A 56,017-nucleotide genomic window follows, 5' to 3' on the forward strand; every position below is an offset into this window, starting at 1 on the left:
CACCGGCATTGCATGTGACCCGAGGCGAGCTCGACTTTGACAAGATCGGTTTCCATTACGGCAAGGGCAAAGGGGTTATCGAAAATCTCACGCTCACCATCCAGCCGGGCCAGAAAGTGGGCCTCGTCGGACGGTCCGGCGCGGGCAAGTCCACGCTGGTCAATCTGCTGTTGCGCTTCTACGATCTGGAGAAGGGCCGCATTCTGATCGACGGGCAGGACATTTCCAAAGTCACGCAGGATTCACTTCGCGCCAATATCGGCATGGTGACACAGGATACGTCGCTTCTGCACCGTTCGGTTCGCGAAAACATCATGTATGGGCGACCGGATGCGACAGAAGAAATGTTGCAGCAGGCGATCCGTCTGGCGCAGGCCGACCAGTTCATTCCGCTGTTGACCGACCCGAAGGGACGGCAGGGGCTGGATGCGCATGTCGGCGAACGCGGCGTCAAGCTTTCGGGCGGACAGCGCCAGCGCATTGCCATTGCGCGCGTGATGCTGAAAGATGCGCCGATCCTCATTCTGGACGAGGCCACCTCGGCGCTCGATTCGGAAGTCGAGGCGGCCATTCAGGACAGCCTCAATACCTTGATGGAAGGCAAGACCGTGATCGCCATCGCGCACCGCCTTTCAACCATCGCGGCACTTGATCGCCTCGTGGTTATGGACAAGGGGCGCATCGTCGAAGACGGCACGCATGAGGAACTTGTGGCGCTCGGCGGCATTTATGCAAGTCTATGGGCTCGTCAGTCGGGCGGTTTCCTTGGCTTCGATGAAAATACCGAGGATGCGCTGGTAAAATAAGGACAGAAGCCATTGATGAAAGCGGTTTACAGCCTGTTCGAACGTTGGGTCGATCCCTTTCGTGAACCGGACCGGCTGAGACCGCCTTCCACCACACTCGGCTTTCTATGGCATTACGCGAGACAGGCGAAATGGCCGCTGGCCGTTTCCCTTGTGGTTGGCGGGTTGCTGCCGCTGGTCGAGGCAGGACTGTTCTATTTCACGGGCAGGCTGGTCGATATTCTCGATCAGGCGGGCAAGGGTGGCATCGAACGAAGCTGGTCGGCGCTTTTGCAGGCGGCAGGGCCTGAACTTCTGTTCATGGGCATAACCGTCCTGGTGATCCGCCTCGTCGTGACAGCGATCAATACGCTGATCGAGGACCAGACCTTGTCGCCGGGCTTTTACAACATGATCCGCTGGCAGGCGAATTCCTATGTTCTCCGCCAGTCCTACGCCTTCTTCCAGAATGATTTTGCCGGGCGCATTGCCACCAAGGTCTGGCAGGCAGGGCAGGCGGCAGGCGACCTCATCGAAAGCCTTATTCAGGTCGTCTGGTTCATGGCGATCTACAGTATCACAACACTGTTTCTCGTCGGTCGGCTCGACTGGCGGCTGGCAGCGGCGGTGGTCCTGTGGATCATCGCCTTCGGCTTCATCGCCTGGCGCTACCTGCCGCGCATCCGCAAGAATGCCGAGGCCTCCGCCGAGGCGGGATCGATGATTAACGGGCGTATCGTTGACAGCTACTCCAACATCCAGACGATCAAGCTCAATACTGCCGATGACGATGAGCGCTATCTGCGCGACGGTTTCGAGCGCTATCTCGGCGCAATTCTTCCGTTCATGCGCTCGCTCACCGGCGTTCGCGTTTCGCTTACAGCACTCTCCGGCCTGATGATCGTGACGGTTGCGGCGATTGCCATCGATTTGTGGACGCGCAATGCCGTCACGGTCGGGCAGGTGTCGTTCACGCTTGGTCTCGTGCTGCGCCTCAATATGCTCCTTGGCCGTCTCATGATGCAGCTCAATGGCATGCTGCGCCAGCTCGGACTGATCGAGAATTCCATGCGGCTGGTCTCTGCTCCGCTCGGTCTTGAAGATCGGCCAGATGCCAAACCCTTGCGGGTGACGGAGGCGCGCATCGATGTCCAGAACGTCACCTTTCATTACGGCAAGGCTGCGGGTGTTCTCGACCATATCAACCTCACTGTGCGCGGCGGTGAAAGGGTCGGTCTCGTCGGCCATTCCGGTGCAGGCAAGTCCACTCTCGTGAACCTCATCCTGCGCCTCTATGATGTTGAGAAGGGCTCTATCCTTGTTGACGGGCAGGATATTCGCAACGTAACCCAGACATCGCTGCGCCGGGCCGTTGCGGTCGTCAGTCAGGAAACCGCATTGCTACACAGGTCGCTGCGCGACAACATCATGCTGGCGCGCGACGATGCGACCGATGAGGAATTGCTGCAGGCGGCACGTCAGGCCGAAGCTGACGGGTTCATCGCCAATCTTGAGGATTTTCAGGGGCGGCGCTCCTTCGATGCCTTCGTCGGTGAGCGCGGCGTCAAGCTTTCCGGCGGGCAGCGCCAGCGGATCGCCATCGCACGCGCCATATTGAAGGACGCGCCGATCCTGATCCTCGATGAGGCGACTTCCGCACTCGATTCGGAAGTGGAAGCCTCGATTCAGGAGAATCTGAAACGTCTCATGGACGGTAAGACCGTAATTGCCATTGCGCACCGCCTTTCCACCATTGCAGCGCTCGATCGCCTCGTGGTGATGGATCAGGGCCGCATTGTAGAGGAGGGGACGCATGACGAACTTATCGCCCGTGGCGGCATCTATGCGGGACTTTGGGCCCGCCAGTCGGGCGGTTTCATAGGGCGGAACGGAGAAAGTTGAAAGCTTTCCGCTGTCTGTAATGCGTTATCGCTTTGCTATGCATTCCCTGAATTCAGCAAGCAAATCCGCCTGCGACATCGTGCCGTCATAAGGGCTTGGTGTCTGGACAAGCGATTTTTACACGCATAAACCGGATAGTGAAATGGAGGGAATTTCGTCCTGTGAGCACTTGCGGGACTACTTTTGCGCAAGTGCAAAAGAGGACGAGGGGAGAGTTCAATTGAACATGCAGGTTGAAAAGGAATTGGCACGTGAGCGCACACGACACGGCTGAGCCGACACGGCGTGATTTTTTGTATATTGCGACGGGAATGGCCGGTGTCGTCGGAGTTGGCGGACTGGCCTGGCCGTTTATCGACCAGATGCGTCCGGACGCTTCGACACTCGCGGCTGCGTCCATCGAGGTTGATGTTTCGTCCCTGACGGAAGGAGCATCATTAACTGTTAAATGGCGTGGTAAGCCGGTTTTCATCCGTAACCGCTCCGCCAAGGAAGTCGAGGATGCCAAGACAACCGCTCTTGGTGATCTCAAGGATCCGATCGCGCGTAATGCCAATCTTGCTTCGGACGCGCAGGCGACCGATCTCGCCCGCTCGGCAGGCGAAGGCAAGGAAAACTGGCTGGTGATGATCGGCGTATGTACCCATCTGGGTTGCGTGCCGCTCGGTGAATCCGGTTCTTTCGGTGGCTGGTTCTGCCCATGCCATGGTTCGACCTATGACACTGCCGGTCGTATCCGCAGCGGTCCGGCGCCGGAAAACATGCACATCCCGCAATATGCGTTCACTTCCGATACGGTCATCAGGATCGGCTAACAGGTCTTGGGGAGAGATGAAATGAGTGGTGGACACTCCACATACACGCCGAAGACCGGCATCGAAAAATGGGTGGACGAACGGCTTCCCTTGCCGCGCCTCGTCTATGATTCTTTCGTGGCCTATCCGACGCCGCGTAACCTGAACTACATGTACACCTTCGGTGGCATTCTGAGCTTCATGCTCATTTCGCAGATTCTGACCGGCGTTGTGCTGGCCATGCATTATGCTGCGGATACGGGCATTGCGTTCAATTCCGTTGAAAAGATCATGCGTGACGTCAACTCCGGTTGGCTGCTGCGCTACATGCACTCCAACGGTGCATCCTTCTTCTTCATCGCCGTCTATCTCCATATTGCCCGCGGCCTTTATTACGGTTCCTACAAGGCACCGCGCGAGCTTCTGTGGATACTGGGCGTGGTGATCTTCCTTCTCATGATGGCAACCGCCTTCATGGGCTACGTGCTGCCATGGGGCCAGATGTCCTTCTGGGGTGCAACGGTTATCACCGGCTTCTTCACGGCGTTCCCGATCATCGGCGAGCCGATCCAGCAATTGCTGCTCGGTGGTTTTGCGGTCGACAATCCAACGCTCAATCGCTTCTTCTCGCTGCATTACCTGCTGCCGTTCATGATTGCGGGTGTCGTTATCCTGCACGTCTGGGCGCTGCATGTGACGGGTCAGACCAATCCTACCGGCATTGAAGTCAAGTCCAAGACCGATACGCTGCCGTTCACGCCTTATGCGACCATCAAGGACGCTTTCGGCGCGCTCGTCTTCTTCGTGTTCTTCGCCTATTTTGTCTTCTACCTGCCGAACTTCCTCGGTCATCCGGATAACTATATCCCGGCAGATTCGCTGAAGACGCCTGCTCACATCGTTCCTGAATGGTACTTCCTGCCGTTCTACGCGATGCTGCGCGCCATCACCTTCAACATCGGCCCGATCGATTCGAAGCTCGGCGGCGTTCTGACCATGTTCGGTTCGATCGCGATCCTCTTCGTCGTGCCGTGGCTCGATACATCGAAGGTTCGTTCGGCTGTCTATCGTCCATGGTTCAAGCTGTTCTTCTGGCTGTTCGTGATCAACGCCATCTTCCTCGGCTGGCTCGGTTCGCGTCCTGCGGAAGGCTCCTACGTCTTCATGGCGCAGCTGGGTACGCTCTACTACTTCGCATTCTTCATCATCATCATGCCGGTCATTGGCCTGATCGAAACGCCGAAGCGTTTGCCGAACTCGATCACCGAGGCGGTTCTGGAGAAGAGCGGCAAGGCCGAGATTACCCCAGTGGAAATCAAGGGCTGAACCAGCGAGAGAGATGAAGGACGTAACAATGAAAAACATCCTCAAGAATTTCGCTGCCTTCGGTATTGCTCCGCTGGTTGCGCTTGGTATCGCCCTGGCTACGATGGGTGGTGCCTCGGCTGAGGAAGGCGGGAATGCTGCGGAGCCCGAGCATTTTCCGATCCACCATCCCAAGCAGGAAAAGTGGAGCTTTTCCGGCCCGTTCGGAACCTATGACAAGGGCCAGCTTCAGCGCGGCCTGAAGGTCTACAAGGAAGTCTGCTCGGCTTGTCACTCGATGAATCTGGTGGCTTTCCGTACGCTGGAAGGTCTTGGTTATTCGCCCGAACAGGTCAAGGCGCTTGCCGCTGAATATGAAGTGCAGGACGGGCCGAACGCGGATGGCGAAATGTTCACCCGCAAGGCGCTTCCGACCGATCACTTCCCGTCGCCATATCCGAACGCGGCTGCTGCTGCGGCGGCAAACAATGGTGCGGCTCCGCCGGACTTTTCGCTGATCGCCAAGGCACGCGCAGTGGAGCGTGGGTTCCCGCAGTTCATCTTTGATATATTCACGCAATATGCCGAAGGTGGCCCGGATTATATCCATTCTCTGTTGACCGGCTTCGATGAGCAGCCGCCTGCAGGCATGCAGATCGCTGAAGGTACGCATTACAATCCGTACTTCATTTCGGCAAAGGCGCTCGCTATGGCGAAGCCGCTGAGCGACGACCAGGTCACCTATGACGATGGTTCGCCGCAGACGGTCGATCAGTACGCACGCGACGTTTCGGCATTCCTTATGTGGGCAGCAGAGCCGCATCTGGAAGATCGCAAGCGGACCGGTTTCCGGGTCATCATATTCCTGATCCTTTTTGCTGGTCTGGTTTATGTTGCCAAGCGTTCGATCTGGTCGGATGTCAAGCACTGACAATGGATCAACCTGAATTAAAAGATGGGCGCCGTGAGCGCCCATTTTTTTGTGCTGTAGCTGGAAGGTCGGCTGTGCCACAAATAAGCCATGAAAAAGACCGTGCGTCGCCGTAATGTTCTTGGCAGAAATGGGCGGTTTCTTTTGCAATTTGACCGTTTGAGGGTGTAAAGGTCCTTGGCCCCAACTTTGCCTTGATTAACTTGACCGGCCTGCAGGCCGCCTGAAAGGATGGAAAATGGAATCCGGATTTAAAGCCAGCTTGAAGGATGCGATCCGCACCATTCCGGACTATCCGAAGCCGGGCGTCCAGTTCCGTGACGTGACCACGCTTATGGGCGATGCACAGGCATTTCGCCGCTCCGTCGACGAGCTGGTCTATCCCTATGCAGGCAATAAGGTCGACAAGGTCGCCGGTATTGAGGCACGTGGCTTCATTCTCGGCGGTGCAATTGCGCACCAGCTTTCGGCTGGTTTCGTGCCGATCCGCAAGAAGGGCAAGCTGCCGCGCGATACAGTGCGCATTGCCTATAGCCTTGAATATGGCATCGATGAAATGGAAATGCACCGCGATGCGATTGAAAAGGGCGAGCGGATCATTCTGGTGGACGATCTAATCGCTACGGGCGGAACGGCGGAAGCGGCTGCAAAGCTTCTGCTTCAAATGGGTGCGGACATTGTGGCAGCCTGCTTCATCATTGACCTGCCCGATCTGGGTGGTCGCAAGAAGCTTGAAGCTCTCGGCGTACCGGTCCGCACGCTCGTCGCCTTTGAAGGCGACTGAGAAACGTTGCATTTAAACAGAAAAGCCCGGACATCGCTCCGGGCTTTTTTGTTTCAGGCATTGGCCTTGGGCGGCAGCTTCACCATCGCTGCATTGTCGAAGGACAGCACCTCTTCACCATTCTGGTTATGGGCGCTTGTCGTCATGGTCAGCATGGACCAGCCAGACCGGGAAGCGAGCGGCCTGATGGCATGGACCACGCGCCTGTAGGTGATCGTATCCCCGGCATAAACGGGCTTCGGCCATTTAAGGTTTTCAAAGCCGGGCGAAGGGCCAAATGTCGGCGGCGTCTCGCCGCGTTTCAAAGCTTCCTTCGTCGCCTTGACGATGGAAGCGACATTGAGCTTCATGAACACCGCTGTCGTGTGCCAGCCGGAGGCGCACAGCCCGCCGAAAATGCTCTTCTTTGCCGCTTCACTATCCAGGTGGAACGGTTGCGGATCGTATTTTCTGGCGAAATCGATGATTTCCTCGGCAGTAAACGTATAGCTGCCGATGACGAGATTCTGTCCGAGATTTTCTTCCAGGAAACTCATGACGCTCCTCCCGCTGCCGTATCGTAATCGCGGCGCAGCATCATGCATGGATGCTGCATTTCGCACACGCTTTCGCCGCGCTGATTGAACAGCTCATGGTGGAACGTTACCAGCCCGATAGCCGGGCGCGATTTGGAAATGCGCTTGTCCTTGATGGTCGTCACGCCGTTGAGCGTATCGCCCGCAAGCACGGGACGTTTCCAGCGCGTGAATTCGACGCCGGGGCCGCCCTGCGAGGTCGAGTTGGTGAGATAGGCGTCGCAGACCATGCGCATGATGAGGGCGGCTGTCTGCCAGCCTGAGGCGGCAAGACCGCCAAGCACGCTGGCTTTGCCTGCTTCCTCATCAAGGTGGAAGGGCTGCGGATCGAACGCGCTGGCGAATTCGATGATTTCTTCCTTGTTGATCGTACGAGGACCGAAGGGAAGGGCCATTCCCGGTTCCATATCCTCATAAGCATATTTCGGCAGAGGCTTGCTCACCCTCAATCTCCTCCCTGTAGACATAAAGAAAAGGCCGCCGGTTTTCGGCGGCCTGATCGTATCAGGTATTGAAGCGGAACAGCATCACATCGCCGTCATGGACGATGTATTCCTTGCCTTCGTCCCTTGCCTTGCCAGCTTCCTTCGCTCCGACTTCGCCATTGTATTTGACGTAGTCTTCATAGGCGATGGTCTGGGCGCGGATGAAGCCGCGTTCGAAATCGGTATGGATGACACCGGCAGCGCCCGGAGCCTTGGTGCCGCGCCGGATGGTCCAGGCGCGGGTTTCCTTCGGTCCTGCGGTGAAATAGGTGATGAGGTCGAGAAGCTTGTAACCGGCGCGGATCAGGCGGTCGAGACCCGGTTCCTCAAGGTCCATGCTGTCCAGATATTCCTTGGCTTCCTCATCGGGAAGCTGTGCAACTTCCGCTTCGATCGCAGCCGAAATGATGACCGTCTGCGCGCCCTGTTCGTCGGCCATCTTGTCGACGGCAGCGCTAAATTCGTTGCCCTTGGCGGCGTCGCCTTCTGCGACGTTGCAGACATAAAGGACTGGCTTGGAGGTCAGAAGGTTCAGGCCCTTCAGCGTCAGCAGGTCTTCTGCGGCGATATCTTTCAGCATCAGGCGGACCGGCTGGCCGTTCTGGAGCAGTTCGAGTGCCGTTTCCATCACCGGCAGAATGGTGAGGGCTTCCTTGTCCTTGCCGGTGGCGCGCTTGCGGATCTGCACGATGCGGCGTTCGATGCTTTCAAGGTCTGAAAGCATCAGCTCCGTTTCAACCGTCTGGGCGTCCGATACGGGATCGATACGGCCTTCGACATGGGTGATGTCATCGTCCTCGAAGCAGCGCAGCACATGCACGATGGCATCGACTTCGCGAATATTGGCGAGGAACTGGTTGCCGAGACCTTCGCCCTTCGATGCGCCGCGCACGAGGCCGGCAATGTCCACGAAGTTGATGCGGGTCGGGATGATTTCCTTCGAACCTGCGATCTTGGCAATCTCGTTCTGGCGCGGATCGGGAACCGCCACTTCGCCGGTGTTCGGCTCAATGGTGCAGAACGGATAGTTTGCGGCCTGTGCGGCGGCCGTTTTGGTCAGCGCGTTGAAAAGCGTCGACTTACCAACATTTGGCAGACCGACGATGCCGCATTTGAAACCCATGATCGTACCTATCAGACTAGAATTCTATTGTTGTGGCTATGCGTCATAGGACTGTGAAGCGTCAAGAGGCGGAGCCGTCGCAGAAGCTTAATCCTTTTTGCCGAGCAGCTTTTTCAGCATTTCAGCCATAGGGCCGCTGGCAGGAATATCCGGCTTCTTCTGGTTTTGCCGCGCCTGACGAATATGGCTCTGCGCTTTTGGCTTTGCCTCAGGGGGGGCTTTCTCCAATTGCGCGGGATCGGCCTTGAAACCGCTTGGCCGCTGATTGCCATCGCCCATGGCAAGCGCAATGCGGTTCATGAAGCTGTTGTCTTCGCCCTTGGTGGCAAGCAGGCCCACATTATCGGCGATAGCGCCCAGAAGTTTATCCAGCCATTCATTGTCGGCCTTGGCGAAATCGCCGAGGACATAATTATGCACGAGTTCCTTCGCGCCCGGATGGCCGATGCCAAGCCGCATACGGCGATAATTCTGGCCGCCAGGGAAAGACTGCACATGTGCGTCGATGGACTTGATGCCGTTATGGCCGCCCGAGCCGCCGCCGGTCTTGATGCGCAGCTTGCCCGGAACGAGGTCCAGTTCGTCATAGATCACGACGAGATCGGCAGAGGTGAGCTTGTAGAAGCGCATGGCCTCGCCGATAGACTGACCCGAGAGGTTCATGAAAGTCTGCGGTTTGACCAGCAGCACCTTTTCGCCATCGATCACACTATCGGCGATCTCGGCCTGAAACTTCTTCTGCCAGTTGGAAAAGCGATGGCGGCGGAATATTTCATCCGCCGCCATGAAACCGATATTGTGCCGGTTATGCGCATATTTGGGGCCCGGATTGCCAAGACCTGCGATGAGCAGCATGGTTCAGAGCCCCCAAAATGCGGAAAGCGATTATTCGCTGTCCTTGGCTTCTTCTTCTGCAACGCCTTCCGAGGCAGCTTCTTCCGACTTCAGGCCGGCAGGAGCAGCAATCGTGGCGATGGTGAAGTCGCGATCCTGGATGGCAGGCGTTACGCCCTTCGGCAGCTTGATTGCCGAAATGTGGACGGAGTCGCCGATTTCGAGGCCGGTCAGGTCGAACTCGAGTGCTTCCGGAATTGCATTGGCCGGAACGATCAGTTCAACGTCGTGACGAACGATGTTGAGAACGCCGCCGCGCTTGATGCCCGGAGCAGCTTCTTCGTTCTTGAAGTGAACCGGAACATTCACATGGACGACCGACTTCGCGGAAACGCGCAGGAAGTCGACATGCTGCGGGAAATCACGGACCGGATCCAGCTGGTAGTCCTTCGGGAGGACCTGAATCTTCTTGCCGTCTACTTCGATCGTGGCAACAGTGGTCTTAAAGCCACCGCCATGAATCTTGTAGAAGATCTCCTTGTAGGAGACGGCGATTGCGAGGGGTTCCTGCTTGTCGCCATAGATGACTGCAGGAATCTGGCCGTTGCGACGCAGTTCGCGGGAGGACCCCTTACCAACCCGGGTACGCAGATCGGCCTTGAGCACGTAAGTCTCGCTCATGGCATTTCCTTTCGATGTTACTGGAGTGTCGCTTGTTTTCCACGCATGATCTTGTCCGAAAACCGGTTTCCACTTTTCGGGATCATGCTTCAACAAACGACATGAAACAGCCCGTATTGTCTGTCACGAAGTGAGAGACCGGACCGCTCCATTCCGCGTTGCCTCCAAGGGTGTCTACGCGGATGGCGGTGGCTATAGACCATAGCGAGCGGCGGCGCAAGTTTTTTGGGCTGCGAGCAGTTCCCGTGCCCGGCATCTGTGGGCATTTCTCATAACCGGTGGCATTGGCGGCGTCAAAGATGTTAAGCGAATGCCTGATCGATCGCAGGCTTGGCCGTGCGAGTCGTCTGTTCCTGCAATACTGAAACAAGGAGGCGAGATGCAGGTCGGTATCGACATGGGTGCAGTTGCTGGAAGCGGTTCTGCCTCGGCAGCGGCGCTTGGCGGTGGCAAGCAAGCCATGCTTGATCTTGAGGAGCTTCTCGCCACGCGTTTGCTCGTGCAGGGCAATTCCGGCTCCGGCAAGTCGCATCTTTTGCGCCGCCTTTTGGAACAGAGCGCGCAATGGGTGCAGCAGTGCATTGTCGACCCTGAAGGCGATTTCGTCACGCTTGCCGATCTTTACGGCCATGTCGTTGTCGATGCCGCCCGTACCGAAGCCGAACTGACACGCATTGCCGGACGTATCCGCCAGCACCGTGTTTCGGTGGTGCTCAATCTGGAAGGGCTGGACGTCGAGCAGCAGATGCGCTCCGCTGCGGCTTTTCTCGGTGGCCTCTTTGATGCGGAGCGTGACTATTGGTATCCGATGCTGGTGGTTGTGGATGAGGCGCAGCTTTTTGCGCCTGCTGCCGCAGGTGAAGTGTCCGACGAAGCGCGCAAGCTTTCGCTCGGCGCGATGACCAATCTCATGTGTCGCGGACGAAAGCGCGGCCTTGCGGGTGTTATCGCTACGCAGCGACTGGCGAAGCTCGCCAAGAACGTTGCTGCCGAAGCCTCCAACTTCCTCATGGGGCGCACCTTCCTCGATATCGACATGGCGCGCGCAGCCGATCTTCTCGGCATGGAGCGCAAGCAGGCCGAAATGTTCCGCGATTTGCAGCGCGGGCATTTTGTGGCGCTTGGCCCTGCATTGTCGCGCCGTCCATTGCCGATCAAGATCGGCAAGGTGGAAACATCGGCGCGTTCGTCGTCGCCGAAACTGATGCCGCTGCCCGAAGCGCCGGAAGATGCACTCGACCTGATCTTCACGCCGGCGCCGCAGGAAATCCGTACTGCCGTGCGCCGCACGCCTCCACCACCGCCGCCGCCATCCACGGCGGAAATTCTGGCGCAGGTCGCAAAGCCCAAGCACGAAGCCGAACCGGCGCAGGAACCATTGTTTCCCGGCATTGTGGAAGCCGAACGCGATGAGCTTCTTGAAAAGGTCATGCGCGAGATTGTGGATGACCCGGAAGCATCGTTCCGGTCTGTGGCCGTTCTCTATCAGGATTTTCTGGTGCGCTGCCGCATTCACCGCGTTCCGGGCGAACCGCTGGCTCTCCCTGCCTTCCGCCGCAGGCTGGCGGTGGCGCAGGCCAGCATTGAGAGCGATGTGGCAAGCGGCGAAACATGGCAGCAGGCGCTTTCCCTGTCGGAAAGTCTCACTGATGATGTGCAGGGCGTATTCCTGATCGTGGCGCAGGCAGCCGTCACCGGCGCGCCTTGCCCTTCCGATGCGGCTTTGGCGCGCGCCTATGGCACGCACTCGTTCAGCCGTGCCCGGCGTCTGCTAACCTATTTTGAAGAGCGTGGGCTTCTGGTTGTGCGCAATGATTTCAAGGGAATGCGCATCGTCAATTTCCCCGATCTCGCCTGTGAGACCGCTCCGGGCGACCCGAATGCGCCGGATGAACTGGTGGAAGAGGGCGCAGCCGCCGAGTAAAACAAGGTGTTGCCTGTGATAACTGTCATGAACCTGTAATGATCCTCACCGACAGCTTGTGAAACGATTCATTCAGGGTAGCAGCGTGACTGAGCCAGTAAAACAGCCAGGTTTCAAAGAACTATTCACGACTTTCGGCAAAGTGGGTCTTCTGTCTTTTGGCGGTCCCGCAGCCCAGATCGCGATGCTGCAACGCATTCTCGTGGATGAGAAAAAATGGATGGATCAGGAGCGGCTGATCCATGCGCTCAATTTCTGCATGTTGCTGCCGGGGCCGGAAGCCATGCAACTTGCGACCTATTCCGGTTGGGCGGTGAAAGGCTGGCGCGGCGGTTTGCTGGCAGGGCTGTTGTTCGTGCTGCCAGGCGCTGTCGTCATGCTTGCATTGTCGGCGCTTTATATCGCCTTCGGGCATGTCGAGATCGTGGCTGGACTGTTGTTCGGCCTCAAGGCTGCGGTTCTGGCTGTGGTTTTCGAAGCGCTCTACCGCATGGCCAAACGGACATTGGCCTCGGGTTTTTCCTATGCGGTGGCGATTGCGGCATTCGTTGCGATAGCTTTCCTGAAACTGCCGTTTCCGCTCGTCGTTCTGCTTGCGGCTGTTGCAGGTGGACTACGACACGTCGTTCAGGGGAAGGGTGCAGCAACCGTTATAGGGGATGCGACACCCGGCGCCCTGCGTGAATTCACGCAGCAGACACTCATCTGGGGCGGGTTGTGGCTTTTACCTTTGCTCGGGCTCTTCTTCGCTTTTGGCGGTGCGCATGTTTTCGTGCAGGAAGCGGCCTTCTTCTCGAAGCTTGCCGCGGTGACATTTGGGGGCGCTTATGCAGCTCTTTCCTATACGGCGCAGCAGGCGGTCGAGCATTTCGGCTGGATGAAACCGGGCGAGATGCTGACCGGGCTGGGACTGGCCGAAACCACGCCGGGACCGCTGATCCTCGTGCTGGTCTTTGTCGGCTTTGTGGGAGCTGCGAATCTTTCGGGCCTGCCGCCACTTCTGGGCGGCTTTTTCGGCGGTTTGATTGCGCTGTGGTTTACCTTCGTGCCCTGCTTTCTATGGATATTGGCAGGGGCGCCCTTCGTGGAACGGCTGCGTCAGGTACGCTGGCTGTCGGCGATGCTGGGCGGCATTACGGCTGCGGTTGTCGGCGTGATTGCCAATCTGGCGCTGTGGTTCTCGCTGCACGTCCTGTTTTCGCAGGTGGTGGAGAAAGCCGTCGGCCCCTTCACATTGCCGCTGCCGGTCTGGAGCACAATAGACAATGCCGCCGTCCTGATCGCAGGCGCGGCGGCATTCTTGCTTGTCGTTCTGAGGCTCAACATGCCGCTCGTGCTGTTGCTGGCGGCATGTCTCGGAATTGCTATTCGCCTGATGTTTTGATTAGTCGAACAGGCTCGAAACAGACTCTTCCGCTGCCGTACGGGCGATGGCTTCGCCAATCAGGTCCGAGATCGACAGCACGCGGATATTCGGCGCATCGTTGATGGCGGTGGTCGGCTGGATCGAGTCGGTGATGACCAGCTCCTTCAGCTTGGATGAGGCAATACGGGCAACCGCGCCGCCGGACAGAACGCCATGCGTAATATAGGCGGTGACGCTGTTGGCGCCCTTGTTGAGCAGGGCTTCGGCTGCGTTGCAGAGCGTGCCGCCGGAATCGACGATATCATCGAACAGCAGGCAGTCCTTGCCGGAAACATCGCCGATGACGTTCATGACTTCCGATTCACCTGGACGCTCACGGCGCTTGTCGACGATGGCGAGCTGCGCATCGATGCGCTTGGCCAGCGAACGGGCACGCACCACGCCGCCAACGTCAGGCGAAACGACCATGCAGTTGCCGGTGGCATAATTGGCCTTCACATCGCGGGCGATGACCGGAACGGCATAGAGATTGTCGGTCGGAATATCGAAGAAGCCCTGAATCTGACCGGCGTGAAGGTCAAGCGTCAGAACGCGGTTGGCACCGGCTTCGGTGATGAGGTTGGCGACGAGCTTGGCCGAGATCGGCGTGCGCGGGCCGGGCTTGCGGTCCTGACGGGCATAGCCGAAATAGGGCAGGACGGCGGTGATGCGACGTGCCGAGGAGCGGCGGAAGGCATCGATCATGATGAGCAGTTCCATCAGGTGATCGTTTGCCGGATAAGAGGTCGATTGCAGAACGAATACGTCTTCGCCGCGCACGTTTTCCTGAATCTCTACGAAGATTTCCTGATCGGCGAAGCGACGGACGCTGGCCTTACCGAGCGGAATGTTGAGATATTGAGCAACGGATTCGGCAAGAACCCGGTTGGAGTTGCCTGCGAAAAGTTTCATTCTTTTGCCTCTGACGCCGATGCGGTCGCGGTTTGCAGTTTGGTTCTGTCGCAACAGTCCGTCGGAACGGACTTAATCTCTTAAAAACTTTAAGCTGCGTAGTTTTTGACGGGGTCAAGAACGGCAGCTTGCAAGGTTTTCTTTCGGATGCGGGGGCTATTGCAAAGAGTCATCGTCATTGCAAGGCCCCCGGGAACACAATTGCTGTAAAAAGCCCGGTTTCCCGGCTTTCCCACAGCAGGCAAAACAGATTCAGCAAAAGATTTCAGTCTTTTGCTGCCAAAGCAAGTTTCTATGCGCGATTTGCCGCAAGCCAGGTCGAATATTCCTGCATGGTGCGGTCGGCGATTGCCTGCATTGCGGAAGCCGGAACGACGCTCCATGAGTCTGCGGCAGCACCTGGAACTTTCTCCTGCCCCTGGATCCGGTGAAGGCGGTTGCCCGAAGCATCCAGCACGTCCCAGACGTAAAGCACCGTGGTCTGGTTATCTTCCGAAAGAACAGAGAAATAGCCCTTCATGACATAGGCCGCATTGGGGTCGTTATTGCCTGCAAGCTCGATGCCCTTCGTCTTGGCATCGTCATTCATGCGGTGGGTGAGAGGTGTCACGACATTGACCGGTGCACCGACAATCGGGGCAATATGCAACTTGCCCGGCTTGAGCGCGGCACTGCGCTGCGGTGCCGCTGGCGTGGTCGTCGCAGGTGCTGTGCCGGTCGTGGCCGGAGTTGTTCCCGTGGGCTGCACGGGAGCGGTGCCCGTCGCCGGGGTGCCCGGTGTCGCGGCTGGCGTAGTAGTTTGCCCGGAATTTTGCCCGGAACTCTGATTGCTACCTTGTACATTCAGAGCGGATTCGGTGCTGTTGCAGGCGGCAAGGACGCTTGTAAGCACTCCGGCCAGCAACAACATCGTTGAAAGACGTGCCTTGTTCATCTTCGGCTTCATGCTCCTGAAGGCGCAGGTTCTCTGCGGTAGGGCATTTCCAGTTTGAAATATTCCATCGATTTTATCGACGTGCATCTTGTCCGAAAACCGCTTTGCAGTTTCCGGCGTGCGCTTGTGGCAGTTTTATCGCCGATTGCGCCTCATTTTACAATCATATCAAGAGAATGGCGGGATAATGGCTGAGCAGCGCCATTTGTTGTGAGATATGTCTGCCCCAGTGTCATCGCGGTTTGCGTGTCGGAATCCATGATGATCATATGTGCGAAAAGCGTCATATCCGGCTGGATGCTTTCCGGATTTCCGGCATAAAACATCTGCGGGTCCATCCATGATGGCGTGAAGCGCGCGCCCACCGAATAGCCGCAGGCATTGAGACGATGGCGGGTGAGACCATGGGCTTCCATGGTTCGGGCATGGGCGTCAAAGACATCGCCGAATGTCGAGGCGGGTGTCATCGCCGCTTCCACGGCTTCCAGTGCCTCGCGTGCGGCGGCATAGAGTTCCAGATGATGCGTGGTCGGTTTTCCGACGACGATCGTGCGCATCATCGGCGCATGATAGTGCCGGAAGACGCCCGACCATTCGAGTGTGAGCTGGTCGTTCTTGTCGAGCTTGCGTCGGCCGGATTTGTAGCGGCAGAGCAGGGCATCGTCGCCCGAGCCGATGATATATTCGTTCGCCGGATAATCACCGTCGCCCGCGAAATTGGCGCTCATCATCGCAGCCAGAATATCGGCCTCGCTCGCGCCTCCTTTGGTCAGCTTTATTGCAGCATCAAGCGCATCGTCACTCAACTCGGCCGCGCGCCTGGCATAGGCGATTTCAGCCGGGCTTTTCAGCAGGCGCAGGCGGTCCACCATGCCGGAGGCGTCGTAAAGCTTGGCAAAGCTCTGCAACTGTTCGTCCAGCTTGCGGGCATTGGCGCCGGTGAGGCCGTGCGTCTGATATTCGATCCCGATCCGCGTGCCGAGGAGGTCGAGTTCCGTTAGTATATTCCGCAGGTCGGAAGCCGGATTGGCATTGTCACGGTCGGTCCAGACGACGATGTTCTCGATATTCGACGTATGGCGCGCCTGCCGCAGATCGGCAGAGCGCGTCATCAGCACCATCGACCCGTCTGCCTTCACGACGAGGCACTGGAAGAAGCAGAATCCGAATGTGTCATAGCCGGTCAGCCAGTACATGCTCTCCTGTGCGAACAGCAGAAGCGCATCCAGCTTTTCCTCTTCCATCTTCAAGATCAGACGGTCGCGACGTGCGGCGAATTCTTCCGGCTCGAAGTGAAGGGCCATGCGGTTCTCCTAATCTTCTATGATGGCGATCGCTGCAATCTGACGCCCGTAATCGGGTTCGTTGCGGTGGGTGGTGCGCCGGTAGGAATAGAACTGTTCCTCATCGGCATAGGTGCACTGGCGAAGGGATTCTGCCCGCACGCCAGCTTTCGTCAGGCGGTCGGTGATGAATGTCCACAGATCGAACAACTTGTGGTCGGGCTTGTCGGAAGGCCGGAAGTAGGTAGCGTAGGCAGCATCCTTGCCGATGAATTCGGCGTAGAATTCCGGACCGACTTCATAGTTTTCCGGACCAATGGTCGGCCCGAGAACGGCAACGATATTCTCGCGTTTTGCACCGAGATCGATCATGGCTTCGATGGTGTTCTCCAGAACACCGCCGAAAGCGCCACGCCATCCGGCATGGGCGGAACCGATGATTCCCGCTTCGTGATCGGCAAAAAGCACTGGCCCGCAATCGGCGGAAAGCGCACCGATGGCGATGCCCGGCACATTTGTGACCATTGCGTCAGCCTTCGGGCGTGGGGCGCCGAACGGTTCGGTGACGTGCAGGACATCGGGCGAATGAACCTGATGCACGGTCATGAGATGATCGGGCGCAACGCCAAGGTTTTCGGCGACGCGACGGCGATTCTCCGCAACCTTTTCCGGCACATCGTTCGAACCGCTTCCGACATTCAGGCCCGTATAGATGCCATCGGAAACGCCGCCCTTGCGGGTGAAAAAGCCATGCGCAATCCGCTTCCCGTTCTGTCCGACGGGCTTTTCAAGGAGAGGCGAGCGGAGCGGTTGCGGCATATCTGTCATAGCATTCTCTCTTCAAACGGCGGGATGTTGGGGGAGGAGGCACAGCTTGTCAATCGAAGCTTTCGCCGTCATGGAACTGCAAACGGAATGAGTTTTGTGTCGGAATCGCTGATGGCCAGCACCTTGAACAAGGTTCCCATTTGATCGGGGGCGGCCAGTCTTTCGACATCCTGCCGGATTTTTTCCTGAAACGCTGCATCCTTGCCCGCGCCAAGCCGTCCTGCGCGATCAACTAAGCCCATTGCGAGCAGAAATTCACCTTGCGTCATCATTCCGGTCTTGCAGCCACTGGCTCGTGCGGTCTTGTCCAGAATGTCGAAATCGACGTGGCTGGTGAGGTCCGCAATGCCCGGATTGGCAAAGACATCGTCAAAGCTGTGTTTCAACATGGCTTGCAGCGTATCGCCGAAACCGGCTTTCAGATGGCCGTAGTCGATATTGAGCGCCGCGCCGCGTGTGGTTGCGATATGGCTGGCGATTTCCTGCATCAAGGCGGTGCGCGCCGGGGCCGCTTCAAAGATCGCACCTTCGGGTGCTTCCGCATGGCCCGCAGGTAACAGCGCCGGATCTATACCGCCGAGACCGCTGACGAAATGGAACTCATCCTTTTCATCGAGCGCGATCATGCGTTCGACAAAGCGGCCATCGACCTTGACGAACTGCCGGAACGGAATCGCATCGAACAGCTCATTGGTCACGAGGATCAGCGGCCCGTTGGCAGTATCGGCGGAAATATCGGAAAAGCGTTCGCACCAGTCGATCTTCGCACCGATATTGGCCAGCTTTTCCCTTTGTCTTTCGACAAGGCGCGGGCTGGTCTCGACCATGACGACCCGCGCATAGCCCAGCATTTGCGGGGCGAGCCTGCCGATGGTGCGCAGCATGTCGCTCATCAGCGTGCCGCGACCGGGGCCGATTTCGCACAGCACGATATTGTCCGGGCATCCCAGCGCGTCCCATTCGCTGACGCACCAGATGCCGATCAGTTCACCGAACATCTGGCTCACTTCCGGCGCGGTGATGAAATCGCCGTCACGTCCGAAAGGTTCGCGCGTGGTGTAATAGCCAGCCTCCCGGTCGCCGAGGCAGGCTGCCATGTAATCGGCGACGCTGATTGGCCCGGAGGCGGCGATCAGGCGTTTCAGCCGGTCTTTCAGCGAAAGATCAGGCATCTTTCGCCGCTGCACGATTGGCACGCCACATGGCCCAAAGCCCGATCAACACCATCGGCACTGAAAGGACCATGCCCATGGTAAGCCATCCGCCGAAGAGATAGCCGAGCTGTGCATCCGGCTCGCGGAAGAATTCGACCACGATGCGGCTGAGGCCGTACCCTGTGACGAAAGCGCCTGCAATGAAGCCGGGCTTCTTCAGTTTGCGTCCGACCCAGACGAGGAGGAACAGTACGAAGAAGAGGACCACACCCTCAAGGAACGCTTCATAAAGCTGGCTTGGGTGGCGCGGCAGCGGGCCGCCATTGGGGAAGTAGACCGCCCAGGATACATCGCTGACACGGCCCCAAAGTTCCGAATTGATGAAATTGGCGACACGCACCACGCCAAGCCCGACCGGAACGCCAGCGGCAATCGTATCGAACATGCTCCAGACCTTGATGCCGCGCGAGCGGGCAAACAGGAACATGGCAAGCGTCGTGCCCAGAATGCCGCCGTGAAACGACATGCCGCCATCCCACACCGCCGGAATGGCGAGCGGGTTGGAGATATAATAGGAGAAATTATAGAAGAGCACGTAGCCGATACGGCCACCAAGCACGACGCCGAGCGCTGCCCAGATGACGAAATCATCGAGCGCTTCCGGTGCCATGGGCGGCTGGTTGTTGGCCCACAGGCGATGGCTTCGCAGGAGCTTCTTGCCGTACCACCAGGCGAACATGATGCCGACGACATAGCCGAGGCCGTACCAGTGCACTGCCAGCGGCCCGACGCGGAAAATCACCGGATCGATATTGGGGAAGGCGAGCGCCGATGCGGGCAGCAACGTCTCAATCATGAAATCACTCCGTTTTGTGACGGAACATGCTGGACCAACCCTTTATGGTCAAGCTGTTCCCGCTTTGCCGCAAATGGCGGTTTCTGGGCTTCCGGTGCTGATGTACTCTTAAGGCAGCCTTAAGTACATTCGCCACTGGCGTCTCCGGTTGCCGCAGACGGCTATTTCGCGAGGTCTGCAGTTGTTGATTCAACCGCATTGAACCCGATCACTTTCTATGGCCGCGCTTGCATCGGAACCGAGACGGCCCTATTTCAAATTTATGTTTTCAACAGGTCTCACCTGGAAATAAGGAATGATTGCCATGACCAGCGGACAGAACCGGGTTCTCGATGAACTCGCCAAGCTTGTTACGGATGCGGCAGGCGCTGCGCAGGGCGTGCGCCGTGAAGTGGAAACGGCGTTGCGTTCCCAGAGCGAGCGTGTGCTGAACACGCTCGATGTGGTGCAGCGCGAAGACTTTGAAGCCGTTCGCGAAATGGCAATCAAGGCGCGTGCGGAAAACAGCGCGTTGCTGGCAAGAATCGAAGCTCTCGAAGCACGTCTTGCGAAATTCGAAGTTGATTCTGATGCCAAACCGGCAAAATCGGCGTCATCTTCGGCAAAATCCAAAAATAATCCCTGAATATTTATTAACAGGCCGCAAGTGGCAAAAACCCTTGTCTTAGAGTCGGTTAAGGCAAGGGTCGCGGTCGGTCCCTCGTATATTTCCACATGCTTTCACGGCTCTTTGTTCAAAAGGGGCTGGCGTTCAGATTCAGCATCAATAGACTGAAAACACTACATGATTCGTAACGCGGTCATGTAGGCGGCGGCGAGGGGCTGAGTGTCAGGTTTCGCGTCTTTCAGGCTGCTTTCCAGTATCAGTTGCGTATGTGCGTGTGCCATTGAGGCGCTTGCATGCCGTCGTGCATGCCGGTTCCTCAACCGATCAATTCGTGCCTGTTTTCCTGCGCTTGTTCTTGCGCGGTGGCTGGTACGGGCGAGCAATGACTTGCGCGCCGGGAATTAGGAAACATCTGGGGGCAGATGGTTCCCAGAACAGGAAACGGACATGAGCCTTCTTGAGCTTGAATTCGCACGTGAGGCACATCCGGTGGATGTGATCGAACAGGTCGCGCATTCAAACGACTGGACGTTCGAGCGGACTGGCGACGACGAAATCGCAATTTCGGTTGCGGGCAACTGGACTGACTATCACATCTCGTTTTCCTGGATGGAGGATTTCGAGGCACTGCATCTGGCCTGCGCATTTGACATCAAGGTGGCCGAGCCACGTGTGAACGAAGTGATGCGCCTGCTGTCGCTGATCAATGAAAAGCTTCTGATGGGACATTTCGATCTTTGGCAGCAGGAAGGCGCGATCATGTATCGCCAGTCGCTGTTGCTGGCAGGCGGTGCGGAACCTACGAGCCGTCAAGTGGAAGTGTTGCTGTCGGCAGCGCTGGAAGCTTGCGAAGCCTATTTCCAGGCCTTCCAGTTTGTGGTCTGGTCAGGTGTTACGGCACGTGAAGCGCTGGAATGCGTTGTTTTCGAGACCGTCGGTCGCGCCTGACTATCCAATAACTGAGTTTTGGCCCGGCGTTCGCGCCGGGTTTTCTGCGGAGCCGGGAATGAGGGCCGGGGAGTGAAAGAATGAGCGAAGCAACCACCATCACCTGGGCAGATTTCGAAAAGGTCGATATCCGCAGCGGAACCATCGTGGAAGCTGTGCCATTTCCCGAAGCGCGCAAGCCCGCCTTCAAGCTGAAGATCGATTTCGGCGAAAAGATCGGCATCAAGAAGTCGTCAGCCCAGATCACCCGGCACTACACGCCGGAGCAACTCATCGGCAAACAGATCATGGCCGTGGTGAATTTCCCGCCACGACAGATCGGCCCCTTCATGTCGGAAGTGCTGACACTCGGCATGCCGGATGAAGACGGCGAAGTGGTTCTTGCAGCAATCGACAAGCGGGTGCCGAACGGCGGCAAGCTTTATTGAGAGCGGATGATTTCGCGTTAAGCAACCGCGTTGTCCCCTCATCCTGAGGAGCCGTTGAAAACGGCGTCTCGAAGGATGAGGGAGAATTAAAGAGGCTTGCCATCATCCTTCGAGACGGTTCCTTCGCACGCTCAGAAACCTCCTCAGGATGAGGGGAGGTGTTATCTTGCCTCACGCGCGGGGTTTTCTATAACTATTTGTTTTCACGTATGTCTTTATCCCGCAACCGGTTCCCGATTTTGGGGCATGCTTTAAGCCGGAATGTGGATGATGGCGCGCAGGCCACCGGTCGGGGCGTCTTCCAGCGTAATGTCGCCGCCGTGGCTGCGTGCAATATCGCGTGCAATGGCAAGCCCCAGCCCGCCGGTGCCGCCTGAATCCTGCGTTCGCGCTTCATCCAGCCGGACGAAAGGCTTGAAGACGTCTTCGCGGCGGTCTTCCGGAATGCCCGGCCCATCATCGTCCACGACGACCTTCAGCCAGCCATCCTCATGCGAAATTGAAAGCTCGACATTCTGCGCATGACGGAAGGCATTCGATACAAGATTGCTGACGAGGCGCGAGAAGGCGTTTGGACGCACATAGACTTCGCTGTCGCCTTCAATATGATATTTGAAGCCGCGTTCGCGCAAGCGCGCTTCGTGCTCCAGCTTTTCACAAAGCCTCGTGACATCGTAGCTTGCCGTTTCTTCCGAACCTTCGCCGCGCGCAAAGGCGAGATAGCCTTCAAGCATCGTCTGCATGTCGGCAATATCCTGATTGAGAGGCTCGGTGTCGATGGAGTGACCAGCCAGAGCAAGCTGCAGCTTGAAGCGGGTCAGAATGGTGCGCAGGTCGTGGCTGACGCCGGAAAGCATGGCCGTGCGCTGCTCGATCTGGCGCTCGATGCGTGAGCGCATCTGAATGAAGGCGATGCCGGCGCGGCGTACTTCCTCGGCTCCGCGCGGATGGAACCCTTCCGGCATGGGGCGCCCCTTGCCGAAACTCTCTGCGGCTTCAGCAAGCTGCTGGATGGGCTTGATCTGGTTGCGCAGGAAGGCGATGGCGATAATCAGCAGAACAAGTGCGGTGCCGACCATCCATGTCAGGAAGATGCCCGTATTGGACGCATAGGCCTGGCTGCGTCGCGCAAAGACGCGCAACACCTTGTCCTCAAGCTTGATGCGGATTTCGATGAGATCGGAATCGCCCACCGTATCCACCCAGAAGGGCCGATTGATCTGGCGGGTAATCTCTTCACTGAGGAAGTAATCGAGAATGGCGAAAAAAGGCTTCGGTCCGGGAGGCGGCAGCGGATCGGGCGGCAGGATCGAAATGTTCAGCGCCAGCCTCTGCTGCGCAATGCGGATGAGATTGTCGTAGCCCGGTTCCTGCGGATAGGTTTCGAGAATATCGATGATGCCGGCAATATCGCGCACAACGGCGGTCGACAGTCGTTCGGTCACCATCTGCCAGTGACGCTCCATGAACACATAGGCAATCACGGACTGAAGCAGAACCATCGGGGCAATGATGATGATGAGCGACCGCGCATAAAGCCCCTTCGGCATGATGCGCGCCAACCAGCGGGAGAATTTTCTCAAGGGCGATTTCATCGTGTTAAAACGTCCCTAAGGCCGCGCGGTTGCGTTTTCCATGAACAACATTGCGGCTGTACCGTTTGTACACGTCGCCCTGCGTTTTGAGAAAACACCATTTTCTGATCGCGATATTCCCGATGGCCGATGGTTGCTACTCGATGCTGAGCTTATAGCCGATGCCGCGCACGGTCTGGAGCCAGACCGGATTGGCCGGGTCTTGCTCGATCTTGCGGCGAAGGCGATTGATCTGGACGTCAATCGTGCGCTCGCCAACATCGCCGTCCTGACCGGTCAGCTCGTGGCGGGGGATCGTTTCACCGGCACGCTCGGCGAAGATCGCCATGATGTCCTGCTCGCGATCGGTCAGCTTGATCGTTTCCGTACCCTTCTTCAGCTCGCGGCGCGGGATGAAGAAAGTATAGGGACCGAACACGATCTGCTCGATCTTCGGCTGTGCGGGCGGTGCGCCGCGCCGCAGGATATTGTTGATGCGCAGCGTCAGCTCGCGGGGATCGAACGGCTTGGGCAGATAATCGTCCGCACCGGCAGCCAGACCATCGATGCGGCTGTCGGTTTCCGACAATGCCGTCAGCATCAGGATGGGGACGTTCTTCTGCTCGCGCAGCGATCTCGTCAGCGAAACGCCGGTTTCACCCGGCATCATGACGTCGAGGATCAACAGATCGAAATCGATGCCTTCGAGCTTGCGGCGCGCTTCGGCAGCGCTTCCAGCCATGGTGACACGGAATCCGCTATTGGTCAGATATTGTGAGAGAAGGCTGCGGATACGCGTATCGTCGTCAACGACGAGGAGATGCGGCGCGTCGTCCGAGAGCGTCTTTTCTTCTTCTACAGCCATGGCGTCTTTCGATCCCATTCCGATAAATTTACTTCAGCATTCCAGCCTATGCCCGATGCTTTGGTGCACATATTATCGACTGGAATGCGGCACGTCCATTCACTGCCTGCGTGGACCTGCTTTTATACAAGCACTCATTGTCTGATCCAAAAGTCGCCGTGCCTTGGCTCGCAAATGGCGGTTTTCTGCGCTTCCGGTGCTCATGTACTCAAGTACATTGCGCTCCGGTTCTCGCAAACCACCATTTTCGCCACGGCCTGACGACTTTTTTTATTCAGACACTTTCTGCTACCTTGCGTAACACTTGTCTCAAACCTGCCGGGTCGCAGGATCGTCGGCGGAAAACTCATCGATCTGGGCGCGCCGCTCGGGATTGACCATATTATAGAGGAAGTGTTCGATGACTTCGCGGTCCTGCGGTGCGCAGTCCTCCAGCGCACGTGCGATGCGCCGCGATTGCGGAAGGGCGAGCGCAAGTGTGAGCTGACGGCCGCTCTTGGTCGGATAAAGCTTGCGGTGGCGGCGGTCGTGCAGGCCGGTGGCCTGAACGACATGGCCAGTATCGATCAACTGTTTAAGCACGCGCGACAGGCTCTGCTTGGTGATCCGCAAAACTTCCAGCAACTCCGCGACCGTCATGCCCGGCTTGCGGTTGATGAAGTAGAGGACGCGGTGATGCGCCCGCCCGAATCCGATCTTTTCCAGAATAAGATCAGGGTCGGCGGTGAAATCGCGATAAGAAAAAAACAGAAGTTCGATCACGTTGAGGTCGGCCGCCTCCTCAGCCGTCAACGGATTGCTTATATAATTCATATCGTTCGTCGAATTCACATCGATGCTCCATTCTGTTGCGTTAAATATGTCAGCATTATTGACATAATTCAATCGCCCAGATAATTTTCGATAAGCGTGAGCTGGCTTTTTTGGAATAATGTTCGCGCTGAAGCATGCAAGGAGGAGGGATAATTGCGCCGACTGGCTTTCCGCCACCATCTCAAGAGTTTGGTGATGGGGATGGTTGCCGCAATATTCGATCCCTGTGGAGGATTTATTTTCTTTCCATGCATGCTCCGCTTGGGATTCGCGCAATATGTTTGCGCGACCTCAAAGCATTTTGAACAAAAAGGCCAGCAATTATGCAGAGGAAGGTGGCCGTCTCACCAGTTATATCGATTTAGTTGGGGAAGACGGGCTGCGGGCTGCATTGCTGAAGCGCATGCCGAAAAGTGCAAGGCGGTTTTCGGGATGCGCGTCGAAACGAATAGATAGAGCATTTCCAACGTTTCATCCTGAAAAGGAAATGCTCGATGAAATACTTAGGAGCAAGAAAATGGCTGCGATTCCATTTGATCAACGGGTCGGATTTATCTGGCTGGACGGCGAATTTGTCGACTGGAAAGATGCAAAAATTCATGTGCTGACCCATGGCCTGCATTATGCGAGCGCAGTGTTTGAAGGCGAGCGCGCCTATGGCGGCGAGATCTTCAAGCTCAATGAGCACACCGAACGCCTGCATGAATCTGCGCGCATTCTCGGTTTCGAGATTCCTTTCAGCGTTGCAGAAATCAACGATGCCTGCCGCGAACTCCTGACGAAGCAGGGTTTTGAAGATGCCTATGTGCGTCCGATTGCCTGGCGCGGTTCGGAATCGCTGGGCGTTTCGGCGCAGAACAACCGCATTCATCTTGCCATCGCCATCTGGCAGTGGCCGAGCTATTTCTCGCCCGAAGAAAAGATGAAGGGTATCCGGCTCGATATTGCTGAATATTGCCGCCCGGACCCGCGCACGGCGCCGTCGCGGTCCAAGGCTGCCGGTCTTTATATGATCTGCACGATCTCCAAACATGCCGCTGAAGCCAAGGGCTATGCCGATGCATTGATGCTCGACTGGCGCGGACAGGTTGCCGAAGCAACGGGTGCAAACGTCTTCTTTGTGAAGGACGGAGCGCTGCATACGCCGAAGCCTGACTGCTTCCTTGACGGCATTACCCGCCGCACGATCATTGATCTTGCCAAGCGCCGCGGTATTGAAGTTATCGAGCGGGCAATCATGCCGGAAGAACTTGACGGTTTCTCCGAATGCTTCCTGTGCGGAACAGCAGCGGAAGTGACGCCGGTTTCCGAGATCGGTCAATACCGTTTCAAGCCTTCCGAGATTACGAATCTTCTAATGAATGACTATTCTGCAGAAGTTCAGCCAAAGCGGGCGGCAGCGGAATAACTGGGTTTTAAACAGAAAAAGAGCGGTCTTCGGACCGCTTTTTTGTTATCCCGTCGCTTATTGTTTGACATTGGAAAGTTTAGGCACAAGATTTTTTTGCCGGAGTCGCGCTATTCCGGTTTAAAACTCAGATGGGGTGACGATTATGGAATCTCTACTACCTATCATTCTCCAGCTCGTCGCTGGCGCAGTTGGTGGCAACATCGCAGGCGCAGTGAAGAATATCAGCCTTGGCACTACGGGTAACACGGTGGCAGGTGGCATCGGTGGTGTCATCCTTGGGCAGCTCCTCCCGATGTTGTCGGGCGGTGGCCTCGATTCCGTTCTCAACGGTGTTGTCGGCCAGCTGGCAGGTGGCGGCGTTGGTGGTATCGTGCTCACGGCCGTTGTCGGCCTGATCAAGAACGCGATGGCCGCCAAGGCCTGATGCATCAGAGCACATCCCGAAACGTGTGAAACGGTTTTCGGATAAGATGTGCGTAAAAATAAACAGTCGTAACGCGCCGATCTGATTCAATCAGATCGAAATGCGCTCTGGAGACTGTATGGTTGTGGGGACAACCGGCATGACGAACTGTCGGGGCGTAGCCCGAAAGCCGTAAACGGTTTTCGGAGAGAGTGCCTCGGACATCCTGGAGAGGGAAAACGGGCGGCGTTCAGCCGCCCGTTTCTATTTAAAGCTTCACCTGACGGGCACAGGACACTATCTCTGTGTCAGAAGCGCCTTCCGGGCCGTTATTTATTCGAGTGGAGTAAAACCAATGGGGCAATTGCAGGCCATCATCGTTCCCGTCACGCCTTTCCAGCAGAATTGCACCATTCTGTTCGATAGTGAGACCAAGAAGGGGGTGGTGATCGATCCGGGCGGTGATCTTGACCGCATCCGGGAGGCGATCGAATCCCAGGGGATTGAGGTTGAGGCCATCTGGATCACGCATGGCCATATCGACCATGCCGCGGCAGCCCTTGATCTCAAGGAAGCCCTGAATGTGGACATTATCGGCCCGCACAGGGATGACAAGTTTCTGCTCGATAATCTGGAAACGACGGGCCTGAAATACGGCATCACCGAGGGCGTGCGCAATGTTACGCCGGATCGCTGGCTGGACGAAGGTGACAAGGTTTCCTTCGCCGGGCACGAGTTCGACGTCTTCCATACGCCGGGCCATGCGCCGGGTCATGTCGTGTTCTTCAATCCCGAAGCGCGGTTCGCAATTGTCGGTGACGTGCTTTTCAACGGCTCGGTCGGGCGTACCGATCTGCCGGGCGGTGATCACGCGGCGCTGATTCGCTCCATCAAGGAAAAGCTGCTGCCACTCGGTGACGATATCGGCTTCATTTGCGGGCACGGCCCCGGCAGCCGGTTCGGCGATGAGCGGCGTTCCAATCCGTTTCTGAACGACATTGGATATGCATAAATAAAAAGCCGCCTTTAAAGGCGGCTTTTTCTATTAAAGCGCGTTTCGATCTGACTGGATCAGATCGGCGCCCTAATCCTTTGTTTTGACGCGCATCTTGTTCCGAAAACCGTTTCACACTTTTCGGGATGCGCTCTAAACTCTGGCTTTAATTTGCAGAGCAGAAGTGATCGCGTCCGTCATAACCGCGATAGGTGCCGGTATTCGGATTGAACGACCGGTAGCGATCGGAGCAATACTGATACCAGCCGCGGCTCCATGGCTCATAGCTTGAGCGATAATAGGTCGCCTGGCGAGCCGGGGCTGCCGGGTAATAGGCCGGTGGCGGCGGAGGCGGTGCATAGACCGGGGCAGGCTGCACATAGGTTGGCTGCGGCTGGCTCAGCGCACTGCCGATGAGGGCGCCTGCTGCAAGACCGATCACGCCTGCGGCGACGGCGTCGCCATGGCCGCGATGCCGGTCGCGGTAGTAGGGACGATCCCAGCCACCACGATCCCAACCATGACGGCCCCAGGAATCTGCCGATGCTGTTGCAAGCGGTGCGGCAACTGCCGCGAGGGATGCCGCTGCCAGAATGGCTGTTTTCGCAAATCGGTTCATTGTTCGCTCCTTCAGAAGCTCGACTGTAATTTCTCCGATACGCTCGCCGAACGGGCACGCACGTATCGTTTATGAATAACTAATTAACTGTTTCGACATGAATGGAGGCTGAACAATGGTGAAGGGCGATGGAAAGCTGTCCGTTTCCGGTCAATTACACGCAGCATCTGTAATATTTCGCGCCTGAAGGATGATCCGTTCAGGGTTGCCTGCCGGCAATAAAAAACCCCGGCGAAAGCCGGGGCAAATGGTAGGTTCTTTTATGAACGATCAGCCGGTAACGGTGATGTTCACGGCCTTCGGGCCTTTGCCGCGACGATCCGGTTCCGTCTCGTAGGAAACCTTCTGATTGTCTGCGAGGCCAGTGAGGCCAGAAGCCTGTACAGCAGAGATATGTACGAAGATGTCAGCGCCACCGTCGTCCGGCTTGATAAAACCGAAGCCTTTTTCGGTATTGAAGAATTTGACCTGTCCGGTCTGTGCCATGGGATCCGTTCCTTTTCCTTGGCGCCACCGCTCTTGTGGAGACAGTGGTATTACAAATTCTGCCAAGCGCACCACACACCCGGCAGAGGGTTATGCAGGCAGTTCTCGACATTGGGAAGGAACCGATCATTGCCGAAGGGGAGCCTTCGACCCGGAACTTATAGCGGCCCCGGCACGCCGTTCTTCAGTCTTCCATTTGTTCGCTAAGTGCCCGAACAGGTGGAGACTGATCTATGAAGCGGTATTTGGCAAGCAAATTCTTTGGGGAGCATATGATTGGTTATCTTTGAACCGGTATCGTCATAATTTTTTACGATTGTTTCAAGAAAATCATGGACTCAATCCCAAAATAGAACAGGCTAACCCTAATATATCGCGAATTTAAACGGATATGTCCTGGTATTCTCATCGATTGCGCGAAACTATGCATGCGCCACCGGCGGCGCGCAGCTTTGCACAAATGCTGTCGGCTTCCCCGCGGCTGTCGGCGCCGATACGCACCGCATAGATGCCTCGCCGCCCCATCGGGGTCCGTATCCGGCTGATGACGGGATCGTGGCCTGCCAGCACGACGCTGAACTGCTTGCGCAGGCGCGCCCATTGATTGACGGCTGCACTGCGGCGGAAATTGCCCGCGACCTGAATGCCCCAGGGCTTGGGTTTCACGCGCGACATCGGAATCGTGGCACTGCGGATGATCGGCAGGCGCTTGCAGGCCTCATCGAATGCAAGCTTCGGATCGAGCGGACGGCTCACGATCTCCTTGCCTGCCGCGAAGTCGTCGGCGGGCGCGCCGGTTATATCCAGTACGTAATTTTCAGTTTCGAGCGGCAGGAAGCCGCCGGACCGCATCCAGCTTGAAACGCGCCCGGCCCCTGCATTATAGGCGGCGGCTGCAAGGCCCCAATTGCCGAATGCACCTTTCAGATCACGCAGGAAACTCGCGGATGCGGGGATGGCCTGCTCAATGTCGAAGGGATCGGCAAGGCCGCGCTCCTTCGCCGTATAAGGCATGAATTGCGCAATGCCCTCGGCACCGACAGGACTGACCGCGTTATGGTCGAAACGACTTTCCTTCCAGATCAGCCGGGCGAAGAAATCACGCGGGATGCCATGGGCGTCGGCATTGGCACCGATGAGCTGGCAGATGCGACCGACGGTCGGTGTCTTCTTCTCCGGTGGCAGGGGCGGCGCATAGACGGGCGGGTTCGGTTCACTGGCTGCATAGGACGAGGCGACGCCGAAAGGCAGGCTGAATAGCTGCGAAGCCAGAATAACCGCTATGCTGTGCCGGTACCGATTCATGCCGCCTGTTCCGCCCCTCAACTTCGGCCAAGGTAACCTATATGGGCGGCTTGTCGATATGGTCCGCAAGGTTTTGCACTTATGTAAAAAGACTTGCCCTTATCGCAGGTTGCGCCATCTTAGCCTTCGGGACAAAGGGAGAGGAAAATGCAATTTCATCAATTGAGACAATTAGCTGTGCTTGCGGGCGCGCTGCTTCTCGCCGGTTGCGTGGCTGAAGGCGGCGGAATGGATCATCGCCCACCGATGCGTCCAGGGCCGTCGCAGCCGCAAATCTGCCCGATGAATTATGCGCCGGTCTGCGCCACGCGCGGTTCTTCGCGCAAGACATTCGGCAATTCATGCCAGGCGAGAGCAGAAGGCTACCGCATCATCGCAAACGGCCAGTGCTCATCAAGGCCGGGTTCGGGTTGGGGCGGGGCTGGCGGAATGCATCCGCCGCATCAGGGCAACAGGCCGGGCATGGGCGCCTGCACGCGGGAATATATGCCCGTTTGCGCAAGACGCGGTAACGAACGGCGCACATTCCCCAACCGTTGCGAAGCCGACCGTGCAGGCTATCGCATCATGAATGGCGGACAGTGCCGCTGAAGTAAAGAAGTAAATATGGCGGCAGGCTATTCTGCTGCCATATATTAGGTTAAGCTAAATATAGTAATATTAATAAAGAAAATTTTTTCGTCTCTTGAAAAGCCGATTAAGAGAAGTAATATATAGTTTATGGGGTGCCCCACACGGGAAACGTCGGAAACGCTGCAACGCAAGATAGTCCGGATCACGGTCGCGCGTGAGTCAAGTGTTTACACTGTCAATTGGGAAGACAGTCAATATCATCTTAATCAATGGGATAACTCCTGTGGTTAGTTTCGATATCAGCGACTGTATCAAGATGCTGGCCATGGCCATCATTATCTCGATACCGGCAGTATAACATGTATCGTTGAAAATAAGGACGATAGTGGCGCAAATGCCATGTTAAAATGGCGGAGGTGATAACAGTACTATGCCTGCTGGTGTTGTCACCTCCACTCACTCTCATGATGAATGGGAGCCACGAGAGAAAGATATCAAGCACTATATTCACTTTGATAGAGCTATATCTCCCCAAAAAATTCAAAGAATAGCCAATGATCGTGTTGCGGTAGCGCGACATCCCTTTTTTCCTTTGCTTCGTTTTCATGAGCAGTGGACGAAGTTTAGAGATCAAAAAAAGCCAAAGAAGAAGAAGGTGCGCCCTCTAAGGTATGCGTCACGATTGGATGCGGCTATATACGCGCGCTATCGGTGTGAGCTCTCGGAATACTATGAAGAAGCTTTAGCTATCAAAGGAATTTCCAATGTTCCTGTTGCTTATCGGCGTCTTCCAAAGGAAGAGGGTGGCAACAAATGTAATATTGATATCGCGAAAGATGTTTTTTCTTTTATTAAAAAGACGGGAAAGTGCACTGTAACCGTCGTAGATATTAAATCATATTTCGAGAGTTTGGATCATCGAAGAATCGAAGCTGTATGGGCAGATCTTATTGGGAAAAGCCTTCCAGAGGATCACTTGGCTGTTTTTAAATCTTTAACAAAATACTCAATTGTAGATGTTGAGAAGCTGTTTGCCCGATTGGAAATGAAAGAGAAAGTGAGTGTTGGATCACGCAAGGAGAGGCGCCAACGCCGAATTGATGCTCTCAGGGCTAATGGTTATAGGCAGATATGTTCTCCAAAAGAATTCAGAGACATTGTGGCTGGGGGCAATGGCAAGCATCCGAGCCTGATACAAAAAAACGGATTTGATTTTGGTATTCCGCAAGGAACGCCTATTTCGGACTTAATTGCCAATTTTTACCTTCTCGATTTCGATAAAGAAGTGAATGAGCATGTCGACGCGTTAGGTGGAATATACCATAGATATTCAGATGATATTATTGTCGTTTTGCCTGCAGAAAATGTTGATTCTTTTGAAGACATGAAGATCTTTCTTCAGGATCGGATAAGAAAGTATGGAGCCAAAATTCAAATTCAAGATAAAAAAGTGTGCATTGGGGAGTTTAACGATATCGGTGCAACTCTTAACTACAGCCATTTATTTGGTGATGCGTCCAAAAATGGATTGGAGTACCTTGGGTTTGAATACGACGGGCAAAGAGTAAAAATAAAAAACTCAACGTTGTCTAATGCTTGGCGGAAACTAAAGCGGAAATCATACGGGCATGCTTGGCGCTTTGTTTTGAGATATAGAAACAAGGGCGAGGTATGGATAAGAAATAATTATCCATACCTCGCCCTTGAAAAGAGAATGCTGCAAAACGTCACTTTCAATCAGGATAACGGCTTTGAAAGTTGGACCTTCGTTAAATACGCACAACGGGCTAGCAAGGCATTTATTGGATTTTCTCCAATATTTTCCCAGCAAACGCGCCGATATCGTAGGCTTACTAAGACCATAATTCAAAATGATCTTGATAAAGCTATTGCTAGATATTTGTAATGGTCTAACGGTTTAATTGAGTCAACGCCCCGGACGGCCCGTCTTGCCGGGGCGGCGTTTCTTGCGCGCTGTTTCGGCAGGATCTTCGTAAGACCCGATACCTGCGCGCTCACGGCGGATTGCGGCATCGTTTCCACCACTTGGCACTTCAGTCCGCTTGACCGTCATTTCATCAAGCGTGTTCTTGCGGAATAGTGGCTTCGCCATGTCAGTGCCCGGTCCCATATCGTCAAGCGACGGCTTCTGGAACAAAGACGGCTTGCCAAGCGGGCGGGTGGTATCGGAGCCCATTTCATCCAGTGCCGGCTTGCGGAAACGCGAATTGCCGGTGGGCTTGCCCTTGTTGCGGCTTGCACCCGCATCGCCCGCCTCAAATTCGCGTGCCAGCGGATCGTCGGCAATAGCCAGTTCCGTCTCGCGCAAGCGCTTGATTTCATCGCGCAGGCGCGCGGCCTTTTCGAAGTCGAGATCGGCAGCGGCGTCGCGCATCTGCTTTTCCAGATGCTCCAGATGGGCGGCAAGATTGTTGCCCATCATCGCGCCTTCTTCCGCAAAGCCTGAAATATCCGCGCGGACATGATCGCGCTCGTAAACCGAGCCGAGAATATCCGAGATATTCTTCTTCACCGAAGCTGGCGTGATGCCATGCTCTTCATTATAGGCGACCTGCTTTTCGCGACGGCGGCTGGTTTCATCCATCGCGCGCTGCATCGAGCCGGTAATATTGTCGGCGTAGAGAATGACCTTGCCGTCGACGTTACGCGCCGCACGGCCAATCGTCTGGACCAGTGAGGTTTCCGAACGCAGGAAGCCTTCCTTGTCGGCATCGAGAATGGCGACGAAGCCGCATTCCGGAATGTCGAGACCTTCACGCAGGAGGTTGATGCCAACCAGCACGTCGAAGGCGCCAAGCCGCAGGTCGCGAATGATCTCGATACGCTCCAGCGTGTCGATGTCGGAGTGCATGTAGCGAACGCGCACGCCCTGTTCATGCAGATATTCCGTCAGGTCCTCGGCCATGCGCTTGGTCAGCACCGTGACCAGTGTACGGTAACCCTTCTGCGCGGTTTCGCGAATTTCGCCGAGCACGTCGTCAACCTGCGTCTTGGCAGGCCGAATTTCGACCGGCGGATCGATCAGCCCGGTCGGGCGGATGACCTGTTCTGCGAACACGCCGCCAGCTTCTTCCATTTCCCAGCCGCCCGGCGTTGCCGAAACGGCAATGGTCTGCGGGCGCATGGCGTCCCATTCCTCGAAACGGAGCGGGCGGTTGTCCATGCAGGATGGCAGGCGGAAACCATATTCGGCAAGCGTAGCCTTGCGGCGGAAGTCGCCGCGATACATGCCGCCGATCTGCGGAACCGTGACGTGGCTTTCGTCGATGAAAACCAGCGCATTGTCGGGAATATATTCGAACAGCGTCGGCGGCGGCTCGCCGGGGTTACGGCCGGTCAGATAGCGCGAATAGTTTTCAATACCCGCGCAGGAACCGGTTGCTTCCAGCATTTCCAGATCGAAGGTCGTGCGCTGGTCGAGGCGCTGCGCTTCCAGAAGACGACCGGCATTGTTCAGTTCGACAAGGCGATGTTTCAGCTCTTCCTTGATCGACTTGATCGCCTGATTGAGGGTCGGGCGTGGCGTCACATAGTGCGAATTTGCGTAGATCTTCACCGACTTCAGATCGCCGGTCTTCTGGCCCGTCAGCGGATCAAATTCGGTTATGGTCTCGATCTCGTCGCCGAAAAGCGAAATGCGCCAGGCGCGATCTTCCAAGTGGGCCGGGAACAATTCTATCGTGTCGCCGCGCACGCGGAACGAGCCGCGCACGAAATTGATATCCTGACGTTTATATTGCTGGGCCACGAGATCGGCGAGGAGCTGGCGCTGGTCAAGCCGGTCCCCGATCTTCATTTCGAAGGTCATGGCCGTATAGGTTTCCACCGATCCGATACCGTAAATACACGATACGGAGGCGACGATAATCACATCGTCGCGTTCAAGCAGCGCGCGGGTGGCTGAGTGGCGCATCCGGTCGATCTGTTCGTTGATGGACGATTCCTTCTCGATATAAGTGTCCGAGCGCGGCACATAGGCTTCCGGCTGGTAATAATCGTAGTAGGAAACGAAATATTCGACGGCATTGTTCGGGAAGAAGCTCTTGAACTCGCCGTAAAGCTGCGCGGCCAGGGTCTTGTTGGGCGCGAGGATAAGGGCAGGGCGCTGCGTCCGCTGGATGACCTGCGCCATGGTGAAGGTCTTGCCCGAACCGGTGACGCCGAGCAGGACCTGCGTGCGGTCGTCGTTGTCCAGCCCTTCCAGCAGATCGCGAATAGCTGTCGGCTGGTCGCCGGACGGCTCGAAACTGGTTTCCATCTCGATGGCGATGCCGCCTTCGGATTTTTCCGGGCGGGCCGGGCGGTGAGGCGTCCAGAGTTCGCCATTCTTGAACAGCGGATTGCCGGAGGCAATCAGGTCCGACAGGGCCTGAACCGTTGCCGTTGCACCGGATGGATTGAGCCCCGCTGCGTCTTCCAGGCTGATATCGAGACCGGCAACGGGATTGAGGCCAGCCGCCGCACGCTCCTTGGCGGAAGCAGCGCCACCCATGGACGTGCCGCGCCCGCTGCGCGACGCTTCCTTGCTGCGCTCGGGAATTTTCTTGGGTTGTTTTGGATTTTTCGCGCGGGGCTTCGCAGCCTCGTCGCCGATCTCCTTCGCCCAATCAGCAATGGGGCCAGATAGGGGCGCGCCGGAAAACTCGGCCTGAGGCATTTCGCCGAAACCACCTGAATGCGGCGCTTCACCGAAGCCGCCAGCCTTGTCGTGCGAATCCTGGGAGTGTTTGTCTTTTGAGGAAGCCATGCCCTCAATATGGAATTTCAGCGTCCAAATGAAAAGAGTGCGAAGGCGAAATCCTCCGTACCCTTTTCTTATCCAGCGATACTCCTGACAGGAGGCTGTCAGGAGGCGCGGTTTTTCCAGAGTGCTTTACAGCCTGCCGCCGGGACGCATGCGGGGGCCCGGACCGAAACCGTGCCCGAAGCCGGGGCCAAAACCGGGATGATAACCCGGATGGTCACGCCAGCCTGGACGGTCCGTCCAATGTGGGCGCGGTGGCCCCCAGTTCGACTGGCAATTGCGCCCGATGCAGCCATTATAGACATTGCCGCCGCCGCCCCAGCCGCGATAAGGGCCGGGACCCCAATAGGGACCGCTATTGGCGGACAGGGCCGAACCGATGGCGATGCCTGCGATGAGCGGTATGCCGACGGCTGCGGCGGTCGATCCGAAATTGTCGTTCGTCGTGTAGCCGTTGCCGGTCTGAATGGCGATATAGCTCGAGGCTGCCCAGCCAGTCATGCCGCCATAAGTCACCTGGCACCAGCCATAACCGCTGGTGCAACCGGCAACCGTGATGCCGACGCCATTGGGGATTGCGCCGATAGCTCCGTACTGAGTTCCGGGGCCTACGCGAAGATTAATTGTCGATGTTACGATTGCCGATGATGCATAAGCATTGGCTGAAACAAGAAGTGCTAATGTAACTATGGAAGTTCTTGCCGATAGTTTCATATATCATTCCTCTAATATACTTATTTGAATTACTTATATCACGAAGATTATTATTTTCGTGCATCACGATTTTTCGATTTCAATTCATGATTAATGGATATCTATCTCTTGAAGTTGACATTCATGCTAACGGTTTAAGCGCTTTATGCGGTACTTTTCTTCGCGGCGGGCTTGTCTCATATTAGAGACCGACTCTCTCAAGCACTTAAGGACTGACATTGATGAGTACTGACAATGAGCCGAATGGCACGCTGACCATCCGCGTTTCCGCCATGCCCAAGGACGCCAATTCAGCCTATGATATTTTCGGCGGCTGGGTGATGGCGCAGATGGATATGGCCGCTGGCATCCGTTCCGCCGAGCGCGCCAAGGGGCGCACGGTGACAGCGGCGGTACGCGAGATGTCATTCGCCCGGCCGGTAAAGATCGGCGACACGCTCTGCGTATACACGGAAATAACGCGGGTAGGCCGCACTTCCATCACACTGCGGGTCGAGGCCTGGGCGAAGCGCTATCTCAGCGATAGGCGCGACCTCGTTACTCATGCCGAATTCGTTATGGTTTCCCTGGACGCGAACGGCAAGCCGACACCGGTGCCGCCGGAAGAATAAAGCATCGTCAAGCCCGGCATTGCGCCGGGCTTATTTGCAGGCGCGATAGCCGCTGCGGCGCTGCATCAGGTCGAAATGGAAGTGATCGGCATGTTCCGGGTTATAGCCGGGACCGAGAACCGTCGAGAAATAGCCGCACGCATCGGAACGTACGCTGTTGAGCAGGCCTTTTTCGCGGAAGGCGAAGAATCCCGGCTTGCGTACCATGATGTTCTTGCCATTGTTCAGCACGATCTTGGTGACATCGATGGCATTGCCGCGTGAATGTTCCGACATTTTCGCGCCGCGACGGTTGTTCATGGTGCGGCAGGAATAGCCCCCGGCATTATAGATCGTGCTCACGCCGGACAGATAGCGCATCCGGGAGGCGGGTTGCAGGTCGCCCTTGATCCAGCGCGCAAAGGCTTCAGTCACCTGACAGTTCAGTGTCGCTGCGGGTTTGAAGGCGATGGACCCGCTGTTGAAGCCCGATACTTCAATCGGGTTTTCGATATGGCAGGAACTGCTGCGATAGATTGTCGGCTTTTCCTTGAAGACGACGCCGAGCCGCTTCAGGCGCGTGCGGCAAGCCGCTTCCGCATTGGACATCGTGTAGATGTTTTCGGCGGCGGTCACCGGATTTTGAATGGGGGCCGTGAAGCCGTAGTCGTCGGAATATTGCGGCTGGCTCTGCTGTGGGGATCGCGCGACATGGTTTTCTTCCTCTTCGGCAAGCCCGACGACGCGCTCTTCCTGCGGCGCTTGCATGACAGGTGCTTGCATGACGGGTGCCTCCACGACAGGGGCATTAACCGGGGCAGCACTTGCGACCGGCGCGTCGGGAACCATCATATCGGAATTGCCGACACTGGCCTGCGGGCGCGGGGCGCTCTCGCCGGAACAACCTGCGATGATGGCCAGCAGGGCGATGGATAAAGACGGGGCCAGACCCCGCAACCGGGTGCGCTGGCGGCTGACTGGAGCGGTGGCGGACAACACAGAACTCATGTCCATACCTTTTCTTCAGGAGACCAGACCGATGGCGTTCCACGAATATTAGCTTGCAAGCGTAAAGGAAGAGTCAGCGCCCGCGTTAAGGGCTGTGGCGTAAACGGGGCAGCGGCCAGAGCATAATCCGACCAGAGTGAAACGCGCTCCGGGGCGCGGCATTGGCAAAATGTCGCCATTGTTCTATCACCATGCTGCGGCTTCGGGCCATGCCGCAGCCAACATCCTCCCGGTCCCTGAAGTCACTTCCATGTCAGCACTGATTTCGCCGAGCGTTCTGCCGATCCTGCTTCTCATCGGCTCGAACATCTTCATGACATTCGCCTGGTACGGGCACCTGAAATTCACCAATACGCCGCTTGTCACCGTCATTTTCATTAGCTGGGGTATCGCGCTGATCGAATATTGCCTCGCGGTTCCGGCCAATCGCATCGGGCACGAGATCTATTCGGCGGCGCAGCTCAAGACCATTCAGGAGGTCATCACGCTGGTGATCTTCAGTCTGTTCTCGGTGTTCTACCTCAAGGAAGCCTTTACATGGCACCATCTGCTGGGCTTTGCGTTCATAGCGGGTGGGGCAGCTCTTATCTTCAAAGGGTGATTGGGATCATTCGGCAGGGACAAGATCAGACTTGCGTTTCCAGAACATGGGGATGAGTTCCACCGCCATCATGGCGGCGAAGATCAGTCCGCAGCCGATAAAGCCGATGAAGGTCACCCGCTCGCCAAGGAAGAGCGCGCCGAACAGGGCGGCGAAAAGCGCTTCCGATGCCAGGAAGATCGCGGCCTGTGCGGAAGTCGTATAGCGCTGCCCGATAGCCTGCAGGGTGAAGGCGATGCCGGACGAGAACACGCCTGTGAAGAGGATTTCCTTCCAGGTGAGCGCGATGGCGGTCCAGTTGAAGTCTTCGACCATGGATGCGATGGCAAGCCCTGCGGCGGCGCTGGTTGCGAACTGGATGCAGCTCAGCGTTATCGGCCGTCCTGCACGGTTTGCCCTGCTGATCAGGACCACCTGCAAGGCCCAGAAGACTGCGCCGCAAATGACCAGCCAGTCACCCTGCTTGAGCGCGTTCAGCGTTCCGCCGGAAAGCAGGAATATGCCTGCAAGACATGCCGCCGCACTTGGCCACACGACCGGATGGGGCCATGTGCGAAACAGAATGACGCCGAGCACGGGCACCATCACGACATAAAGCCCGGTCAGAAAACCGGCATTGGTGACGGATGTGGTGATAAGCCCGATCTGCTGGAGGACAAGCCCGGTGAACAGGCTTAGTCCGATGAACATGAAGAAGAGATAGTTCGAGCGGCTCAGGCTGGTCTTCGCCCGGCGCCCTTCGGCTACGGCCCATGGCAGGACCGTGAGCGACGCAATTGCCGAGCGGATGCCGATGAACAGAAACGGACCGATACTGGCCATCGCCGTCGATTGGGCGACGAAACCCATGCCCCAGATGACGCCTGCCAGAAGCAGCAGCATATTGGCCTGTACGCGCGTCATCATTGCCTCGTTTCGAACTTTTCAGGATATGTCACAACAGAAAGAGAAACCGGACGCTTTTCAGCCTTTCCCGATCTTCATGCTATAGGCAATATTATGGGCAGACGGCAAGATAACTTCCGATTCTGCGACATTCGTGCATTTGGCATGCATTTGGCATGCATTTGGTTAGAGCGATTTCTTACTGACGGGGTGTTTATGCTCACTTTAAATAGTCAATCCGCTCTCGCGGCATCGATTGCCACAGTGATGCTGTTTCTGGCGGGTGGGGAATCGCAGGCTGCCTTCAAGAAGGTTCGTGACACGCTGGTTCTTTGCGATTTCGCGCAGAACTGCACTTTGACGCTTACACCGGTCGCAAGCGACGGCGCACCGGGGCTTGGCATCTTTCGCAGCAGCCAGTCCGGCTCGAAGCCATTGCTCAGGCTTTCCTATGTCGATCCATCACAGAAAACCGGCAAGCTGGAGATTTCCATCGACGGTCAAACACTGCTTGATGTCGATGTCTCGGCTTTGAAGGCTGAGGACGATCAGCTCGATTATACGGGCGATCTTGCCAAGACGCTCGATGCGATGAAGAACGGCCAGAAACTGCAACTGAAATTTGCCGGAAAGACCTCGACCTATTCGCTTTCAGGCCTTGTTGGCGGGCTGATCTATGTGGACGAACAGCAATCGCGCGACGGAACCATCGAGGCATTGCAGGTCAGAGGCAGCAAACCGGCACCGATTCCGCCGCAGCTCAAGCTGATTGAAACGGTCGAAGAAATACCGGCAGAAATCCGCAAGGATTTTTCAGATGAAGCGGCGGTTTGCGGCGGGGCCAGCCCCGGCACGTTCCGCAATGCAGGCGGTTTCGAGACGAAGGTTGCCGATGGTCTTGACCTCATCGGCCTGCCTTGCGGTTCGCCGGGCGCCTATAACCAGCCTTATGCCTTCTATAGCCGCTATGAAAACAAGATCGTGCCGATCTCCCTGCCGACCATTTCCGATGATGGCCCGACAGTGACCGATACGGCATGGAATATCGACTGGTCACAGAAAGCCTTGACGCTGACAGCCTTCTTCAAGGGAAGGGGGCTTGGAGATTGCGGCATCTATGATGTCTGGAAAGCCACGGACAGCGGCGAGGGCCGGGTGCGTTTCGTTCTGCTGCAAGAACGGTCAAAAGGCGATTGCGATGGCAATTACGCCGGAGGTCCGGAGAAGTGGCCCGCGAGCTGGCCGATCAATGCGAAATAGGGTCCGTTCATGGGCAGAGTTGACAGAGGCATATTTTTCCGCGTGAAATGGTTGATGGAAGTGCTATAGTTCTGTGAACGGTTATTCGAACGGTTCCGAGGCGGATGTTTCGGTGACCGTTTTCTTTTTGTGTGTCGAAGGCTGGCTGGCCTTCGAGAAGCGCCTCGCACTATCCAAGCAATGCGCGAGGTGAGGCGGGCAAATCAAACTGCCGGTGCGTGCAGGGCCTCGGGGAGAGGCCAAGCGCCGGACGAAGGAAAGGACTGGGTATGGAAAAGTTCCCTATGACCCCTGGCGGTTTCGAAAAGCTCAAGGAAGAGCTGCGCTGGCGTCAGCAATCGGAGCGTCCTCGGATTATTGAGGCAATCGCTGAAGCGCGCGCGCATGGCGATCTGTCGGAAAATGCGGAATATCACGCTGCGAAAGAAGCCCAGAGCCTGAATGAAGGTCGTATCAACGAACTGGAAGATCTGGTTGCACGCGCCGAAATTATCGACGTTTCGAAGCTGTCGGGCGATCGCATCAAGTTCGGCGCCACGGTCACCATGATCGACGAGGATACGGAAGAAGAAAAGGTCTACCAGATCGTCGGCGATCAGGAAGCCGACGTGAAGGAAGGCCGCATCTCCATTTCATCGCCGATTGCGCGTGCCTTGATCGGCAAGGGCGAAGGCGACACGATTGAAGTCAACGCTCCTGGCGGTTCGCGTTCCTACGAAATCATCGGCTTGAAGTTCGTCTGATTTCCGTGCCCGCGCATAAGCCAGATTCCGTACAGGTTCGCGTTCAGGACGTCGAGGTGGTGGCGCCGAATTTCAAGCGCCGCCTCTCCGGTGTCACATCGACGATTGTTCAGCTCATCCCTTTGCAGCGTGCAAAGGGCCTGAACATTGCGACGATGGGACCGGGCCTGCCGGACACGCTTCCGCATCTGGGATGGAGCGCTCTTTGGTCCTTCTGGTCGAAGCCCAGGACGAAACCGTTCCGCATCTGGCACGCGCGACGCAATATCGAAATGCTCGCCGGTATTTTCATGCGCGACGTGCTGCGCATGAAACTGAGGCTGATCTTTACCTCGGCTGCACAGCGGGACCACAAGCCTTTTACCAAATGGCTCATCCGCCGCATGAATGCGGTAATTGCAACAAGCGGTCGCTCGGGGAGCTTTCTCGAAGTTCCGCATCAGGTCATCATGCATGGCGTGGACCTGCAGCGGTTTCATCCGCCTGTCGGCGACGAGGATAATTTCACGGCGTCGGGTTTGCCCGGAAAATATGCTGTCGGCTGTTTCGGTCGTGTGCGTTCCTCCAAGGGAACGGACCTTTTTGTCGATGCAATGATTGCGCTTTTGCCGAAATATCCGGACTGGACGGCGATCATTACCGGACGAACGACTGCTGAACACCAGTCGTTCGAAGACGCACTGAAGGCAAAGATCGCCTCAGCCGGCCTGCAGGACCGCATCCTCATTCTGGGGGAAGTGCCGGATATCCGCGTCTGGTATCGCCGCCTGACGCTTTATGTTGCGCCTTCGCGCAATGAAGGTTTCGGGCTGACGCCGCTGGAAGCCATGGCGTCGCAAACGGCAGTCGTTGCCAGCGATGCGGGTGCCTATGCAGAAATGATCGTGGATGGCACCGGGACATCGGTTGCTGCTGGCGACGGGGACGCCCTGCGCAAGGCTATCGAGCCGTATCTGGCCGATCCGGCTCTGGCCAAGCGTGATGGCGAAAATGCTCTCAGGCATGTTCGCGCCACGTTCCCGCTCGAAAGGGAAGCCGCTGCAATCAGCGGCGTTTACGAGCGCGTATTCGCCGGGAAGTAATAAGTAACCCCCGGCGCAAAATCTAGAGTGGTTCCAGTTAAAACGGAATCGTGGGACCGCTCTATCTCTTTGTTTATACACATTATCCTACGCAAAACCGCTTCGCACTTTTGCTGGAAATGCTCTAATATTTAAAGGATCATCAGTGGCTCGTCCTTGACCGGACGAATGGTCAGAGCTGTGCGCACGGAATCCACATTGGGAGCGGCGGTCAGTTCCTCAATCACGAAGGTCTGGAACGTGTTGAGATCGCGCGCGACGCAATGGAGCAGGAAATCAGACTCGCCCGAAACCATCCAGGCGCGGCGTACCAGCGGCCATTGCTTGGTTTTCTCGGCAAACGCCTTGAGATCCGCATCGGCCTGACGATGGAGGCCGACCGAACAGAAGGCAACCAGATCCTGCCCGAGCGAATTGCCATTGAGAATGGCACGATAGCCCCGGATGACGCCGCTTTCTTCCAGTTTGCGCACGCGGCGCAGGCAGGGCGGAGCCGAAATGCCGACACGTTCGGCCAGCTCGACATTGGTGATGCGCCCGTTATTCTGGAGCTCCCGAAGGATTTTCCAATCGATTTCATCCAGATCGGCCTTGATCGGCATGCGTAACTCCGCGCGCAAGGAAATTTCATTCCGGGGTAATTATAGAACATTCGTCGCCATTGTGGCGCAATCTAATCCTGCTCATATCAAATGAAACGGGCGGATGTAAACCGCCTAAAGCATGTCATCCAAAAGTGGAAACCGGTTTTGGGAATAAAGACATGCCCAAGCAAAATGTTAAGGCGCGTCGCGCTTTAACGCTCTGTCACCGCACCCAAAAAGCGCGAGTGAACAGGATATACACGGTAACGAGCTCCAGACGCCCGACCAGCATCAGGAATGAAAGCACCCACAGTGCAGGGTCGTGAATGGTGGAAAAGTTGCCGACGGGGCCAATCGTGTCACCAAAACCGGGGCCGACATTGGAAAGTGCGGTCAGTGCGCCGGTGAAGGCCGATACGAAATCGAGGCCGAGAGCAGCAAGCAGCACCGCACCGATGACGAGCGACGCGCAATAGAGAAACAGGTACAGAAGCACATTCTGCGCGATTTCGCCGGAAATTTCCGAGCTGCCGTAACGAATCTTGATGACAGCGTGCGGCATGATGAGCCGGGCGAGATTGGCCTGTGTCAGGCTCCAAAGGATGATGAGGCGATTCATCTTGATGCCGCCGGACGTGGAGCCTGCGCAGCCGCCGAGAAACGAGGCAAGAAAGAAAATTCCGATCGCTGGCGGTCCCCACAGCGAATAGTCTTCCGTCGCATAGCCGGTCGTGGTCATGACCGACACAAAGTGAAACGAGGCCGAAATCAGCGCATCGCCAAAAGGCACATTGGAGCCGAGCCTCAGAACCACTGCGAGCGCGAAGCTGAATGCGATGACGATTGTGAAGAACAGTTTTACCTGCGGATCGGCCAGCAGTTCCATGCGGCGAGGCATGAAGGCCTTGATGTAAAGCACGAAAGGCAGGGCCGAGAGCGCCATGAAAATCGTGGAAACGACCAGCAGCAGGCGGTTCCCTTCATAAAAGCCGATGGAACTGTCGTGGGTTGAAAAGCCTGCCGTGGCCACGGTCGTCAGGCCATGGTTGATGGCGTCGAACACACTCATGCCAACGGCAAAATAGGCGATGGTGCAAGCAGCCGTCAGGCTGAGATAAGCCAGTACAATGCCCAGCGCTATCTGGTTCATGCGCGGGAGGATTTTCTCCGATTTGTCGGAATTCTCCATATGAAAGAGCGCAAGCCCGCCTGCCCGCAGCGAGGGCAGCATCAGGAGTGCCAGGCCGATAAAGCCGACGCCCCCGATCCAGCAGAGAAGCGAGCGCCACAGGAGAATGCCGCGCTGCATGTTGTCGAGCCCGGTCAGCGCTGTCGCGCCGGTGGACGTGACGCCCGACATGGCCTCGAAGAACGCCGTCGCATAGCTGATGGGCAGATGCGAAAAATAGAGCGGGATCGAGCCGAGAAAGCTTGCTGTGAGCCAGAGGCACGCCGTCAGCAGGAAGCCGAGGCGCGGGGTGAAACGCATGGTCTGGTTTTGCGTGGCAAGCAGGATCAGCGCAGAAAGGGCGCCTGTCGCGGCAGCCGAGCGCACGAAGATCAGCCAGTCGTCGCTTCCATCGCGCAGGTCGATGGCCGCAGGCAGAAGCATGGCAGCAGCCATGATGAGGCCGAAACGCGCACAGATATTGGCGACTGTCTTGTAAATGGCGGCCGGCTCCGGGGTTGGGCGAATTATTCCTTATATCAAGCTTGTTTAGCGTGAGATCGATCCACCCGCAACGTGCTGGCGTGAAAGGGTTGGCGTAAAAGGTCACAAGCTGTGGCTAAAGCTCAGCAATTCCCTGTGGAACCTTGCAAACAATCAGGGGCAGACCTACCTTGGCCATAATGTCGGGGCATTGGCTGAACAGGCGCGAAAGCGATTCTGGTACGCTGGAACCCGCCGCTTTAAATCGATTTTAGAGTGCATCCCAAAACTGTGGAACATTTTTGGACAAGGTGCCGTAAAAGCAAACGTGTGAAAACCAACATATGGAGCGCCGATCTGCCTTGATCAGGTCGAAGCGCTCCCGGACCGGAGAGAAACTTCATGTCACAGCGTCACGCGCCAGTCATAGTCATCGGCTCAGGTCCTGCTGGTTATACTGCGGCGATTTATGCCGCCCGCGCCATGCTGAAGCCCATCGTCATTGCCGGTTTGCAGCAGGGTGGCCAGCTGATGATTACCACTGATGTGGAGAACTATCCGGGTTATGCCGATCCGGTGCAGGGACCATGGATGATGGACCAGATGGCGACGCAGGCTCAGAATGTCGGCGCTGAAATCGTCCATGACATCATCACCGAGGTCGAAACCACGGTGCGTCCTTTCCGCCTTAAGGGTGATTCCGGCACGGTCTATACTTGCGATGCCCTGATTATCGCTACGGGTGCACAGGCCAAGTGGCTTGGCCTCGACAGCGAACAGACCTTCATGGGCGGCGGCGTTTCGGCTTGCGCAACCTGTGATGGTTTCTTCTATCGCGGCAAGGATGTGGTCGTCGTCGGCGGCGGCAATACCGCTGTCGAGGAAGCGCTTTATCTTTCGCATATCGCCAAGAGCGTGACGGTCGTGCATCGCCGCGACGGTTTCCGTGCAGAAAAAATCATGCAGGATCGCCTGCTTTCGCGCCAGAACGTCTCGGTTGTCTGGAACAGCGTGATTGACGAAATCCTCGGCACCGAGGCAAAGCCGCCAATGGGCGCGACCGTGACCGGCGTGCGTCTCAAGAACGTGGTGACGGGCGAGACGCAGGAACTCGATACGCATGGTGTTTTTGTCGCTATCGGCCACGCACCTGCGGTTTCTTTGTTCGAGGGCAAACTCAAGCAGAAGCCAAACGGCTATCTGTGGACCGCGCCTGATTCGACCGCTACCGACGTTCCGGGCATCTTCGCTGCGGGCGACGTCACGGACGATATTTATCGACAGGCTGTGACTGCCGCCGGTTTGGGTTGCATGGCAGCTCTTGAAGCCGAGCGCTGGCTTGCTGCACAGGAACCGCTGCACGAAGCCGCGGAGTAAAGCATTTCCTGGCCAAAGGTGTGAGGCGGTTTTGCGTAAGATGAATGCGGTGAAAACAATGAGAGGGGATAATCGTGGTCGCTCCGCTCGACTGGGATAAACTGCGCATTTTTCATGCTGCGGCTGAGGCTGGGTCGTTCACCCACGCAGCCCAGACATTGCATCTGTCGCAATCGGCCATCTCGCGCCAGGTGAGTGCCCTGGAGCAGGATGTCGGCGTCCCGCTGTTTCATCGTCATGCGCGCGGTCTTATCCTGACCGAGCAGGGCGAAACGCTTTATCGTACGGCACATGACGTTCTGATGAAGCTCGAAAACGTTCGCTCGAAGCTGGCAGAAAGCAAGGAAAAGCCGACAGGTCGTCTTCGCGTGACGACGACTGTTGGTCTTGGTTCCGGCTGGCTGGTCGAGCGCATTCAGGAGTTCGTCGAGCTTTATCCCGATATCCAGTTGCAACTGATCCTCGACAATGAGGAACTGGACCTGACGATGCGCCATGCGGATTGTGCCATCCGGTTGCGGCAGCCGCAGCAGCCGGACCTGATCCAGCGCCGGCTGTTCACGGTGCATATGCATGTCTATGCGTCGGCAGGCTATGTTTCAAAATATGACAAGCTGAACTCAATCGACGAGATCGACCAGCATCGCGTCGTGACCTTCGGCGAACCGGCGCCAAGCTATCTGACAGGCCTGAACTGGCTGGAGATTGCCGGACGTGCCGATGGCAGCACACGCATTCCTGCATTGCAGGTGAACAATCTGCTGTCGATCCGTCGCGCTGTGCAGCGCGGCGTCGGCATTGCGGTTCTGCCCGATTATATGGCCGACAAGGAATCCGGGCTGGTGCAGCTTCTGCCGGAACTGGAAGAAATACCGTCCTTCGATACGTTCTTCTGCTATCCGGAAGCCTTGAAGAATTCCGCGAAACTGCACGCTTTCCGCGACTTCCTGTTCTCGAAGGCCCGCAACTGGACCTATTGATTGCAGCTTGCGATTCAAAAAAGGCCGCGCTGGCAATCAGCGCGGCCTTTTGTTTTTTGGTGATGGCTGATTACTTGCGCGGCAGCAGGCGCTGAACTTCCTTGGACGCATCGGCAAGGGCATCTTCCGGTGTGGCGGACTGCTCAACGACGCGCGAAAGATTGTCCACGATGGTCTGCGTCACCTTCACGCCGTTCGAACCAGGGAAGGCATACCACGGGATCATCAGCGACATCTGGCTGAGGCCAGCCTTGAAGAGCGGATTTTCCTCGTAGAACTTGCCGAGATATTCGTCGGACTTTGCAGCGAGTTCGTTGTTCGGCACATAGCCGGTGCCGGGGACGACGACGGAAGCGCCGTATGGTCCGGCGGCAAACTTGGCGAATTTCCACGCCGCATCCTGCTTGGCCTGATCTTCGGTCAGGATGACAACCGCGTTGCCGCCGGTTGGCAGACGACCCTTTTCAGCGTTGATGAGCGGGATTTTCGCCGTGCGAAGATCGAACTTGTCGCCAACATTCTTGATCGTGTTGCGCAGCGCGCCAGTCGTCTGGAACGAGAAGCCGACCTTGCCAGCCGCGAAAGCCTGTTCACCCGCAGCCTTGGTCAGAACCGGCATGCCGCCTTCCTTCACCATGCGGTCGACAAGCTTGAAGGCTTCAAGCCCTTCCGGACCGTTGAAGGCGACCTTCTTCTCGTCATCGGTCAGCATGGTGCCGCCCGCGCCGAACAGAAGGGCTGAGAACATCCAGTCGTCGCCCTGCCAGCGGAAGTCGATGCCCTCATTGCCGTCGCCGAGCGCCTTGATCTTGCCGCCGAGCTCAATCACTTCGTTCCAGGTGGTGGGGGGAGTGTCGGGATTACCGCCTGCCGCTTTCAGAAGATCGGCATTGTAATACATGATCGGATTGGAGGTTGCGAAAGCAAGACCGACCTGACGGTCGCCAACCCGGGCGAGGCTCAGAAGATGATCGGTGAAACCCTGCGCTTCCATGTCGGTTTCTTTTTCGACCAGAGGCTTCATGTCGACGCCGATATTGCGTTCCGCCAGAACACGCAGGCGGTTCAAACCGGTGAAGGTGATATCAGGCATTTCCGACGTTCCGGCCTGACGCATGATCGTCTGGATGCCTTCCTCGTAGGTCGCCGACGGGCTGACGAAGTTGATCTTGATGTCCGGATTTTCCTCCATGAATTTTTTGGAGATGTCGGCCATGACATCCTTGAAAAATCCCGGCATCGGATAGTGCACGTTCAGCGTCGTGTCGGCAAAGGCAGGCGAGCCGAGGCCTGTTGCCATTGCCAGAGCGGCGAGTGCACTGGAAAAGCGTTTCATGTTTGAACTCCTGTGGAGGATGGGAGGGAAGAATTCAGCCCTTGAGGCCGGTGAGGGTAATGCCTTCGATGAAGCGGCGCTGGGCGGCGAGAAATGCCAGCAGCAGCGGCAGGGTGATGATGAGAGTTGCGGCCATCAGTGCCCCGTAATCATCGCCTGCTTCCGCAGCGCGGAAATAGAGGAGGCCGAGCGGCGGCGTGGCGCGTTCCATGCCATTGACGACGATCAGCGGCCAAAACAGATCGTTCCAGTGCGCGACAACTGAAAAGATCGAAAAGGCTGTAATCGCAGGCCAGGCATTGGGTACGATCACCCGCATGACGATGCCTGCCTCTGACATGCCGTCGAGGCGAGCGGCGCTGATCAGATCATCCGGCATGGCGCGGAAGAACTGCAGAAACAGGAATATGCCGAAGACCGAGATGAAGAACGGTGCGCTGAGAGCGAAATAGCTGTTGAGCACGCCGAGCTGATTGAAGCCGACATAGAAGGGCAGTGCGGTGGCATGGATCGGCACGAGAAGACCGAGCATGACCATCATCATCATGGCACGCTGGCCGCGAAAATTGAGCTTTGCCATGGCATAGGCGCAGGGAATTGCGACCACGACCTGAATGACCAGAACGAGCGCGCAGACGACCACGCCGTTAAACAGCAAAAGCCCCATCGGCACACGGCTGAATGCCTTGGCAAGATTATCCCAGAGCGCCCAGTTGTGCGGGATCAGCGACAAGGAAGACGAGAAAATATCCTGCTGCGACTTTGCCGCCGTCGACAGCATGAAGATATAGGGTGCGAGGAAAAGCAGGGCACCCAGTGAAAGAATGCCGAGGCGAAGCGAACGGGCGAAGGACATACCGGATTCCTCAGAGTGGTTCTAGTTAAAACGGGATCTTGGTAGTCGCTCTAACTATTTGTTTTTACGCATGTCTTTATCCAAAAACCGGTTCCCACTTTTGGGAGACATGCTCTAGTAATGGGTGCGGCGGTCGAGCACGCGGAATTGCAACATCATCAGGATCACGAGGACCGCGAGAAAGATCACTGTCATCGCCGAGGCATAGCCGACGCGCAGATAGACGAAGCCTTCCTGATAAATGGTCCAGAGCAGGACTTCCGAAGCCTTGTTCGGGCCGCCCTCGGTCAGCGTCTTGACCGTCTCGAAGACCTTCACGGCATTGATGATGCTGATCGTCGTGACGAATAGCGTGGTGGGGCCGAGCAGGGGCCATGTGACCAGCCGGAAGCGCTCCCAGCCGTTTTTCACGCCATCCACTTCAGCAGCCGAATAGAGTTCTCGCGGGATGGCCGTGAGACCGGCCAGAAACAGCACCATGTTGAAGCCGACGCTCTGCCAGATGCCGATCAATGCGAGGCTGAACAGCACCGTCTCGCTGGAGCCTAGCCAGTTGGGACCGGCGATGCCGATCATGCCCAGCATGGCGTTGACGGGGCCGAGTGTCGGATGCAGCAGATATTGCCAGACGGTTGCCATCGCCACGAGGAGCGATGCGACCGGCAGAAAATAGACGGTGCGAAAGAAGGACTTGCCGCGAACTTCGCCTTCAATGAGGAGGGCTACGCCGAGGCCGAGAAAGACGGAAGCGGGTGCCACGATCGCGGTATAGATGGCGGTGTTCTTCAGCGAGATCAGAAATGTCCGGTCGCTGAAGAGTTCGGCATAGTTTTCCAGTCCGATGAATTCGAAACCGTCATAACCAAGCTCGAAATTGGTCAGGCTCCAGAAAATGACGGCGGCAGTTGGCAGGAGGATCAGCAGTACCGTCAAAATGATGGCTGGAGCTGCCAGTTTCCATGCCAGCCGCTCTTCGCGGCGACGGGCTTCTTCGGCCGCCGTGCGTGCGCTGCTGGCTGCGTGGCTGGATAGCGTCATATCAGACATGAGCGGCAGCCTTTGCCGGTGCTGCAAGCTTGACGATGTTTCCGGCGGGCTGGCGCAGGCGCAGGCCATCTTCTGCGAAGAGGTAGGCGTTGCTTGCATCGAAATGCAGGCCCACGGGGAGGCCGACGACGATGTCGCGCGCTTCTTCGGGCGCAAGTTTCACGGTGAGGTCCTGCGAGGCACCGGGAGCCTTGAGATAGACGAGAACTTCCGAGCCGAGAAATTCGATCCGCGAGACTGTGCCGGAAATGCCTGTCTTGTCGTGCGGCTTGAGCTGGAAATGTTCCGGACGAACGCCGATGCGGATAGCGGTGCCGGAATGGGCGGCGACGTCCTGCAGGATGGCGCGGCCTGCAAAATGTACCATGCCGCTATCGCTGACCAACGCTTCCAGAATATTGATGCGCGGCGTGCCGATGAATTGCGCGACCTCGATATGGCGCGGATCATTATAGATCGCGGTCGGCGTGTCGATCTGCAGCAGTTTGCCGCCCATCATGACCGCAACGCGGTCGGCCATGCTGAGCGCTTCGGCCTGGTCATGGGTCACATAGATGGTGGGGACACCGGCACGGCGATGCAGTTCAACGATTTCTGCGCGGGTGTGAACACGCAGATTGGCATCGAGGTTCGACAGCGGCTCATCCATCAGGAATGCGCCGGGTTGACGGACAAGCGCGCGGGCAAGGGCCACACGCTGACGTTGGCCACCGGACATCTGGCCCGGCTTGCGGTCAAGCAGATGGTCGATCTTAAGGCTTGTTGCGGTTGCCTTGACCTGCTTCTGGATGGCGGCGCGCTTGCTGCGCTGGCCGGGAATGAAAGCGCCGATCATGGGCAGGCGTTCCACGGCGGTCAGATCACGCATTGCAAGCGGCACCGCGATGTTCTGTGCCGTCGTCAGGTGGGGATAGAGCGCGTAGGACTGAAACACCATGGCGATGTTCCGGTCGGCAGGGTGAGCGCCGGTTATGTTGCGCCCTGCAAGCTCCACGCTTCCTTCATCCGCATGGTCCAGACCGGCGAGAATACGCAGCAACGTACTCTTTCCGCAGCCTGACGGACCGACGAGAGCGATGAATTCACCTTCCGCAGCTTCGATGGAAATTCCATCAAGAATGCGGTTGCCCCCATAGGATTTGCCGATGTGGCGAATGGCAAGCGTGCTCATTGGCTTGCCTCCTCGGTGACTTTCTCGCCATCGCCGGTATGGTGCGGATAGACCTCATGCACCACGTCATCGATGACGTAGGGTGTCAGTTCGTCGATGCGGACAATGCTGCTTGTGGCGATCTCATCGAGATCGTGGATGACAGCGCCGAGGATGCGCTCGCCGGGGAGGTCGCGTTCCATTGGCCCGACGATGAAGGCGGCGGCAGGCGCCCAGACATAGTTCGTGCCGAAAGCATCGCCCGACCACGCACGGTGCAGGTGGCCGCTGGCGTGAAGCTGCACATTATACTGCGCGAAAAGATCATAAAGACGCTGGCGTGGGGCAGGGCGGATACCCCAGTAGCCGCTATCACCCTCATCCGGATCGTCCACAAAGAGCGGCTTGTGGGCGAAGACGGCGACGGGCTTGCCATCGCTGTTTTTCAATTCGTCTTCGAGCCACTGGAACTGTTCCGCTTCTTCGGCCTCGCCGGAGCCGATGACAAGGCTGTTGAGGCCGATGATACGCCAGTTGCCGAAGTTTTCCGCCCAGCGGTCCGGGCCGATATGACGGCGCCAGCGCATCAGGCGCTGCGGATTGACCGGCTGGTGACTTTCGGGAAGATGGCCGATATCGTGGTTACCCGGAAGGCTGAGAACACGCGCTGGAAGCTCGTTCAAACAGGTGCGGCAGAACAGAAGATCGGCCTCCACATCGGCGCCGTCGACTGTGAGGTCGCCGGTGTGGATGATGAGATCAGGTTTCTGCTGATCGATCCAGGCAGCGAGCGGTTCCCAGTTGCGGTTGAAGTGCGGCTTGATTGGGCTGAGGTGGGTGTCTGTAATCTGAACGATCCGCACAGGTACGCTCCTTCTCGGGTCTGTCTAGTGCCGCAGCACTTTTTTACGCGCGGCACTCCGCCGGGCGCATCATGCGCGGCATCTTGCCGGGGCTTTTAGGCGTGTTGTGTGACAGGCCCGCTGCATTGCAGTGACAGTTGCATGACATCTGCTTTGAGCGACTCAAAAAGGGGGATTTGCCAAATTTGGAGGCATCGTTGTTTTGCCGATGCTTATGCTTTAGGCGGCTAATCTGCTCATTATAATATTACGAAGTAATTTTTATCGGCATAACGCATTGTTTTTAAATTGTTTTATGGCCTGATCTAGACATGCGTAAAATGCATAGCTGCATTGCGCTAAAGTCGCATTGCAAAAACAATGGGCAACAGGCATATAAAGGTCATCTCAGCGCTGCGTTTCCTCCTCCCATTTGCGCAGGCTGAGTGTTCCCCTCTGGAGGTTTGCCTCAAAGGCACCTTCAAAACTCAAAGCCAGACATTTGTCTGGCTTTTTTTTTGGCTTTTTGCCAAGCCGCCTCTTTTTGTCAGAAATACAGAAACGAAAAAGGGGCCTTTCGGCCCCTTCGTCATTCCATTTTGTTTTGTTTAACGCAGGCTGGCACAGAAGCGCTGGATGCGGGTGCAGGCTTCTTCGAGAAGCGCGTCTGACGTTGCATAGGAAATGCGGAAGTTTGGTCCAAGACCGAAAGCCGAACCGTGAACGACGGCGACGCCTTCAGCTTCCAGCAGTTCGGTGACGAAGTCTTCATCGGTCTCGATGACCTTGCCAGCTTCCGTCTTCTTGCCGATCAGGTCAGCGCAGGAGGGATAGACGTAGAACGCACCTTCCGGTGTCGGGCACTTGATGCCTTTTGCCTGGTTCAGCATTGATACGACCAGATCGCGACGGGCCTGGAAGATCTTCTTGTTTTCCGGGATGAAATCCTGGGTGCCGTTGAGGGCTTCGACTGCGGCCCACTGTGCGATGGAGCAAGCGCCCGAGGTCTGCTGGCCCTGCACCATATCCATGGCCTTGATGAGCTGCAGCGGTCCTGCTGCGTAGCCGATACGCCAGCCGGTCATGGCATAGGCCTTTGACACGCCGTTCATGGTGAGCGTGCGGTCGTAAAGCGAAGGCTCGACCTGAGCAGGCGTCGTGAACACGAAGTCGCCATAGACCAGATGCTCGTACATGTCGTCGGTCAGGATCCAGACATGCGGATGACGAACCAGAACGTCGGTCAGGGACTTGAGTTCTGCTTCCGTGTAAGCCGCGCCGGTCGGGTTCGACGGCGAGTTGAAGATCAGCCACTTGGTCTTCGGCGTGATCGCCTTTTCCAGATCGGCGGCCGTCAGCTTGAAATTGTCTTCGATCTTCGTGTTAATGAACACCGGATTGCCGCCGTTGATCGCCACCATTTCAGGATAGCTGACCCAGTAAGGGGCAGGAACGATGACTTCATCGCCGGGGTTCAGCGTGGCCATGAAGGCGTTGAACAGAATCTGCTTGCCACCAGTGCCGACGATGACCTGTTCCGGCTTGTAGTCGAGGCCGTTTTCACGCTTGAACTTGGCAACAATGGCCTGACGCAGTTCAGGAATACCGGCAACAGGCGTGTATTTCGTTTCGCCGCGGTTGATCGCGTCGATGGCAGCCTGCTTGATATTCGTGGGCGTGTCGAAGTCGGGCTCGCCCGCACCGAGACCAATCACATCCTTGCCCTTGGCTTTCAGTTCACGTGCTTTCTGGCTGACCGCGATGGTCGCAGATGGCTTTACACGAGAAAGGGCGTCGGCGAGAAATGCCATGATAGATCTCCATAGATGGCAGGCTCTGTTAACCGGCACCGGGCAGGTCCGGTTTTGCGGGTTTTCTATGTCCCATCGGCGCAGGAAGCGCAACAGATGGATTGTGATTTCATCGGCAATTGCTTGATTTCGCGAAAATGTGTTGCCGAAACGAACAGATCCATCAGCAATGCTGACATATTAACGCAAGGAAACTGATTGGATCGGGCGGTATTGGGCTCTATCCCGCCATCAGGTCGCGCAAGCTACGCGTGGCCATCACCTTATAAGCCGCTATCAGCGCATCGCACTCGTTTTCCGGAACCTCGACGGCGATGCGCATGGTGGATTCGCCGAAATGCATCAGCAGGAAGGCGGTTTCGTCCAGTTGCGCCGGCAGCTTATCGGGGGCGATCCGGCGGATCGTATCGGCCAGGAGCTGGCCGTTCTGCCTGCTTTCGGCAATTTCCAGCTTTGACAGGGACTTGTCTGTCTGCGTGGCCGACCAGATGTCACGCATTGCCGGTTCCAGCCGCATTAGCGTCAGATATTCATCGATCAGTGCATTGAAGGCGATGATCAACTCGTCAGCCGAACTGGCTGCTGCAAGCCCTTCCGCGATGCATTGGCGCGATTGCGCATTGCAGCTTTCAAACAGGTAACGGATCAGGGCGCTTTTATCGGGAAAATACTGATAGAGCGCTCCGATGGAGATACCGGCCTGCTGGGCAATTTCACTCATCTTGAGGCTGTCGCTGCCCTTGGCGGCGATCAGGGCTGTGGCGCATTCAGCGATACGCCGAATCTTTTCCTGTGCGCGGCTCTGGCTGGGCGTGCGGCGCAGGATCGGTGCGCTGCTTGTCTCTGCTTGCTTGGCGGAATTCTGCTTCATGACCGACTCACAATTTTTCTCTCTTGACGGAATATGAGGATTGCTCACATATTGCAAATATGAGGGTTACTCATATTTTGGGAGAAGGAAGATGAATACGTATCTTGATGATCGTTATCTGGTGATTGGTGCTACCGGCAAAACTGGCAGGCGCGTTGCGGAAAAGCTGCGGCAGAAGGGGCTTTCAGTTCGGGCCGTATCGCGGAGCACCGAGATTCCCTTTGACTGGAACAGCCAATCCACCTGGGCTGCGGCGCTTGACGATATCGACAGCGCCTATGTGACATACCAGCCGGATATTGCCTTGCCGGGCGCCGTCGATGTCATTCGCGCATTTCTCGCGGCGGCAAAGACGGCAGGTGTCAAGCATGTCGTGCTTCTGTCTGGACGGGGCGAGGAGGAGGCGGAAGCTGCGGAGCGGGTTCTGCAGGCTTCCGGGCTGGACTGGACCGTGCTGCGTGCCAGCTGGTTCATGCAGAATTTCAGCGAAAACTACATGCGGGACGAGTTGCTTTCAGGCTCGCTGACCTTACCGGTCGGACCGACGAAGGAACCTTTCATCGATGCTGACGACATTGCGGATGTGGCGGTTGCCGCGCTTACCGAGGCGGGGCATCGCAACCGGCTCTATGAGCTGACTGGGCCGGAACTGTTCAGCTTCAACGAGGCTGTGAGCGAAATCGCCGGAGCGACAGGTCGGGCGCTGTCGTTTCATCCGGTCTCATTCGCCGATTACGAAGCCGCATTGCGTGAACAGGCATTGCCGGAAGATGTCATCACGCTTTTGCGCTATCTTTTCACCGAACTTTTCGATGGCCGCAACGCCAATGTGGCGCATGGCGTGGAGGAAGCCCTTGGACGAAAGCCGCGCCGGTTTGCAGATTTTGCGCGCAAGGCTGCCGTTGAAGGCATATGGGAGGGATAATCATGACAATGAGTTTTCAATTGCTGGTTTTGCTGACAGCATGGGGAAGCGCGATTACCGGCGGCATCTTCTATGCGTTCTCAAGTTTCGTGATGGCCGCGCTGGCGCGCATTCCGGCCAATGCGGGCATAACGGCTATGCAGTCGATCAATATCACCGTCATTAATGGCACGTTCTTTGCCGTCTTCTTCGGCACTGCATTGTTGTGTCTGGCGATTATCGTACTGGGATTGATGGGCTTCGGAGGCTTGTCGAAATGGGCGATGATTGGCGCTGCCGTCTATCTCGTCGGCACTATTGGCGTCACGATGGCTTTGAATGTGCCGCTGAACAACCAGCTTGCCGCGATGGATGCCAATGCCGCCGCTTCGGCGGATGTCTGGCTCGCTTATGTGCGCGACTGGACCATATGGAATCA

55 protein-coding genes and 1 pseudogene (2 of these 56 running past the window's edge) are annotated in these 56,017 nt (G+C 56.8%); 25 read left to right on the plus strand and 31 right to left on the minus strand.

The genetic code is table 11. The annotated features are described in order from the left end of the window. From F9K91_RS13900 to F9K91_RS13925, 6 genes are all read left to right on the plus strand, one after another. Positions 1–806 carry the 3' end of an ABC transporter ATP-binding protein gene (locus F9K91_RS13900; RefSeq protein WP_151651957.1) on the plus strand. It extends 1,051 nt beyond the left edge of the window, so the window shows 806 of its 1,857 coding nt (coding positions 1,052–1,857); its start codon lies off the left edge, out of view; it ends in the stop codon at positions 804–806. A 15-nt stretch (positions 807–821) separates the two neighbouring features. After that, complete coding sequence (locus tag F9K91_RS13905) at positions 822–2,687, plus strand: ABC transporter ATP-binding protein (RefSeq protein WP_151678001.1); 1,866 nt, start codon at positions 822–824, stop codon at positions 2,685–2,687. Positions 2,688–2,938: 251 nt separating this feature from the next. Further along, positions 2,939–3,502, plus strand: a complete 564-nt coding sequence (gene petA / locus F9K91_RS13910) for a ubiquinol-cytochrome c reductase iron-sulfur subunit (RefSeq protein ID WP_061345909.1) — start codon at positions 2,939–2,941, stop codon at positions 3,500–3,502. A 21-nt stretch (positions 3,503–3,523) separates the two neighbouring features. Then, positions 3,524–4,807 carry a cytochrome b gene (locus tag F9K91_RS13915; protein WP_061345910.1) on the plus strand — a complete coding sequence of 428 codons (1,284 nt, stop codon included), beginning with the start codon at positions 3,524–3,526 and terminating at the stop codon, positions 4,805–4,807. A 28-nt stretch (positions 4,808–4,835) separates the two neighbouring features. Further along, entirely contained in the window at positions 4,836–5,717 is an 882-nt protein-coding gene (locus tag F9K91_RS13920; protein WP_192799248.1) for a cytochrome c1, read from the plus strand. A gap of 238 nt (positions 5,718–5,955) precedes the next feature. Next, complete coding sequence (locus F9K91_RS13925) at positions 5,956–6,501, plus strand: adenine phosphoribosyltransferase (protein ID WP_061345912.1); 546 nt, start codon at positions 5,956–5,958, stop codon at positions 6,499–6,501. Positions 6,502–6,554: 53 nt separating this feature from the next. On the opposite strand, the gene F9K91_RS13930 is transcribed toward F9K91_RS13925, so the two are convergent. From F9K91_RS13930 to F9K91_RS13950, 5 genes are all read right to left on the minus strand, one after another. Next, positions 6,555–7,037, minus strand: a complete 483-nt coding sequence (locus F9K91_RS13930) for a MaoC family dehydratase (protein ID WP_151678002.1) — start codon at positions 7,035–7,037, stop codon at positions 6,555–6,557. Beyond that, positions 7,034–7,519: a MaoC family dehydratase gene (locus tag F9K91_RS13935; protein ID WP_151556055.1), complete on the minus strand. Its 486-nt coding sequence runs from the start codon at positions 7,517–7,519 to the stop codon at positions 7,034–7,036. The genes F9K91_RS13930 and F9K91_RS13935 overlap by 4 nt, the downstream gene beginning before the upstream one ends. Positions 7,520–7,580: 61 nt before the next feature. Further along, on the minus strand, positions 7,581–8,684 hold the full coding sequence (gene ychF, locus F9K91_RS13940) for a redox-regulated ATPase YchF (RefSeq protein ID WP_151678003.1): 1,104 nt from the start codon (positions 8,682–8,684) through the stop codon (positions 7,581–7,583). Positions 8,685–8,771: 87 nt separating this feature from the next. Further along, the gene (gene pth / locus F9K91_RS13945; RefSeq protein WP_151678004.1) at positions 8,772–9,539 is read right to left on the minus strand and encodes an aminoacyl-tRNA hydrolase; all 768 of its coding nucleotides are present in this window, start codon (positions 9,537–9,539) and stop codon (positions 8,772–8,774) included. A 30-nt stretch (positions 9,540–9,569) separates the two neighbouring features. Beyond that, on the minus strand, positions 9,570–10,199 hold the full coding sequence (locus F9K91_RS13950; RefSeq protein ID WP_061345917.1) for a 50S ribosomal protein L25/general stress protein Ctc: 630 nt from the start codon (positions 10,197–10,199) through the stop codon (positions 9,570–9,572). 379 nt (positions 10,200–10,578) lie between these two features. On the opposite strand from F9K91_RS13950, the gene F9K91_RS13960 reads away from it, so the two are divergent. Both F9K91_RS13960 and chrA read left to right on the plus strand, forming a co-directional pair. Further along, positions 10,579–12,123, plus strand: coding sequence for an ATP-binding protein (locus tag F9K91_RS13960; RefSeq protein WP_151678005.1), 1,545 nt, complete (start codon positions 10,579–10,581; stop codon positions 12,121–12,123). An 85-nt stretch (positions 12,124–12,208) separates the two neighbouring features. Next, entirely contained in the window at positions 12,209–13,507 is a 1,299-nt protein-coding gene (chrA, locus tag F9K91_RS13965) for a chromate efflux transporter (RefSeq protein ID WP_151556060.1), read from the plus strand. Here the strand turns inward: chrA and F9K91_RS13970 are convergent, their stop codons facing one another. The 6 genes from F9K91_RS13970 to lgt all read right to left on the minus strand — a co-directional run bounded on the left by F9K91_RS13970 (position 13,508) and on the right by lgt (position 19,495). Then, positions 13,508–14,440 (minus strand): ribose-phosphate pyrophosphokinase, encoded by a 933-nt coding sequence (locus tag F9K91_RS13970; protein WP_061345920.1) that lies wholly within the window; start codon positions 14,438–14,440, stop codon positions 13,508–13,510. Positions 14,441–14,732: 292 nt separating this feature from the next. After that, positions 14,733–15,386 carry a hypothetical protein gene (locus F9K91_RS13975; protein WP_151678006.1) on the minus strand — a complete coding sequence of 218 codons (654 nt, stop codon included), beginning with the start codon at positions 15,384–15,386 and terminating at the stop codon, positions 14,733–14,735. Positions 15,387–15,526: 140 nt separating this feature from the next. After that, positions 15,527–16,678, minus strand: a complete 1,152-nt coding sequence (locus tag F9K91_RS13980) for a M24 family metallopeptidase (RefSeq protein WP_151556062.1) — start codon at positions 16,676–16,678, stop codon at positions 15,527–15,529. 9 nt (positions 16,679–16,687) lie between these two features. Next, positions 16,688–17,485, minus strand: a complete 798-nt coding sequence (gene pgeF / locus F9K91_RS13985) for a peptidoglycan editing factor PgeF (protein WP_151556063.1) — start codon at positions 17,483–17,485, stop codon at positions 16,688–16,690. A 68-nt stretch (positions 17,486–17,553) separates the two neighbouring features. After that, a complete protein-coding gene (locus tag F9K91_RS13990) occupies positions 17,554–18,657 on the minus strand; it encodes a class I SAM-dependent methyltransferase (RefSeq protein WP_151651951.1) in 1,104 nt (367 codons plus the stop codon). After that, the gene (gene lgt, locus F9K91_RS13995) at positions 18,650–19,495 is read right to left on the minus strand and encodes a prolipoprotein diacylglyceryl transferase (RefSeq protein WP_151556065.1); all 846 of its coding nucleotides are present in this window, start codon (positions 19,493–19,495) and stop codon (positions 18,650–18,652) included. The genes F9K91_RS13990 and lgt overlap by 8 nt, the downstream gene beginning before the upstream one ends. A 304-nt stretch (positions 19,496–19,799) precedes the next feature. Here lgt and F9K91_RS14000 point away from each other — a divergent pair, with 304 nt between their 5' ends. The 3 genes from F9K91_RS14000 (at position 19,800) to F9K91_RS14010 (ending at position 21,478) form a co-directional block, all read left to right on the plus strand. Continuing rightward, positions 19,800–20,120 (plus strand): accessory factor UbiK family protein, encoded by a 321-nt coding sequence (locus F9K91_RS14000; protein WP_012091671.1) that lies wholly within the window; start codon positions 19,800–19,802, stop codon positions 20,118–20,120. A gap of 429 nt (positions 20,121–20,549) precedes the next feature. Further along, positions 20,550–21,050: a type III secretion system chaperone family protein gene (locus tag F9K91_RS14005; protein WP_010659627.1), complete on the plus strand. Its 501-nt coding sequence runs from the start codon at positions 20,550–20,552 to the stop codon at positions 21,048–21,050. Between the two features lie 80 nt (positions 21,051–21,130). Further along, positions 21,131–21,478, plus strand: coding sequence for a tRNA-binding protein (locus F9K91_RS14010; RefSeq protein ID WP_151678007.1), 348 nt, complete (start codon positions 21,131–21,133; stop codon positions 21,476–21,478). Between the two features lie 251 nt (positions 21,479–21,729). Here F9K91_RS14010 and F9K91_RS14015 read toward each other — a convergent pair whose 3' ends face one another. The 3 genes from F9K91_RS14015 to F9K91_RS14025 all read right to left on the minus strand — a co-directional run bounded on the left by F9K91_RS14015 (position 21,730) and on the right by F9K91_RS14025 (position 24,748). Further along, positions 21,730–23,073 carry an ATP-binding protein gene (locus tag F9K91_RS14015; protein WP_151556067.1) on the minus strand — a complete coding sequence of 448 codons (1,344 nt, stop codon included), beginning with the start codon at positions 23,071–23,073 and terminating at the stop codon, positions 21,730–21,732. 136 nt (positions 23,074–23,209) lie between these two features. After that, positions 23,210–23,917: a response regulator gene (locus F9K91_RS14020; RefSeq protein WP_012091674.1), complete on the minus strand. Its 708-nt coding sequence runs from the start codon at positions 23,915–23,917 to the stop codon at positions 23,210–23,212. 309 nt (positions 23,918–24,226) lie between these two features. Further along, on the minus strand, positions 24,227–24,748 hold the full coding sequence (locus F9K91_RS14025) for a MarR family winged helix-turn-helix transcriptional regulator (RefSeq protein WP_151556095.1): 522 nt from the start codon (positions 24,746–24,748) through the stop codon (positions 24,227–24,229). 499 nt (positions 24,749–25,247) lie between these two features. On the opposite strand from F9K91_RS14025, the gene F9K91_RS14030 reads away from it, so the two are divergent. The 3 genes from F9K91_RS14030 (at position 25,248) to F9K91_RS14040 (ending at position 27,556) form a co-directional block, all read left to right on the plus strand. Beyond that, positions 25,248–26,138, plus strand: coding sequence for a branched-chain amino acid aminotransferase (locus F9K91_RS14030; RefSeq protein ID WP_151678008.1), 891 nt, complete (start codon positions 25,248–25,250; stop codon positions 26,136–26,138). 145 nt (positions 26,139–26,283) lie between these two features. Next, complete coding sequence (locus tag F9K91_RS14035; protein WP_061345928.1) at positions 26,284–26,565, plus strand: hypothetical protein; 282 nt, start codon at positions 26,284–26,286, stop codon at positions 26,563–26,565. A gap of 334 nt (positions 26,566–26,899) precedes the next feature. After that, positions 26,900–27,556 (plus strand): MBL fold metallo-hydrolase, encoded by a 657-nt coding sequence (locus tag F9K91_RS14040; RefSeq protein ID WP_151556070.1) that lies wholly within the window; start codon positions 26,900–26,902, stop codon positions 27,554–27,556. 148 nt (positions 27,557–27,704) lie between these two features. Here F9K91_RS14040 and F9K91_RS14045 read toward each other — a convergent pair whose 3' ends face one another. From F9K91_RS14045 to F9K91_RS14055, 3 genes are all read right to left on the minus strand, one after another. Further along, a complete protein-coding gene (locus tag F9K91_RS14045; protein WP_151556071.1) occupies positions 27,705–28,157 on the minus strand; it encodes a BA14K family protein in 453 nt (150 codons plus the stop codon). Between the two features lie 270 nt (positions 28,158–28,427). After that, positions 28,428–28,643, minus strand: coding sequence for a cold-shock protein (locus F9K91_RS14050; protein ID WP_006471910.1), 216 nt, complete (start codon positions 28,641–28,643; stop codon positions 28,428–28,430). A 405-nt stretch (positions 28,644–29,048) separates the two neighbouring features. Beyond that, complete coding sequence (locus F9K91_RS14055; RefSeq protein ID WP_151678009.1) at positions 29,049–29,948, minus strand: SPOR domain-containing protein; 900 nt, start codon at positions 29,946–29,948, stop codon at positions 29,049–29,051. A 147-nt stretch (positions 29,949–30,095) separates the two neighbouring features. Between F9K91_RS14055 and F9K91_RS14060 the strand changes: the two genes are divergently transcribed. Both F9K91_RS14060 and F9K91_RS14065 read left to right on the plus strand, forming a co-directional pair. Next, on the plus strand, positions 30,096–30,539 hold the full coding sequence (locus F9K91_RS14060) for a Kazal-type serine protease inhibitor domain-containing protein (RefSeq protein ID WP_151678010.1): 444 nt from the start codon (positions 30,096–30,098) through the stop codon (positions 30,537–30,539). A gap of 412 nt (positions 30,540–30,951) precedes the next feature. Continuing rightward, entirely contained in the window at positions 30,952–32,427 is a 1,476-nt protein-coding gene (locus F9K91_RS14065) for a reverse transcriptase domain-containing protein (protein WP_151678011.1), read from the plus strand. 21 nt (positions 32,428–32,448) lie between these two features. On the opposite strand, the gene uvrB is transcribed toward F9K91_RS14065, so the two are convergent. Together uvrB and F9K91_RS14075 are read right to left on the minus strand one after the other, a co-directional pair. Next, positions 32,449–35,199: an excinuclease ABC subunit UvrB gene (gene uvrB / locus F9K91_RS14070; RefSeq protein ID WP_412842166.1), complete on the minus strand. Its 2,751-nt coding sequence runs from the start codon at positions 35,197–35,199 to the stop codon at positions 32,449–32,451. Positions 35,200–35,415: 216 nt separating this feature from the next. After that, on the minus strand, positions 35,416–36,000 hold the full coding sequence (locus F9K91_RS14075) for an SH3 domain-containing protein (protein ID WP_151678013.1): 585 nt from the start codon (positions 35,998–36,000) through the stop codon (positions 35,416–35,418). 221 nt (positions 36,001–36,221) lie between these two features. Here F9K91_RS14075 and F9K91_RS14080 point away from each other — a divergent pair, with 221 nt between their 5' ends. Next, positions 36,222–36,611, plus strand: a complete 390-nt coding sequence (locus F9K91_RS14080; RefSeq protein ID WP_151556078.1) for an acyl-CoA thioesterase — start codon at positions 36,222–36,224, stop codon at positions 36,609–36,611. A gap of 30 nt (positions 36,612–36,641) precedes the next feature. Here F9K91_RS14080 and F9K91_RS14085 read toward each other — a convergent pair whose 3' ends face one another. Then, complete coding sequence (locus F9K91_RS14085) at positions 36,642–37,598, minus strand: extensin-like domain-containing protein (RefSeq protein WP_151678028.1); 957 nt, start codon at positions 37,596–37,598, stop codon at positions 36,642–36,644. Between the two features lie 250 nt (positions 37,599–37,848). Here F9K91_RS14085 and F9K91_RS14090 point away from each other — a divergent pair, with 250 nt between their 5' ends. Further along, positions 37,849–38,199, plus strand: coding sequence for a DMT family protein (locus F9K91_RS14090; RefSeq protein ID WP_151556096.1), 351 nt, complete (start codon positions 37,849–37,851; stop codon positions 38,197–38,199). 6 nt (positions 38,200–38,205) lie between these two features. On the opposite strand, the gene F9K91_RS14095 is transcribed toward F9K91_RS14090, so the two are convergent. Further along, positions 38,206–39,102 carry a DMT family transporter gene (locus F9K91_RS14095; RefSeq protein WP_151556080.1) on the minus strand — a complete coding sequence of 299 codons (897 nt, stop codon included), beginning with the start codon at positions 39,100–39,102 and terminating at the stop codon, positions 38,206–38,208. A 192-nt stretch (positions 39,103–39,294) separates the two neighbouring features. Between F9K91_RS14095 and F9K91_RS14100 the strand changes: the two genes are divergently transcribed. The 3 genes from F9K91_RS14100 (at position 39,295) to F9K91_RS14110 (ending at position 42,169) form a co-directional block, all read left to right on the plus strand. Further along, positions 39,295–40,344: a DUF1176 domain-containing protein gene (locus tag F9K91_RS14100; RefSeq protein ID WP_412842165.1), complete on the plus strand. Its 1,050-nt coding sequence runs from the start codon at positions 39,295–39,297 to the stop codon at positions 40,342–40,344. Between the two features lie 269 nt (positions 40,345–40,613). After that, the gene (gene greA, locus F9K91_RS14105; protein WP_151556082.1) at positions 40,614–41,087 is read left to right on the plus strand and encodes a transcription elongation factor GreA; all 474 of its coding nucleotides are present in this window, start codon (positions 40,614–40,616) and stop codon (positions 41,085–41,087) included. A 5-nt stretch (positions 41,088–41,092) separates the two neighbouring features. After that, a complete protein-coding gene (locus tag F9K91_RS14110) occupies positions 41,093–42,169 on the plus strand; it encodes a glycosyltransferase family 4 protein (RefSeq protein ID WP_151678015.1) in 1,077 nt (358 codons plus the stop codon). A gap of 131 nt (positions 42,170–42,300) precedes the next feature. Here the strand turns inward: F9K91_RS14110 and F9K91_RS14115 are convergent, their stop codons facing one another. Both F9K91_RS14115 and F9K91_RS14120 read right to left on the minus strand, forming a co-directional pair. Then, positions 42,301–42,771, minus strand: coding sequence for an Lrp/AsnC family transcriptional regulator (locus F9K91_RS14115; RefSeq protein ID WP_006471903.1), 471 nt, complete (start codon positions 42,769–42,771; stop codon positions 42,301–42,303). Positions 42,772–42,976: 205 nt separating this feature from the next. Beyond that, a complete protein-coding gene (locus F9K91_RS14120; RefSeq protein WP_151556084.1) occupies positions 42,977–44,377 on the minus strand; it encodes a TrkH family potassium uptake protein in 1,401 nt (466 codons plus the stop codon). 429 nt (positions 44,378–44,806) lie between these two features. Here F9K91_RS14120 and trxB point away from each other — a divergent pair, with 429 nt between their 5' ends. Continuing rightward, positions 44,807–45,781, plus strand: coding sequence for a thioredoxin-disulfide reductase (gene trxB, locus F9K91_RS14125; protein WP_061345942.1), 975 nt, complete (start codon positions 44,807–44,809; stop codon positions 45,779–45,781). Between the two features lie 74 nt (positions 45,782–45,855). Next, entirely contained in the window at positions 45,856–46,761 is a 906-nt protein-coding gene (locus F9K91_RS14130) for a LysR family transcriptional regulator (protein ID WP_151678016.1), read from the plus strand. Between the two features lie 70 nt (positions 46,762–46,831). On the opposite strand, the gene F9K91_RS14135 is transcribed toward F9K91_RS14130, so the two are convergent. The 8 genes and pseudogenes from F9K91_RS14135 to F9K91_RS14170 form a co-directional block, all read right to left on the minus strand. Further along, positions 46,832–48,097 (minus strand): ABC transporter substrate-binding protein, encoded by a 1,266-nt coding sequence (locus F9K91_RS14135; RefSeq protein ID WP_151678017.1) that lies wholly within the window; start codon positions 48,095–48,097, stop codon positions 46,832–46,834. A gap of 34 nt (positions 48,098–48,131) precedes the next feature. Continuing rightward, positions 48,132–48,953 (minus strand): carbohydrate ABC transporter permease, encoded by an 822-nt coding sequence (locus F9K91_RS14140; protein ID WP_061345945.1) that lies wholly within the window; start codon positions 48,951–48,953, stop codon positions 48,132–48,134. A gap of 114 nt (positions 48,954–49,067) precedes the next feature. Continuing rightward, positions 49,068–50,000: a carbohydrate ABC transporter permease gene (locus tag F9K91_RS14145; RefSeq protein WP_151651944.1), complete on the minus strand. Its 933-nt coding sequence runs from the start codon at positions 49,998–50,000 to the stop codon at positions 49,068–49,070. Then, positions 49,993–51,171 carry an ABC transporter ATP-binding protein gene (locus F9K91_RS14150; protein WP_151651943.1) on the minus strand — a complete coding sequence of 393 codons (1,179 nt, stop codon included), beginning with the start codon at positions 51,169–51,171 and terminating at the stop codon, positions 49,993–49,995. Before F9K91_RS14150 ends, F9K91_RS14145 begins: the two co-directional genes overlap by 8 nt. Next, positions 51,168–52,013 carry a metallophosphoesterase family protein gene (locus F9K91_RS14155; RefSeq protein WP_151678018.1) on the minus strand — a complete coding sequence of 282 codons (846 nt, stop codon included), beginning with the start codon at positions 52,011–52,013 and terminating at the stop codon, positions 51,168–51,170. The genes F9K91_RS14150 and F9K91_RS14155 overlap by 4 nt, the downstream gene beginning before the upstream one ends. Before the next feature lie 382 nt (positions 52,014–52,395). Then, a pseudogene (locus F9K91_RS14160) lies at positions 52,396–52,585 on the minus strand (hypothetical protein). 15 nt (positions 52,586–52,600) lie between these two features. After that, complete coding sequence (locus tag F9K91_RS14165; RefSeq protein WP_061345950.1) at positions 52,601–53,803, minus strand: pyridoxal phosphate-dependent aminotransferase; 1,203 nt, start codon at positions 53,801–53,803, stop codon at positions 52,601–52,603. 220 nt (positions 53,804–54,023) lie between these two features. Next, positions 54,024–54,674: a TetR/AcrR family transcriptional regulator gene (locus F9K91_RS14170; protein ID WP_151678019.1), complete on the minus strand. Its 651-nt coding sequence runs from the start codon at positions 54,672–54,674 to the stop codon at positions 54,024–54,026. Positions 54,675–54,765: 91 nt separating this feature from the next. Here F9K91_RS14170 and F9K91_RS14175 point away from each other — a divergent pair, with 91 nt between their 5' ends. Then, on the plus strand, positions 54,766–55,599 hold the full coding sequence (locus tag F9K91_RS14175; RefSeq protein WP_151678020.1) for an NAD(P)H-binding protein: 834 nt from the start codon (positions 54,766–54,768) through the stop codon (positions 55,597–55,599). Positions 55,600–55,601: 2 nt separating this feature from the next. Continuing rightward, positions 55,602–56,017, plus strand: the 5' portion of a protein-coding gene (locus F9K91_RS14180) for an anthrone oxygenase family protein (protein ID WP_151651939.1). Its footprint extends 67 nt past the window's final position; only the first 416 of its 483 coding nucleotides appear in the window; the start codon lies at positions 55,602–55,604; its stop codon lies off the right edge, out of view.

This window comes from Brucella tritici (assembly GCF_008932295.1).
Classification (GTDB): Bacteria; Pseudomonadota; Alphaproteobacteria; order Rhizobiales; family Rhizobiaceae; genus Brucella; species Brucella tritici.

What these genes read in the sequence shown, in the direction of transcription:
- trxB (WP_061345942.1), top strand. Translation starts at nt 44,807, where the DNA reads ATGTCACAGCGTCACGCGCCAGTCATAGTCATCGGCTCAGGTCCTGCT.
- F9K91_RS13905 (WP_151678001.1), top strand. Translation starts at nt 822, where the DNA reads ATGAAAGCGGTTTACAGCCTGTTCGAACGTTGGGTCGATCCCTTTCGT.
- F9K91_RS14150 (WP_151651943.1), bottom strand. Translation starts at nt 51,171, where the DNA reads ATGAGCACGCTTGCCATTCGCCACATCGGCAAATCCTATGGGGGCAAC.
- F9K91_RS13975 (WP_151678006.1), bottom strand. Translation starts at nt 15,386, where the DNA reads ATGAAGCCGAAGATGAACAAGGCACGTCTTTCAACGATGTTGTTGCTG.
- F9K91_RS14145 (WP_151651944.1), bottom strand. Translation starts at nt 50,000, where the DNA reads ATGTCTGATATGACGCTATCCAGCCACGCAGCCAGCAGCGCACGCACG.
- F9K91_RS14020 (WP_012091674.1), bottom strand. Translation starts at nt 23,917, where the DNA reads ATGGCTGTAGAAGAAGAAAAGACGCTCTCGGACGACGCGCCGCATCTC.
- F9K91_RS13950 (WP_061345917.1), bottom strand. Translation starts at nt 10,199, where the DNA reads ATGAGCGAGACTTACGTGCTCAAGGCCGATCTGCGTACCCGGGTTGGT.
- pgeF (WP_151556063.1), bottom strand. Translation starts at nt 17,485, where the DNA reads ATGACAGATATGCCGCAACCGCTCCGCTCGCCTCTCCTTGAAAAGCCC.
- F9K91_RS13930 (WP_151678002.1), bottom strand. Translation starts at nt 7,037, where the DNA reads ATGAGTTTCCTGGAAGAAAATCTCGGACAGAATCTCGTCATCGGCAGC.
- F9K91_RS14040 (WP_151556070.1), top strand. Translation starts at nt 26,900, where the DNA reads ATGGGGCAATTGCAGGCCATCATCGTTCCCGTCACGCCTTTCCAGCAG.
- F9K91_RS13925 (WP_061345912.1), top strand. Translation starts at nt 5,956, where the DNA reads ATGGAATCCGGATTTAAAGCCAGCTTGAAGGATGCGATCCGCACCATT.
- F9K91_RS14175 (WP_151678020.1), top strand. Translation starts at nt 54,766, where the DNA reads ATGAATACGTATCTTGATGATCGTTATCTGGTGATTGGTGCTACCGGC.
- F9K91_RS14015 (WP_151556067.1), bottom strand. Translation starts at nt 23,073, where the DNA reads ATGAAATCGCCCTTGAGAAAATTCTCCCGCTGGTTGGCGCGCATCATG.
- F9K91_RS14170 (WP_151678019.1), bottom strand. Translation starts at nt 54,674, where the DNA reads ATGAAGCAGAATTCCGCCAAGCAAGCAGAGACAAGCAGCGCACCGATC.
- F9K91_RS13915 (WP_061345910.1), top strand. Translation starts at nt 3,524, where the DNA reads ATGAGTGGTGGACACTCCACATACACGCCGAAGACCGGCATCGAAAAA.
- F9K91_RS14030 (WP_151678008.1), top strand. Translation starts at nt 25,248, where the DNA reads ATGGCTGCGATTCCATTTGATCAACGGGTCGGATTTATCTGGCTGGAC.
- lgt (WP_151556065.1), bottom strand. Translation starts at nt 19,495, where the DNA reads ATGATTGAGACGTTGCTGCCCGCATCGGCGCTCGCCTTCCCCAATATC.
- F9K91_RS14115 (WP_006471903.1), bottom strand. Translation starts at nt 42,771, where the DNA reads ATGCCGATCAAGGCCGATCTGGATGAAATCGATTGGAAAATCCTTCGG.
- F9K91_RS14135 (WP_151678017.1), bottom strand. Translation starts at nt 48,097, where the DNA reads ATGAAACGCTTTTCCAGTGCACTCGCCGCTCTGGCAATGGCAACAGGC.
- greA (WP_151556082.1), top strand. Translation starts at nt 40,614, where the DNA reads ATGGAAAAGTTCCCTATGACCCCTGGCGGTTTCGAAAAGCTCAAGGAA.
- F9K91_RS14045 (WP_151556071.1), bottom strand. Translation starts at nt 28,157, where the DNA reads ATGAACCGATTTGCGAAAACAGCCATTCTGGCAGCGGCATCCCTCGCG.
- F9K91_RS14085 (WP_151678028.1), bottom strand. Translation starts at nt 37,598, where the DNA reads ATGAGTTCTGTGTTGTCCGCCACCGCTCCAGTCAGCCGCCAGCGCACC.
- F9K91_RS14075 (WP_151678013.1), bottom strand. Translation starts at nt 36,000, where the DNA reads ATGAAACTATCGGCAAGAACTTCCATAGTTACATTAGCACTTCTTGTT.
- F9K91_RS14065 (WP_151678011.1), top strand. Translation starts at nt 30,952, where the DNA reads ATGCCTGCTGGTGTTGTCACCTCCACTCACTCTCATGATGAATGGGAG.
- F9K91_RS13960 (WP_151678005.1), top strand. Translation starts at nt 10,579, where the DNA reads ATGCAGGTCGGTATCGACATGGGTGCAGTTGCTGGAAGCGGTTCTGCC.
- F9K91_RS14090 (WP_151556096.1), top strand. Translation starts at nt 37,849, where the DNA reads ATGTCAGCACTGATTTCGCCGAGCGTTCTGCCGATCCTGCTTCTCATC.
- F9K91_RS14000 (WP_012091671.1), top strand. Translation starts at nt 19,800, where the DNA reads ATGACCAGCGGACAGAACCGGGTTCTCGATGAACTCGCCAAGCTTGTT.
- F9K91_RS14095 (WP_151556080.1), bottom strand. Translation starts at nt 39,102, where the DNA reads ATGACGCGCGTACAGGCCAATATGCTGCTGCTTCTGGCAGGCGTCATC.
- F9K91_RS14055 (WP_151678009.1), bottom strand. Translation starts at nt 29,948, where the DNA reads ATGAATCGGTACCGGCACAGCATAGCGGTTATTCTGGCTTCGCAGCTA.
- F9K91_RS13980 (WP_151556062.1), bottom strand. Translation starts at nt 16,678, where the DNA reads ATGGCCCTTCACTTCGAGCCGGAAGAATTCGCCGCACGTCGCGACCGT.
- F9K91_RS14060 (WP_151678010.1), top strand. Translation starts at nt 30,096, where the DNA reads ATGCAATTTCATCAATTGAGACAATTAGCTGTGCTTGCGGGCGCGCTG.
- F9K91_RS13970 (WP_061345920.1), bottom strand. Translation starts at nt 14,440, where the DNA reads ATGAAACTTTTCGCAGGCAACTCCAACCGGGTTCTTGCCGAATCCGTT.
- F9K91_RS14050 (WP_006471910.1), bottom strand. Translation starts at nt 28,643, where the DNA reads ATGGCACAGACCGGACAGGTCAAATTCTTCAATACCGAAAAAGGCTTC.
- pth (WP_151678004.1), bottom strand. Translation starts at nt 9,539, where the DNA reads ATGCTGCTCATCGCAGGTCTTGGCAATCCGGGCCCCAAATATGCGCAT.
- F9K91_RS14120 (WP_151556084.1), bottom strand. Translation starts at nt 44,377, where the DNA reads ATGGCTGCTGCCATGCTTCTGCCTGCGGCCATCGACCTGCGCGATGGA.
- F9K91_RS14005 (WP_010659627.1), top strand. Translation starts at nt 20,550, where the DNA reads ATGAGCCTTCTTGAGCTTGAATTCGCACGTGAGGCACATCCGGTGGAT.
- F9K91_RS14165 (WP_061345950.1), bottom strand. Translation starts at nt 53,803, where the DNA reads ATGGCATTTCTCGCCGACGCCCTTTCTCGTGTAAAGCCATCTGCGACC.
- F9K91_RS13990 (WP_151651951.1), bottom strand. Translation starts at nt 18,657, where the DNA reads ATGCCTGATCTTTCGCTGAAAGACCGGCTGAAACGCCTGATCGCCGCC.
- ychF (WP_151678003.1), bottom strand. Translation starts at nt 8,684, where the DNA reads ATGGGTTTCAAATGCGGCATCGTCGGTCTGCCAAATGTTGGTAAGTCG.
- F9K91_RS14140 (WP_061345945.1), bottom strand. Translation starts at nt 48,953, where the DNA reads ATGTCCTTCGCCCGTTCGCTTCGCCTCGGCATTCTTTCACTGGGTGCC.
- uvrB (WP_412842166.1), bottom strand. Translation starts at nt 35,199, where the DNA reads ATGCCTCAGGCCGAGTTTTCCGGCGCGCCCCTATCTGGCCCCATTGCT.
- F9K91_RS14010 (WP_151678007.1), top strand. Translation starts at nt 21,131, where the DNA reads ATGAGCGAAGCAACCACCATCACCTGGGCAGATTTCGAAAAGGTCGAT.
- F9K91_RS14080 (WP_151556078.1), top strand. Translation starts at nt 36,222, where the DNA reads ATGAGTACTGACAATGAGCCGAATGGCACGCTGACCATCCGCGTTTCC.
- F9K91_RS13920 (WP_192799248.1), top strand. Translation starts at nt 4,836, where the DNA reads ATGAAAAACATCCTCAAGAATTTCGCTGCCTTCGGTATTGCTCCGCTG.
- F9K91_RS14035 (WP_061345928.1), top strand. Translation starts at nt 26,284, where the DNA reads ATGGAATCTCTACTACCTATCATTCTCCAGCTCGTCGCTGGCGCAGTT.